The organism is Pseudomonas sp. NMS19W (assembly GCF_051554255.1).
Taxonomy (GTDB): domain Bacteria; phylum Pseudomonadota; class Gammaproteobacteria; order Pseudomonadales; family Pseudomonadaceae; genus Aquipseudomonas; species Aquipseudomonas kribbensis.
In genome coordinates this window covers 5,216,675-5,273,087 of the sequence record NZ_CP136718.1, presented here as the reverse complement: position 1 = coordinate 5,273,087, position 56,413 = coordinate 5,216,675, and the positions used below count along the sequence as shown (strand labels likewise).

Here is a 56,413-nt window from a genome sequence, read left to right as displayed (position 1 = left end):
AACCGTCCGGCCACCAGCCGACGCCGGCCAGGCTCTTGGAGTCCAGACCGTCGAGCGCGGTTTGCAGGGCTTGATAGCGGGCCAGGGTTTCACCTTCGGCGGCTTCGGCTTGCAAGGCATTGCCCAGATCCACTGTGGCTTGAGCGACGGCAGGTTGGACGGCATCGAATGCAGCCATGGCCGCGAGGGTGGCGGGCGTCGGCTGGCGGTTGGTTTCCGTGGCACGCCAGCGAGCTGCGCGGTCGCGCTGAGCGGCGAGCAGGTTGTCGAGCGCATCGAGGGCAAGCAACTGCCGCACGCCGGCACGTTCGCCGGAAATCAGGTTGAGCTTGACGCGATAGTCCTGGCCGATCATCAACAGGCTGCCGGCCAACGGCAGGATGAACAGCAGAAACAACAACTGGAATTTACGCGCGAAGCCAAACCGCCCCAGCAATTTGATCCCCGGTAACAAGAAAGCCTGCATGCCCCATGACTCCTCTGGACACCACGCACCATTGGCGTGCGTCGCGCTCTTTGCGAGCGCGATCCGTGCCCTGCTAAAAGGCTTCGAAAGTCCACTCTCGCCCGCTCTGTAGGCAGACTCTGTAGCAGAACTTCCCATTCTCGATCCCCTTTGTAAGGGGGCCGCGTTCAAGCGAAGAAGCAAGGCAAGAATCAGACCATGGCTTTGCGCTATCACTTTTACTGCGATGGATGAATAGTTCGTTAGCTGGCTAAGGGGATGGCGCTGGCGCACCGAAAAATGGCACATTGACGCACCTGCCTGCGTGCACCCATCTGCTGTACGGAAACTCCCATGGCTATCAGCAACGTTCAGACCGCCGCTGCGTCGGCGTCCGCTCCTCCCCAAAGCAGTCCACTGGTGATGCGCATCATCGGCGCGGTGGCGCTGGCGCATTTGATCAACGACCTGATCCAGTCAGTGCTGCCGTCGATCTATCCGATGCTCAAGGCCAACTACGGCTTGAGCTTCACCCAGGTCGGCCTGATTACCCTGACCTTTCAATTGACCGCTTCGCTGTTACAGCCGTGGGTCGGTTATCACACTGACCGGCATCCGAAACCGTGGCTGTTGCCGGCTGGTTCCGTGTGCACGCTGGTCGGGATTGTGATGATGTCGATGGTCGGCAGTTTCCCGCTGATTCTGCTGGCGGCAGCGCTGATCGGTATCGGCTCCTCGACCTTTCACCCGGAAGCTTCTCGTATTGCACGTTTGGCCTCCGGCGGGCGTTTCGGTCTGGCGCAATCGACCTTCCAGGTCGGCGGTAACGCCGGCTCGGCATTCGGTCCGTTACTGGCAGCGGCGATCATCATTCCCTTCGGGCAGGGCAATGTGGCGTGGTTCGGGCTGTTCGCGGTGTTTGCGCTGTTCGTGCTGTACCGCATCAGCCGCTGGTACGCACATCACCTGAACCTGTTCAAGCTCAAGGCCGGTCAGGCTGCCACTCATGGACTGTCGAAGGGCAGGGTGGTCAGCGCGCTGGTGGTGCTCGGGTTGCTGGTGTTCTCCAAGTATTTCTACATGGCCAGCCTGACCAGTTACTTCACCTTCTACCTGATCGAGAAGTTCGACCTGTCGGTGGCCAGTTCTCAGCTGCATCTGTTCCTGTTCCTTGGCGCGGTGGCGGCGGGCACGTTCTTCGGCGGGCCGATTGGCGACAAGATCGGGCGTAAGGCGGTGATCTGGTTTTCGATTCTTGGCGTTGCGCCATTCACGCTGCTCATGCCCCATGTTGATCTGTTCTGGACCACTGTCCTGAGCGTGGTGATCGGCTTCATTCTGGCCTCGGCCTTCTCGGCCATCGTGGTGTACGCGCAGGAACTGGTGCCGGGCAATGTCGGGATGATTGCCGGGGTGTTCTTCGGGCTGATGTTCGGCTTTGGCGGGATTGGCGCGGCGTTGCTCGGGCATCTGGCGGACATTCACGGCATCGAGTACGTGTACTTCCTGTGCTCGTTCCTGCCGTTGTTCGGGGTACTGGCGATCTTTCTGCCAAGAACCAAAAAGGCCTGACAGGCTGAATTTCAGGCACAAAAAAGCCGCGTATCAAACGCGGCTTTTTCTTGGGAGCAGCTTTTACACGTTGAAGCGGAAGTGCATCACGTCGCCATCTTTAACGATGTAATCCTTGCCTTCCAGACGCCATTTACCGGCTTCCTTGGTACCGGCTTCGCCCTTGTACTGGATGAAGTCGTTGTAGGCGATCACTTCGGCGCGGATAAAGCCTTTTTCGAAGTCGGTGTGGATCACGCCGGCGGCTTGTGGTGCGGTGGCACCGACGCGGACGGTCCAGGCGCGGACTTCTTCGACACCGGCGGTGAAGTAGGTCTGCAGGTGCAGCATTTCGTAGCCGGCGCGGATCACGCGGTTCAGGCCAGGCTCTTCCAGGCCCAGGGCCTCGAGGAACATGTCTTTCTCTTCACCGTCGTCCAGCTCGGCGATTTCCGCTTCGATCTTGTTGCAGACCGGAACGACCATGGCGCCTTCTTCTTCGGCAATGGCCTTGACCACGTCCAGGTGCGGATTGTTCTCGAAACCGTCTTCAGCGACGTTGGCGATGTACATGACCGGCTTGGTGGTCAACAGGTGGAAGCCCTTGATGATCGCCTTCTCGTCGGCGCTCATGTTCTTCATCAGGCTGCGCGCAGGCTTGCCTTCGGTGAAGTGCGGGATCAATTGCTCCAGCAGGGCCTTCTGGGCCACTGCGTCCTTGTCACCGCCCTTGGCGTTGCGCGCGACTTTCTGCAGTTGCTTCTCGCAGCTGTCGAGGTCGGCGAAGATCAGTTCCAGGTCGATGATTTCGATGTCGCGCTTCGGGTCGACGCTGTTGGAAACGTGGATCACGTTCTCGTCTTCGAAGCAGCGCACAACGTGAGCGATGGCGTCGGTTTCACGGATGTTGGCCAGGAACTTGTTGCCCAGGCCTTCACCTTTCGACGCGCCGGCCACCAGGCCTGCGATGTCGACGAACTCCATGGTGGTCGGCAGGATGCGCTTCGGATTGACGATTTCCGCCAGAGCATTCAGGCGTGGATCCGGCATCGGCACGATGCCGCTGTTCGGCTCGATGGTGCAGAAGGGGAAGTTCTCGGCCGCGATCCCGGATTTGGTCAGGGCGTTGAACAGGGTGGACTTGCCGACGTTAGGCAGGCCGACGATGCCGCAATTGAATCCCATGGTGTTTCCCCTCGGATTAGAGTCAGGCCTTCTGGCTGTGCAGGTTTTTCATCGCGCGGTTCCATTCACCGGCGAGGATATCCGGCAGCACGCCGAGGGCAAAGTCGATGCTGGCATCGAGTTTTTCCTGTTCGGCGCGTGGCGCACGACCCAGGACGAAATTTGAAACCATACTGGCGACGCCCGGGTGGCCGATGCCAAGCCGCAGGCGGTGGAACGTATTCTGATTGCCCAATTGCGCAATGATGTCGCGCAACCCGTTGTGACCGCCATGGCCGCCGCCCACCTTGAGTTTGGCGACGCCCGGAGGCAGATCGAGTTCGTCGTGTGCCACCAGAATTTCTTCGGGCTTGATGCGGAAGAAACCGGCGAGTGCCGCCACGGCCTGGCCGCTGCGGTTCATGTAGGTGGTGGGAATCAGCAGACGAACATCCTGACCCTGATGCGAAAAACGCCCGGTCAGGCCGAAATACTTGCGATCAGCCACGAGATTCACATTCTGTGCGTGGGCGATGCGCTCAACAAAAAGGGCCCCTGCGTTATGCCGGGTCTGTTCGTATTCAGCGCCTGGATTTCCCAGGCCAACGATCAGTTTGATGGCAGTCACGATAGGGGCCCTTCCTTGAGAGTGGTGGATAACATCGCCGCGATCGGGGAAGGCGGCGAAAGTGGACGAAAAATGCTCATTTACCATGGATGTAAACTCCGCGTTCCCGCCCGCTTTCTCGCTACGTTCCAGTCCGCGATGTTACCTGTTCACTCCGGCTTTACAGAGTGATTACTCTGCAGCGCCTTCGGCAGCTTCTGGAGCAACACGTGGAGCGTGGACGTTGGCAACAGCCTTGTCATCGCCGTGTGCCAGAGCAACGAACTCAACACCTTTAGGAGCTTTCAGGTCCGACAGGTGAATGATGGTGCCGATTTCGGCTTTGGCCAGGTCGACTTCGATGAACTCAGGCAGGTCTTTGGCTTCGCAGGAAACTTCGATTTCTGCAACAACGTGCGAGATCTCGCCGCCTTTCTTGACCGGAGCTTCTTCGTTGATGAAGTGCACTGGAACAACGGCAGTCAGTTTCTTGCCGGCAACAACGCGTACGAAGTCGGCGTGCATGATGAACTGCTTGGCCGGGTGACGCTGCATGGCTTTAACAACCACGTCTTGCTTGACGTCGCCGATGTTCAGTTGGATGACGTGGCTGAAAGCAGCCTCGTCTTCGAACAGCTTGGCTACTTCTTTAGCCAGCATCATGATGGACTCAGGAGCCTTGTCACCACCGTAGACAACGGCAGGAACCTGGCTGGCGAGACGACGCAGGCGGCGGCTCGCACCTTTCCCCAGGTCGGTACGCGCTTCGGCGTTCAGGATGAAATCAGTCATTTTGTATCTCCAAAATAGCCATGTCCGGGCGACGTCTGCGACCGACGTCAAAGCGGCATGGGCAAAAAAGCCCCGCCCCAACATGAGTGTTGGGGCGGGGCGCTTTTCGTCAACGAGACATTTCGAGAAGGGCAGGGCCCTTAGCGGAACATCGCGCTGATCGATTCTTCATTGCTGATGCGGCGAACCGCTTCGGCAACAACCGGTGCGATATCCAGTTGACGGATACGTGCACAGGCTTGTGCTGCTGCGGACAGCGGGATGGTGTTAGTGACCACCAGCTCGTCCAGCACGGAATTTTCGATATTCTCGATGGCCCGACCCGACAGCACAGGGTGTGTGCAGTAGGCAAAGACCTTGGCTGCGCCATGCTCTTTCAGGGCCTTGGCCGCGTGGCACAGGGTGCCGGCGGTATCGACCATGTCATCGACCAGGATGCAGGTACGCCCTTCGACATCACCGATGATATGCATCACTTCAGAGTGATTGGCTTTCTCACGGCGTTTGTCGATGATCCCGAGATCCACGCCCAGCGACTTGGCAACGGCACGTGCACGCACGACGCCACCAATGTCCGGGGACACGATCATCAGGTTCTCGAAGCGCTGATCTTCGATGTCATCCACCAGAACCGGGGAGCCGTAGATGTTATCTACCGGAATATCGAAGAAACCCTGAATCTGGTCAGCATGCAGATCAACCGTGAGAACACGGTCGATGCCGACTACGGTAAGCATGTCAGCGACGACTTTCGCGCTGATAGCCACACGTGCGGAACGCGGACGGCGATCCTGACGGGCATAACCAAAATAAGGAATAACAGCAGTGATACGAGTAGCCGAGGAGCGGCGGAAGGCATCAGCCATCACTACCAGTTCCATCAGGTTATCGTTGGTCGGAGCGCAAGTCGGCTGAATAATGAAAACGTCTTTACCGCGAACGTTTTCATTGATCTCGGCTGTAATTTCGCCGTCGGAGAATTTACCGACAGAGATGTCACCGAGAGGGATATGCAGCTGACGTACGACACGCCGAGCCAGATCGGGGTTAGCGTTCCCCGTAAAGACCATCATCTTGGACACGCGCAGTACCTAGAGGCTGAGGGTAACCTGGATGAGTATAGAAAATGGCAGGGGCGGCTGGATTCGAACCAACGCATGGCAGGATCAAAACCTGCTGCCTTACCGCTTGGCGACGCCCCTGTATCTGTTGCTTGCAAGTGCCGGGCACTTGGTTCCTTTAGAGCAGACTTTGCAGCTTGCGATGCAACATCGAAACGTTGCTTCCTTTCGCTACAAACCCTGTAAGGGTCTCTGTCAGAAGGGCCGAGACTTTATCAGCTTCAGCTTTGCTTGGGAAGCCCCCAAACACACAACTTCCAGTTCCGGTGAGTTTTGCTTCGGTAAAATTACCTAACAAATTCAATGCGTTACGTACTTCTGGATAACGCATTGCTACCACCGGCAAGCAGTCATTTCGACTGTTTCCCTCGGGAACGGGGCGCACTTTAATGGGCGGCGTGTTACGTGTCAACAATGGATCTGAAAAAATTTCTGCCGTACTAACAGAGACTTGCGGGACGAGCACGACATACCACGGTTCGGCGGGCTCGACCGGGGTCAGTTTCTCGCCGACACCTTCGGCGAAAGCCGCGTGGCCACGGACGAACACCGGCACGTCGGCTCCAAGTGTCAGGCCCAGTGTTGCCAGCCGATCTTCATCCCAGCCCAACTGCCAAAGATGATTGAGTCCGAGCAGGGTGGTCGCCGCATTCGAGCTGCCGCCACCGATGCCGCCGCCCATCGGCAGGATCTTGTCGATCCAGATGTCGATGCCGAGGGCGCAGCCGGATTGTTCCTGAAGTTTTTTCGCTGCCCGCACGATCAGGTTGCTGTCGTGTGGCACGCCGTCGAATTCGGTGTGCAGGCGAATCACACCATCGTCGCGGACGGCGAAGGTGATTTCGTCGCCGTAGTCGAGGAACTGAAAAATCGTCTGCAACTCGTGATAGCCGTCTTCCCGGCGACCGAGAATGTGCAGCATCAGGTTGAGTTTGGCCGGAGAAGGCAGCGTCAGGCGTGGAGCGGTCATGCTTATTGCCCCAATTTACGCGGTTGCCAGGTTTTGATGACCAGCGTCACGTCCAGATCGGTGCCGTGCAGTTTGATCCGCTCGGGCAACCAATAACCGTTCTGTTCGGCATAACCGAGGTACTCGACCTGCCAGCCGTCCTGTTCCAGATTGGCCAGGCGACTGTCGGCATCGAGGGTCAGGCGGCTCTTGCTGGCCGGAGCCGGCAGACCGCGAACCCACCAGGACAGATTCGATACCGGCAGTTTCCAGCCCAGCTGTTCTTCCAGCAGGACTTCCGGCGACTGCGCGTCATAGCGGCCCTGGTTGGCGACCTCCAGCGAAACCTTGCCCGGGCGACCGGTCAAACGGGCTGCGCCGCGACCCAGCGGGCCGGACAGGCGGATGTCGTAATAATCCTGACGTTGCAGCCAGAACAGCGTGCCGCTGCCCGAATCTTTCGGGGCGCGGATGCCGATCTTGCCGTCGATCTGCCAGCCGTCGAGGCCGGTCAGTTGCTGTTTGTTCGCGGCCCATTGTGCCGGGCTGCCATGGCCCTCGACGGATTCGCGGGCACCAAAACCCGCGCAACCGGCGAGCAGGGCGATGAAGCTGAAAACGATGACGTGGCGCAAAAACATGGGTTAAAGAGTCTCGGATCCGGTCAGGCGCTTGATGGTGCTGCGCAGGATTGTGCTGTCGGGCTGATCCTTGAGGAACTTGCCCCAGATTTGTTTGGCTTCGCGCTGGTTACCCTTGGTCCACAGGACTTCGCCCAGGTGAGCGGCGACTTCGTGATCGGGGAAACGCTCCAGCGCCTGACGCAGATACTTCTCGGCGTCATCCAGGTTGCCCATGCGGAAATTCACCCAGCCGAGGCTGTCGAGTACCGCCGGATCTTCCGGGTTGATCTGGTGTGCCTGTTCGATCAGCGCCTTGGCTTCGGCGTAGCGGGTGGTGCGGTCGGACAGGGTGTAGCCTAGGGCATTGAGCGCCATGGCGTTGTCCGGGTCGCGCTTGATGATCAGGCGCAGGTCTTTTTCCATCTGCGCCAGGTCATTGCGTTTTTCCGCCTGCATGGCCCGGGTGTAGAGCAGATTCAGATCGTCCGGGTATTGCAGCAACGCCTGTTGCAGGGTTTTCCAGGCCTTGTCGCCCTGGTTGTTGGCGGACAGGGTCTCAGCCTCGATCAAGTACAGCTGGATCGCGTAATCCGGCTGCGCATCGCGTTCGGCGGCCAGTTTGCTCTGGGCTTCGGCGGTCTTGCCGTTGTTCATCAGAATGTCGGCCTGACGCAGTTGTGCCGGCAGATAGTCGTTGCCCGGCCCGACCTGGGCGTACTCAATCAGTGCGCCTTGCGGGTCGTTGCGTTCTTCGGCGATGCGACCCAGGTTCAAGTGAGCCGAGTCGACGTGGCTTTCCCGGGCGATCAGGTCTTCCAGGTAACCCTTGGCCTCGTCCCAGGCCTTGGCTTCCAGGCAGACCAATGCCAGTGAGTAACGCAGTTCGTCGTCTTCCGGGTATTGCTGGACCAGTGTGGAGAACTCGACCTTGGCATCGTCCATCCGGTCCTGTTCCACCAGCATCCGCGCGTAAGTCAGGCGCAGGCGCTTGTCGTCCGGGTACTTCTTGATGTTCTTCTGCAGCAGCGGCAGGGCCTCGTCGCCACGGTTCAGCCCTTGCAGCAGGCGGGCACGCAGCAGGATCGGGGCGATTTCGCCGTCGTCCGGCGGATTGTCTTCGAGCAGGGTCAGCGCACCTTTGGTGTCGCCGTCCTGCTGCATCAGCAGGGCCTTGCCGAAAATCAGCTGATTGTTGTGCGGGTGGCGCTGCAACAGACGGTCGAAACTTTTCATCAGACCGTTGCGGGTTTCCTGATCGGTGTCGGCGGCCGACAGCGCGAGGAAGTCGAAATGGGTGTCGCCCTTGCCCTGCAGGACTTTCTCCATATAGACCATCGAGTCGTCATAACGCCCGGCGCGTGCCAGTTGCACGGCGGCGGCGCGTTGCGCTTCGAGGTCATCAGGTGCGTTTTTCGCCCAGATCAGTGCGGTATCCAGCGCCGGTTGATCCGCGCCCAGGTACTCGGCAATACGGAACGCCCGCTCGGAAACACCCGGGTCCTGGGTGTTGATGGCCTGGGTCACGTAGTTGTCCAGGGCAATGTCGAAACGATTGCGCTGGCCAGCGAGTTCGGCGCTCAGCAGGCTGAACACCGTTTCCTGGCTGAACGAGCTGTAAACCTTGGGCTTTTCAGGGGCTGGCGTGGTGTCTTCGACCGATGAGGTGCCATCGTGCGAAACGGGGGCCAAGGCCTGGCAGCCGCTGAGGAAGACAAAAGCTAGGAGCAACGCGGAAGATCTATTCATATAGGAAGAGGACGACTAACCTGCGGTCGGATCATCATGACACAAGCCTTCGGCCAAACATAACCGAGTCTCGATTGTGGCCATTATAGGGGCCGACAATTGGGACAATAGTCAGCGGTAGTTGTTCTGAATCTGACGAAGTAGGACAATTGCCGGCTTCACGTCACCATCAGCGACCTTGAATGGCCTTCCTTGCACTCGGTATCAACCACAAGACTGCTTCAGTAGACGTCCGCGAGCGCGTGGCCTTTACCCCTGAGCAGCTGGTGGAGGCCTTGCAGCAGCTCTGCCGACTCACCGACAGCCGCGAAGCTGCGATCCTTTCCACCTGCAATCGCAGTGAACTGTATATAGAACAGGATCAGCTTTCGGCCGATATCGTGCTGCGCTGGCTGGCCGACTATCACCATTTAAGCCTCGATGAGCTGCGCGCGAGTGCTTATGTGCATGAAGATGATGCGGCAGTTCGTCACATGATGCGCGTCGCCTCCGGGCTCGACTCGCTGGTGCTGGGCGAACCGCAGATCCTCGGCCAGATGAAATCGGCCTACGCCGTGGCCCGCGAGGCCGGCACCATCGGGCCGCTGCTCGGGCGCTTGTTTCAGGCGACTTTCAACGCTGCCAAGCAAGTGCGCACCGACACCGCCATTGGCGAGAACCCGGTGTCCGTGGCGTTTGCCGCGGTCAGCCTGGCCAAACAGATTTTCAGCGACCTGCAACGCAGCCAGGCCTTGCTGATTGGCGCCGGGGAGACCATCACTCTGGTCGCCCGCCATCTGCATGATCTGGGGGTCAAGCGTATCGTGGTGGCCAACCGCACGCTGGAACGCGCCAGCCTGCTGGCCGAACAGTTCGGCGCCCACGCGGTATTGCTGTCGGACATTCCGGCCGAACTGGTGCGCAGCGACATCGTCATCAGCTCCACCGCCAGTCAGTTGCCGATCCTCGGCAAGGGCGCCGTCGAAAGCGCCCTGAAGCTGCGCAAGCACAAGCCGATCTTCATGGTCGACATCGCCGTTCCCCGGGATATCGAACCGGAAGTCGGCGAACTCGACGACGTTTACCTCTATAGCGTCGACGATCTGCACGAAGTGGTCGCCGAAAACCTCAAGAGCCGTCAGGGTGCAGCGCAAGCCGCCGAAGAGATGGTCTCGGTCGGCGCCGACGATTTCATGGTGCGCCTGCGCGAGCTGGCGGCGGTCGACGTGCTCAAGGCCTATCGTCAACAGAGCGAGCGCCTGCGCGACGAAGAACTGCAAAAGGCCCTGCGTCTGCTGGCCAACGGCGGCAACGCCGAAGACGTGCTGGGCCAGCTGGCCCGTGGCCTGACCAATAAACTCCTGCACGCCCCGAGCGTGCAGTTGAAAAAGCTTTCTGCCGAAGGCCGCCTCGATGCGCTGGCCATGGCCCAGGAACTCTTTGCCCTCGAGGGCTCACCGGATAGCTTTTCGGATAATAAACCGCAATGAAAGCGTCACTGCTCAATAAGCTGGATATCCTCCAGGACCGTTTCGAGGAACTGACGGCGCTGCTCGGCGACGCCGAAGTCATTTCCGACCAGACCAAATTCCGCGCCTATTCCAAGGAATACGCCGAAGTCGAGCCGGTCGTCGAAGCCTATAAACAGCTGCTCAAGGCCCAGGCCGATCTGGAAGGCGCCCAGGCGCTGCTCAAGGACGGCGACCCGGACATGCGCGAAATGGCCGTGGAAGAAGTGCGCGAAACCAAAGAGCAACTCATCGAGCTGGAAGCCACCTTGCAGCGCATGCTGCTGCCCAAGGATCCCAACGACGGGCGCAACGTGTTCCTCGAAATCCGCGCCGGTACCGGTGGCGACGAGGCGGCGATCTTCTCCGGCGACCTGTTCCGCATGTACTCGCGCTACGCCGAGAAACGCGGCTGGCGCGTGGAGATCCTTTCGGAGAACGAAGGCGAGCACGGCGGCTATAAAGAAGTCATCGCCCGGGTCGAAGGCGACAATGTCTACGGCAAGCTGAAATTCGAGTCCGGCGCCCACCGCGTACAGCGCGTGCCGGCCACCGAATCCCAAGGCCGCATTCACACGTCCGCTTGCACCGTGGCCGTGTTGCCGGAGCCCGACGAGCAGGAAGCGATCGAGATCAACCCGGCGGACTTGCGCGTCGACACCTACCGTTCCTCCGGGGCCGGTGGTCAGCACGTCAACAAGACCGACTCGGCGATCCGTATCACCCACTTGCCGACCGGCATCGTGGTCGAGTGCCGGGAAGAACGTTCCCAGCACAAGAACCGTGCGCGGGCGATGGCCTGGCTGTCGGCCAAGCTCAACGACCAGCAGACCACCGCAGCGGCCAACGCCATCGCCAGCGAGCGTAAATTGCTGGTGGGTTCCGGTGACCGCTCCGAGCGCATCCGCACCTACAACTTTGCCCAGGGCCGGGTCACCGACCACCGCGTCAACCTGACCCTGTATTCCCTCGACGAAATCCTCGCTGGTGGCGTCGAAGCGGTGATCGAACCGTTGCTGGCCGAATACCAGGCCGACCAACTGGCAGCGATAGGTGAATAAATGACCATCATCGCCAGCCTGTTGCGCGCCGCCGAACTGCCGGACTCGCCCACCGCACGCCTAGATGCCGAACTGCTCCTCGCTGCGGCGCTGGGCAAGTCCCGCAGTTTTCTCCACACCTGGCCCGAACGCATCGTGCCGAGCGAAGCCGTGCTGGTCTTCACCGAATACCTGCAACGCCGCCGCAGCGGTGAGCCGGTGGCCTATATTCTCGGCCAGCAGGGTTTCTGGAAGCTGGATCTGGAAGTCGCGCCGCACACGCTGATTCCGCGTCCGGACACCGAACTGCTGGTGGAAGCCGCACTGGAATTGCTGCCGGCGACCCCGGCCAAGGTTCTCGATCTCGGCACCGGCAGCGGGGCGATTGCTCTGGCCCTGGCCAGTGAACGTCCGGCATGGAACGTCACCGCCGTGGATCGCGTGCTGGAAGCCGTAGCTCTGGCCGAGCGCAACCGTCAGCGTCTGCACCTGAACAATGCCACGGTGCTCAGCAGTCACTGGTTCAGTGCCCTCGAAGGCAAGCGATTCCAGCTGATCATCAGCAACCCGCCATACATCCGCGCTGCCGATCCGCATCTGGTCGAAGGCGATGTGCGTTTCGAGCCGGAAAGCGCCCTGGTGGCCGGCATCGACGGGCTCGACGATCTGCGTCTGATCATCGCCCAGGCGCCGGCACATCTGGAGGCCGGTGGCTGGCTGATGCTCGAACACGGCTATGATCAAGCCGAAGCCGTGCGCGATCTGTTGCTGACGCAAGGTTTCGAAGAAGTCCACAGCCGCACCGATCTGGGCGGCCATCAACGGATCAGCCTGGGGCGCCTGCCGTGCTGAATGATCAGGAATTGTTGCGCTACAGTCGGCAGATCCTCCTGCAACACATCGACATCGATGGCCAGTTGAAGCTCAAGGACAGCCGCGTGCTGATCGTCGGCCTCGGCGGTCTCGGTGCGCCGGTGGCCTTGTATCTGGCGGCGGCGGGTGTCGGTGAGCTGCATCTGGCGGATTTCGACACGGTCGACCTGACCAACCTGCAACGCCAGATCATCCACGACACCGACAGCGTCGGCATGACCAAGGTCGACTCGGCGCTCAAACGCCTGAGCGCGATCAATCCTGAAATCAAACTGGTGCCCCATCGTCAGGCACTGGATGAGGATTCTCTCGCCGCCGCCGTGGCAGCGGTGGATCTGGTGCTCGACTGCTCGGACAATTTCTCCACCCGCGAAGCGGTCAACGCCGCGTGTGTGGCTGCGCGCAAACCGCTGGTCAGCGGCGCGGCGATCCGCCTCGAAGGACAACTGTCGGTATTCGACCCGCGTCGTGCCGCGAGCCCTTGCTATCACTGCCTGTACGGTCACGGCAGCGAAGCCGAACTGACCTGCAGCGAAGCCGGCGTGGTCGGGCCGCTGGTCGGTCTGGTCGGCAGCCTCCAAGCGCTGGAAGCCTTGAAGCTGCTGGCGGGTTTCGGCGAGCCACTGGTGGGGCGCCTATTGTTGATCGATGCACTGGGCTCGCGATTCCGTGAGCTGCGGGTCAAGCGTGATCCGGGATGCAGCGTCTGTGGTTCGCACCATGCGTGAAGCGCCGATCGCCGTATTCGATTCCGGCGTCGGTGGCCTGTCGGTGCTGGCGGAAATCCAGCAGCTGCTGCCCAATGAATCGCTGCTGTACCTCGGCGATTGCGGCCACATTCCTTATGGCGAGAAAACCCCGGAGTTCATCCGTCAGCGTTGCAGTGTGATGGCCGGTTTTTTCCGCGAGCAGGGCGCCAAGGCGCTGGTGATCGCCTGTAACACTGCGACCGTGGCCGGCGTTGCCGATCTGCGGCGTGATTTTCCCGACTGGCCGATTGTCGGCATGGAGCCGGCGGTCAAACCGGCTGCCGCCGCCACTCGCAGCGGCGTGGTCGGCGTCCTCGCCACCACCGGCACCTTGCAGAGCGCGAAGTTCGCGGCTTTGCTCGACCGTTTTGCCACCGATATCCGGGTCATTACTCAGCCGTGCCCGGGGCTGGTGGAGCTGATCGAAAGCGGCGACCTGCACAGCGCCGAGTTGCGCGAGCTGCTTCACCGCTATGTCGAACCGCTGCTGGGCGCGGGTTGCGACACGATCATTCTCGGCTGCACCCATTACCCGTTCCTCAAGCCGCTGCTCAAGACGATGCTCCCCGACGACATCAGTCTGATCGACACCGGCGCCGCCGTGGCCCGGCAACTTCAGCGCCTGCTGGCCGAGCGAGATCTGCTTGCCGAGGGTCAGAATCGCCCCGCCAGATTCTGGACCAGCGCCGATCCGCAATCCTTGAAAAACATCCTGCCGCTGCTGGGACAAACGCCCGGCGATGTGCAAAGCTTCGCGATGTAAAAAAGTTGTGTCATAACTGAAAAATCAGCTGAACTTCTGTTCAAGCGCCGATTTCTATAAGCGTCAAGCACACTAAAAACCATACGACCGTTAGGAAAAGGATGTTTCAAGTGAAGCGACTATTCTGCTTGGCCGCGATTGCGGCCGCACTGATGGGGCAAAGTTTTACTGCACAGGCCGCTGGCGTGGAATTCGGGGTTGGGGCCACCAGCGATTCGACGATGACCTATCGTCTGGGGATGAATTTCGACTGGGACAAGAGCTGGCTGCAAAGCGATGTCGGTCGCCTGACCGGTTACTGGAGCGGCGCCTATACCTACTGGGAAGGCGACAAGGGCTCCAGCAACAACAGCCTGTCGTTCTCGCCGGTGTTCGTTTACGAGTTTTCCGGTGAGTCGATCAAGCCTTACGTCGAGGCGGGCATTGGCGCCGCGGTGTTCTCCAACACCGAATATGAAGGCAACAAGATCGGCCAGGCCTTCCAGTTCGAAGACCGTATCGGTTTCGGTCTGCGCTTCCATGGCGGGCACGAGGTGGGGATCCGCGCGACCCACTATTCCAACGCCGGCATGTCGAGCAACAACGACGGGGTAGAAAGCTACTCGCTGCACTACACGATGCCGTTGTAACACCCATGAAAAAGGAGCGCCAAGCGCTCCTTTTTTGTATTCAACGATACGCCGTGGCGATTCCCTGGCGTTCGTCGATGCATTCCGGCGCGCCCATCTCGAATTCGCGGCAGATCAGCGGGCGTTTTTCGTAGATCGTGCACATCATCGTGTCGCGATCCAGCGCCGCGCACCAGCCGTCGTCCAGACGCAGCATGACTTCCCCACCCCATTCATCGGTATCGATATAACGCTCGGGCACGCCGGTGTCGGTGATCAGCATGACTTCGAGCTGACAGCAGCAGGCCGCGCAAGTCGAACAGGTGACGGCGGGCTCGTCGATTGGCTGGAGGGGAATGGTTTTCATGGGCGCAGTGTACGGCAGTGACCTGTGCGCGTGTGAAAGCCCTGACGGACGATTACTGCACCAGGCGTCTCGACAAGACGTGCAACAACGGAAACAGCAACGCCCACAACAGGCCGATGCCGATCAAAGTCGGTAACTCGCCATAGGGAAACTGCACCCCGGCCAGTCGTCCACCGGCGCAATACGACAACGCGCCACCGACGGCCCCGAGCACACTCGCCAGCCACCATGGCCGGGCGCTCCATTGCAGGCAATGGCGCAATGTCGTGGCCAACAGTGCCCACAACAACATCAGCCACAGCGGAATCAGCGGCGACAGATCCTTGAATTCAAAGACCCCGAGACCGCGCAGGCCGCTGTCCACGGCGGTGCCCAGAATCACCACGCCGAGAATCAGTCGGCCCTCCGCCGCCCAGTTGCTGATCCAGCGCAGATGAATTACCAATACCGCCAGCGCCACCAGCAACCACAGGCTGTTGCCGCCGAGCACGCAGGCCAGCCAGCCGATCTGGAACAGAACAGCGTTGGCGATCCGCTCAAGCATCGAAACGTCCGAGCAGTGGCGCCGGCATCGCCGCCGGTTTGGCCAACAGCAATTGCGCGGTGCCGATGGTGCGTTCCAGGAATCCACCCTCGCAGTAACACAGGTAAAACTCCCAGAGCCGCAGGAAATAATCGTCGTAGCCCAATTCGCTCAGGCGGCCGTGGGCGTGGCGAAAATTCTCGTGCCACAGGCGCAGGGTCCGGGCGTAGTGCAGGCCGAAGTCTTCCATGTGCAGCAGGTTCATGTCGGTGTCGCGGCTGACAATTTCGAGCATCTTCTGCACACAGGGCAGGGCGCCGCCGGGGAAGATATAACGCTGGATGAAATCCACGCCGCGTTTCGCCTGCTCGTAGCGCTGGTCCCGGATGGTGATCGCTTGCAGCAGCATCAGGCCGTTGCTCTTGAGCAGGTGCGCGCATTGCTTGAAGTAGGTCGGCAGGAAGCGATGGCCGACCGCCTCGATCATCTCGATCGACACCAGTTTGTCGTACTGGCCGGTGAGGTCGCGGTAGTCCTTGAGCAGCAGCGTCACCCGGTCCTGCAGGCCGAGGCTTTCGATGCGCCGGGCGGTGAACGCGTATTGCTCTTTGGACAGGGTGGTCGTGGTGACTTTGCAGCCATAGTGCTGCGCGGCATACAGCGCCATGCTGCCCCACCCGGTGCCGATTTCCAGAAGGTGGTCGTCGGGCTCTAGTGCAAGTTTCTGGCAGATCCGCTCCAGTTTGTTCAGTTGTGCCTGTTCCAGGCTGTCGTCGGGGCTGAGGAACTGCGCCGCCGAATACATCATGGTCGGGTCGAGAAACTGCTCGAACAGATCGTTGCCGAGGTCGTAGTGGGCGGCGATGTTTTTCTGCGAGCCCTTGCGCGTGTTGCGGTTGAGCCAGTGCAGACCGCGCACCAGCGGCCGGCCGATTTTCGCCAGTCCACCCTCCATGCCGTCGAGCACTTCGAGGTTGCTGACGAAGACGCGGACCACGGCGGTCAGGTCCGGTGAGCTCCAATAGCCGTGAATGAACGCTTCCCCGGCGCCAATCGAGCCGTTGCCCGCGACCATGCCCCAGGCCGCTGCATCGAGGACATGAATCTCGCCCAACAACGCACTGCCCGGTGTGCCGAAGACCTGGCGTTCGCCGTCCTCGATCACCACCAGTTGCCCGTGCTTGAGCTGTGCGAGCTGACGCAGGACACCGCGACGCAGCAGCGAACCGGTGATGCCGTGGGTACTGAACGGGATGGCGGCTCTGGCCGAAACGCTAGAGGATTTCATGGCGGTGCTCCTCGGGAGACGCAGTGGCGGTTCGAAAGCTGTCGTCAGCCGTCCGATGGGGAAACAGCGGGGTACGCTTGAGCAGCAAGCGCAGGGCCTGCCAATAGATGGCGAGGGCGGTTTTCGCGGTCATCCACGGAAAGCGCCACAGATGCCGGTGCAGGTTGCGTCGATCAAGAGGTTCGCGTTTCAGGTTGAGCGTGGCGTCGAACAGCTTGCGTTCGCCCTGCCAGTCGGCCATGTGCACACCCAGGGTTTGCGCGGCGGGGCTGAAGCTCATGCGGTATTCCAGATCCGGCGGCAGGAACGGTGACACGTGAAACGCCTTGGCAACGGCGAAGTGCTGGTGGAAGTCGCGCACGCTGGTCGGCGCTCGCGCCGGCAGCACATAGTGATAGCGCTCGCGCCATGGCGTGTTGCTGACCTCGCAGAGAATCGCCGCCAGTTGCCCGTCGGCCTCGTGGCAATAAAAGAAACACACCGGGTTGAACGCCAGGCCCCAGCTTCGCGGCTGGGTCAGCAGGCAGATCGAACCTTGTGGCTCATGACCGAGGGCCGCACCGACCTGCAGGCGCACCGCATCGATCAGTCGCACACCGCGACCGGTGAACGTCTTGAGGTAGTCGGTCTCGCGAAACGAGAACGGTGCAAAGCGGCTCGCACCGGACAGTGGCGACAGGTTCAGCACGGCGTCCTGTTCGGCCAGGTCGAGATACAGCAGCCCGATCCGGTAACGGAACTCATGCCGACGCGGGGCGAATCGCCGGTGGGCGATCCAGCCGCTGTAGAGCGCGCTGTTCACAGGCTTTCTCCGAACGCGGCGGCCACGCGTAAAGCGCTGACCACGCCGTCTTCATGAAAACCGTTGGCCCAGTAGGCGCCGCAATAATGGGTGTGCTGCGCTCCGTCGAGTTCGGCCCAGCGCTGTTGTGCCGCCACCGCTGCGAGGCTGAATTGGGGATGGGCGTAGGTGAAACGGGCAAGCACTTTGGACGGGCTGATCCCGGCGCTCTGGTTGAGGCTGACGCAGAACGTGGTGTCGCTCTGGATGCCCTGCAGGATATTCATGTCGTAAGTGACGGCTGCCTGGGTATGGCCGGCTCCACCGAGGCGATAATTCCAGCTGGCCCAGGCCCGCTTGCGGGTCGGCAGCAGACGGGTGTCGGTGTGCAGCACCACTTCGTTGTCGGCATAGGGCAGCGCACCGAGAATCTCCCGTTCGGCACGGCTCGGATTGGCGAGCAGACGCAATGCCTGATCGCTGTGGCAGGCCAGCACGACTTTGTCGAAGTGTTCAATGCCGACGGGGCTGTGGATAACCACGCCGTGTTCGTTGCGTTCGATCCGGTTTACCGGACAGTTCACGCGGATCCGCTCTTTGAATGACGCGGTCAGCGGTGCGAGGTAGGCACTGGAGCCACCCTCGATCACTCGCCATTGCGGGCGATTGCTGACCGACAACAAACCGTGGTTCTCGAAGAACCGCACAAACAACTGCAGCGGAAAATTCAGCATCTCGGCCATCGGCATCGACCAGATCGCCGCGCCCATCGGCACGATGTAATGCAGGATGAAACGCTCGCCGTAGCCGCCGGCCTTGAGGTAGTCGTCCAGTGTGGTGTCGCTGGCGATCCGCTGTTCGGCGAGGTCGCGCCGCGCTTCCTTGTTGAAGCGCAGGATGTCGCGCAGCATGCCCCAGAACCCCGGCGACAACAGATTGCTGCGCTGAGCGAACAGGCTGTCGAGGTTATTGCCGTTGTATTCCAGGCCGGTATCGGGGTCGGTCACCGAAAAACTCATTTCGGTGGCTTTGCTGCTCACACCCAATTGGCCGAGCAGGCGGATGAAGTTCGGGTAGGTCCAGTCGTTGAACACGATGAACCCGGTGTCCACGGCATATTCGCGACCATCCACCGTGACTTGTACGGTGTGGGTATGGCCGCCGACCCAATCGCCGGCCTCGAACACCGTGACGTCATGTCGGCGACCGAGCAGGTAGGCACAGGTCAGGCCTGCGATCCCGCTGCCGACGATGGCGATGTTCACGTCATATCCCGCAGCGGTGGGCTGCTGCGCACCATGCGCTTGCCGATGGCCAGTTGCACCCGTGCAGGCAATTTCGACAGTGGCCACAGGGCCGCCATGAACAAGGCCGGAAAGGCGATTTCCAGCGGGCGATCCTTGAGCCGGGCGAAGATGTGGCGTGCGGCTTTATCCACAGGCCAGCTCAATGGCATCGGGAAATCGTTTTTCGCCGTCAACGGCGTATCGACAAAACCCGGGCTGATGATGGTGACTTCAATGCCTTCGTCCGCCAGATCGATGCGCAGCGATTCGAACAGATAACGCAGCCCGGCCTTCGACGCACCGTAGGCTTCGGCTCTCGGCAGTGGCACGTAGGTGACGGAACTGGCCATGCCCACCAGATGCGGCGCGGTGCCTTTGCGCAGCAGGGGCAGGGCGGCTTCGATGCAATAGCTGCTGGCAAGCAGATTGGTGCGTACGACGTGTTCGACGATCGAGGCGTCGAACTGGTGGGCATCGACGTACTCGCAGGTGCCGGCGTTGAGGATCACGCTGTCCAGCGATCCCCAGTCCAGCGCGATCTGTTCACCGATTTCCCGCACGGTCTGGCTGTTGGTCAAATCCCCCGGCACCACCAGCACCTGTCCCGGGTAGCGCTGCGACAACACTTTGAGCGGTGCAATCTGACGGGAACTGACCGCCAGGTGCGCGCCGGTTTTCAGAATCTCTTCAGCCAGTGCCGCACCGATGCCACTGCTGGCGCCGGTCAGCCAATAACGGCGTGGAGTTGTACGACTCATCCCAATCTCCTTTTCAGCCAGGCGATCACCCGGCCCAATATCGGTAAATGTTCGTAAAGCAGCGCCCCGGCATCGAAGTAATCCCGGTGGCGATAAACCTTGTCGCGCCAGAGCAGGTGCGAACAGCCCGTGACGCGAATCAACCGCCCGCCAGCCAGACGCGGGTGGCGGTAGCTCATGACCCAGCGCAGGTAACCTTCGCAGTCGCCGATCTGGTCGAAACCGTGAAAGTCGAACCGCAGTTCACTGACGTTGGCGTACAGCTCGCTGAAGTAGTCGCGCAATTGCGTCAGCCCCTGCACCTCGTGCAGTGGGTCGGTGAAATGAATGTCCTCGCTGTAGAGCGCGTCCAGGCTGTGCAGGTTGTCCTTGTTCAACTGCGCAAACTGGCGGGCGAAACGGCGCAGGAATTCACTCATGGCCTTCTCCGATAGACGCACGGGAGGGCAGGTTCTTGAACGCGGTCAGTGCCCGCTCCCGCGAAGTGCTCAGGTTGACGATCGGCGGCGGATAGTCCGCCACGCCGAACAGCCCGCCAGCGTTTGCAGGGTTGTGCACTTCTTTCTTGTTCAGCCCGGCCAGCTCAGGCAGCCAGTGCTTGATGAACAGGCCTTCGCTGTCGAATTTTTCCGACTGGCTGACCGGGTTGAAAATCCGGAAATACGGCGCCGCATCGGTGCCGGTCGACGCGCTCCACTGCCAGCCGCCGTTGTTCGCGGCCAGATCGCCGTCGATCAGGTGGCGCATGAAAAAACGCTCGCCTTCGCGCCAGTCGATCAGCAGGTTCTTGGTCAGGAACATTGCTACGACCATGCGCAGGCGATTGTGCATCCAGCCGGTTTCGAGCAATTGGCGCATGGCCGCGTCGATGATCGGCAGGCCCGTGCGTGCCTCCTGCCAGGCCGCCAGCTCCTGGGGCGCATCGCGCCAGGCCAGGGCTTCGGTTTCCGGGCGGAACGCGCGATGGCGGGACACCCGTGGGTAGCCGACCAGAATGTGTTTGTAGAACTCGCGCCACAACAGTTCGTTGATCCAGGTAACCGCGCCGACCTTGCCGCTTTCGAACTCACCCTGGTTGCTTTGCAGCGCGGCATGCAGGCACTGGCGCGGCGAGATCACCCCGGCCGCGAGATAGGCCGAGAGCTGGCTGGTGCCGGGTTTGGCCGGGAAGTCGCGCTCGCTTTTGTAATAGTCGATCTGCACGTCGGCGAAAGTGTCGAGGCGCCGTTGGGCCTCGGTTTCGCCGGCGGGCCACAGGTTGCGCAACGCTTGGCCAGGTGTCGGGAAACCCTCGATGGAATCGGGTATCGGATCGCTGGCAATGTTCAGCGGGGCCTGTGCGGACGGCGCCTTTATCAAGGACGGCATCGAACGATGCAGACGCTCATAGCAGACCTTGCGGAACTGACTGAACACCTGAAAGTAGGTGCCGGTCCTGGTCAGTACGCTGCCGGGCTTGAACAACAACTGATCGAGATAGCTGTGAAAGGCGACGCCTTCGGCCTGCAATGCCCGGGCAACGGCCGCATCGCGGCGGCTTTCGTGGACGCCGTATTCCTCATTGACGTGAACGGCTCCGACCTTTAACTGCCGACAGAGCTCAAGCAACACCGCCGGGGCCTTATCCCAGTGCGGGGCGCTGCGGATCAGCAGCGGGATGTTCAGTTCGCCGAGACTCTTGCTCAATTCCCGCAGGTTGCGCAGCCAGAAATCGACCTTGCACGGGGCGTCGTCATGTTCCTGCCATTGTTCGGGGCTCAACAGGTACACGGCCACGGTCGGGCCACGCTCGGCGGCGGCCGTCAGGGCGGTGTTGTCATGTTGGCGCAGGTCGCTGCGCAGCCAGATCAATTGCATGGTGTTCTCTGCACGAATCATTAAATCAACCCACGCTGAAGGAGTGCCCGATGTGCCGACAAGGGATCTTCGGCCAGGTACAGATCAGCGATCTCGGAAGTTCTTACGGACAACTCGGCGTGGTGGATGCACACCGTTGGTCCGGCAATCATTTTTGGGCAACCGACGCCATTCAATAGTTTCGGCAACTGCGCAAGGTTCATGGCTTTGCTGGAATACAGCAGGACACCGCGGGCTTGCAGGTGATCGACTGCCAGTGCCAGCTCCCCGGCCGGCAACGGCCAGTCGAACACCTGCACCGGGCAGTCGGCGCTGCTGATCAGCCAGGCGCAAAGCCACAGGTGTGGCTCCAGCAGTAAATCCGACTGATTGACCAGCAGCAGCGGTGCTGTGCGTAACTGACGGTTGTTATGGTAGATGCGCGCGCCGAATTTGCTACGCAGCCAGGCGTGAAAGAACACCCGTTCCATCTGCGCGCCGAACTGGCCTTGCCAGCGCTGTTCGAGTTCCGCCAGCAACGGCATCAGCAATTGCTCACACAGGGTTCGCGGCGGATAGAGCGCCATCGCCTGGTTGACGCTGTCGTCGAGGCTGCGCTCGTTCAATTGCGTGACCGCCAGCAGCGCGGCCTGGTGCAAGGGCTGCCATTCGTTTTCCAGCGGCTCGTTGACGGTTTGTGGTGTGTCGAGCAGCGGTTTGACCTGACTGACCGCCACACCACGGTTGAGCCAGGTGAGGATGTTCTGGATGCGCTGTACATGTTCGGCCGAATACAGCCGATGCCCCTTGGGCGTGCGTTGCGGCACGATCAGCCCGTAGCGACGTTCCCAGGCACGCAGGGTGATCGCATTTACGCCGGTCTGGCGTGCCACCTCGCGAATCGGCAGCCAGCCTTCGTCGAGGGCTTTCTTGAAGTCGGCGCCGAGGTCTTCGCGGGCGCTGGTGTCGGGTGAGTCGTTCATCAAATGGCGTTTCGCAGGCTGAGGTTTTCCGGGTGCGGTTGCAGGTAAACCTGTTGCGCGATGTAAGGATCGGGGTGTTGGCGAAAGTGATGCTTGAGCAATGTCAGCGGCACCACCAACGGCACGATGCCGTGGCGGTACTGGCCGATGACGTGCTGCATTTCCTGTTTGTCTTCGGCGCTGATGGCCCGTTTCAGGTAACCGCTGATGTGCTGCAACACGTTGCTGTGGGTGCGACGTGTGGCGCAGGTGGTCAGCGCCGCCATCAACTGGCTGAAATAGCGCGGGCCGAGTTCCACTGGATCGGTTTGGCCCATATTGCCGAGCAGATTGCCCAGCGCCTTGTATTGCACCGGGTTGTGGGCCATCAGCAGGTATTTGTAACGGGAGTGGAAATCGGTGAGGGCGCGGCGGCTCAGGCCTTGTTCGAGCACCTGTTGCCAGTCGCTGTAGGCGAATACCCGGGTGATGAAGTTTTCCCGCAGGACCGGATCGTTCAGGCGCCCGGCTTCTTCGACCGGCAGGTCCGGGTGTCGGGCGCAGAAGGCCTGAGCATAGATCCCGCGTCCGCTGCCGATCGGTGCGCCGTTGGCGTGATAGACCTTGACCCGTTCCAGTCCACAGGATGGCGATTGCTGCATGAAGATGTAGCCGCAGATGCCGTCGAGCTCGGTGGCCATTTTCTCGCCATAGGCGGAGAGCGCATCGGTGACGTCGGTTTCGCGGTGAACCGTCCCGAGGGCCTGGGGATGGTCCGGGTCGCCCACCAGTCGGATCGGCTCGCGGGGAATGCCCAGGCCAATCGCGACTTCCGGGCACACCGGGACAAATTCGAAATATTCAATGAGAGTGTGGGTGCACAGCCGTGATGCCTTGTGTCCGCCGTTGTAGCGCACTTCGGCTCCCATCAGGCAGGCGCTGATGGCGATCTTGGGTGGGGACGGTTCGGACATGACGGCACCTCGAATCTGAATTTGTACAGAATATTTATTCTGTACAACATTCCTTCAGCATAGATTCAAAGGTGTACAAGTCAAATTATTTGTACAAGATTTTGGCGAGAACTATAGCCAACCCATTTTCCACTGCGCATCGTCCTGCAATGCATGCCAGTCCAGTTGCGCGGTACGCCTGGTCAGCACGGCCTGCATTTCGATCTCCAGCACAGTGCCGTTCTCGTCGCGGAGCAGGTCGGTCACCAGAAAGTGCTTTTCACGGTTTTGCGGCAGGGCTGCTGTCCATTTCGACAGCAGCAGTTTTTGCGGATTGATGCGGTTCACTGCAAGTGTTCGTGCAGGCGGCGTGCAGCTTCCTGGCCACTGAGCCACGCGCCTTCGACCCGGCCCGACAGGCACCAGTCGCCGCACGCATACAGCCCCAGATCGGCGTCCGCCAGCGTGCCCCACTCATGGCTGGTGGCCGGGCGGGCGTAGAGCCAGCGGTGGGCGAGGCTGAAAGTCGGTGCGGGCATGGCGCTGTGCAGCAACTCGGCAAAGGCGCCGTGCAACTGCTCGATCACGGCTTCCTTGGATAGGTCGATGTGCTGCCGGCTCCAGGCGCTGGTGGCGTGCAGGACCCAGGTGTCGAGGGTGTTGTCGCGTCCGGGTTTACTGCGGTTGCGAGCCAGCCAGTCGAGAGGACTGTCCTGTACGAAGCAGCCTTCGATGGGCGTGTCCAGCGGCGTGTCGAAGGCGAGGGCGACGGCCCAGGTCGGGTCCATCTTCACCCCGGCAGCGGCCCCGGCCAGTTTCGGCGCAGCGGCCAGCAATGCCGTGGCCTGAGGCGCCGGGGTGGCGATCACCACATGGCTGAACGGCCCGTGAGTGAAGCCCTCGGCGTCTTGCAGGTGCCAGTGCTCTTCACCGCGATAGACCTCGGTGATCCGGCAGGCGAAATGCACTTCCAGGCCATCGAGCAAGCCTCGGGTGATGGCGCTCATGCGCGGGGAGCCGACCCAGCGGGTCTGTTCGTCCGGCGACAGGTTCAGTTGTCCGCCGTGATAGGTGTAGAGCTGCGGCGCCCACTCGGCGACCCAGCCGTTGCTTTGCCAGCGCTGAACCTCGGTGACGAAGCGCCGGTCGCGGGCCGTGAAATATTGCGCGCCCATGTCCAGCGAGCCGGCATCACTGCGCTTGCTCGACATGCGCCCGCCGCTGCCGCGGCTTTTATCGAACAACTGAACGGTGTGCCCGGCCTCGGTGAGGGCCTGGGCGGCGGAGAGTCCGGCGATGCCGGTGCCAATGATTGCGATAGGTACAGTCATAGGGGCCTCGTTTACCTTTCTGTACAGACTACGCCGTGGATGAAACCTGTACAATTTTGTTTTTTGGTATAATTTCCAGCGTTTTCGTTCTGACAGCTTGGCCTATTGTTAAACAATAGAGCCTGTCCGATAGAAAAGATCCCTGCTTATAAAAATAGACTAGTGATCGAAGTAAAACGCCACGCGAGGTAGACGTCATGCACATATTGCTGACCGGCGGTACTGGATTGATCGGACGTCAGCTCTGCCGGCACTGGTCGGGTCAGGGACATCGTTTGACCGTGTGGAGTCGTCGTCCGGAAAAAGTTGCGAAAATCTGTGGCGCCCAAGTGCGTGGTATCGCGCGTCTGGAAGACCTTGGCGACGAAGCCGTGGACGTGATCGTCAACCTTGCCGGCGCGCCGATTGCCGACCGGCCGTGGACCCATCGGCGCAAGGCGTTGCTGTGGAGCAGCCGGATCACGCTCACGGAGACGTTGCTGGCGTGGCTGGAACATCGCGGGCAGAAACCTTCACTGCTGATCTCGGGCTCGGCCGTGGGCTGGTACGGAGACGGAGGCGAGCGTGAATTGACCGAAGAGTCGCCACCGGTGGTCGACGATTTCGCCAGCCAGTTGTGTATTGCCTGGGAGGAAACCGCGCAGCGCGCCGAAGCGATGGACATCCGCGTAGTGCTGGTGCGGACCGGGCTGGTGCTGTCGGCCGAGGGCGGTTTTTTGTCGCGCCTGTTGCTGCCGTTCAAACTCGGGCTGGGCGGGCCTTTGGGCAATGGTCGGCAGTGGATGCCTTGGATTCATATCGACGATCAAATCGCCCTGATTGATTTTCTTCTGCACCGCGATCAGGCGAGTGGTCCTTATAATGCGTGCGCGCCGAAGCCGGTGCGCAATCGCGAATTTGCCAAAACGCTGGGCCGCGTGCTGCACCGCCCGGCGTTCATGCCGATGCCGGCCCTGGCCCTGAAGGTCGGGCTCGGCGAGATGTCATTGCTGTTGCTGGGTGGTCAACGGGCCACGCCGGCACGCTTGCTGGAAGCCGGATTCAGTTTCCGGTTCACGGATTTACGTGCGGCCCTGGACGATCTGTCCAGCCGCCTCTGAAATAGGACGTTGCATGACCGATCACGCCTTGCTTCTGGTCAACCTGGGTTCGCCGGCCTCCACTTCGGTGGCCGACGTGCGCAGCTACCTCAATCAATTTCTGATGGACCCGTACGTGATTGACCTGCCGTGGCCGGTGCGGCGTCTGCTGGTGTCGCTGATCCTGATCAAGCGTCCCGAGCAGTCGGCCCATGCCTATGCGTCGATCTGGTGGGAGGAGGGCTCGCCACTGGTGGTGCTCAGTCGTCGCCTGCAGCAGCAGATGACGTCACAGTGGACCCACGGCCCGGTGGAACTGGCCATGCGTTACGGGCAGCCGTCGATCGAATCGGCGCTGCTCAAACTGGTGGCAGCAGGGCATAAGCGAATTACGCTTGCACCGCTTTATCCACAGTTCGCCGACAGCACGACCACCACGGTGATCGAAGAAGCCAAGCGGGTGGTGCGCGAGAAGAAACTCGACGTACAACTGTCGGTGTTGCAGCCGTTCTACGATCAGCCGGAATACCTCGACGCCCTGGTGGCGAGTGCCCGGCCGCACTTGCTGCAGGATTACGATCACCTGTTGCTGAGCTTCCACGGTTTGCCGGAGCGGCATCTGACCAAACTCAATCCGGGCCATCGCTTCGATGGTCACGGTGACTGCTGCGCCGGTGCGCCGCCGGAAGTGGTTGCGACCTGTTATCGCGGCCAGTGCCTGCGCACGGCAGCCGAGTTCGCCAAGCGCATGGGCATCCCGGATGGCAAATGGTCGGTGTCGTTTCAGTCGCGACTGGGCAAGGCAAAATGGATCGAGCCGTACACCGAAGCGCGGCTGGATGAGTTGGCCAAGAGCGGCGTGAAGAAGATTCTGGTGATGTGCCCGGCGTTTGTCGCCGATTGCATCGAGACCCTGGAAGAGATCGGCGATCGCGGCAAGGAACAGTTCCGCGAGGCGGGAGGAGGAGTTGGTGCTGGTGCCGTGCCTGAACGATGACCCGCAATGGGCCAAGGCATTGGCGGCTTTGTGTGAGCGGGCGCCGTTGGCCCTCTGAAAGTCAAAAGCTTCGCGGGCAAGCCCGCTCCCACAGGAGATCAAATGTGGGAGCGGGCTTGCCCGCGAAGGCTATCTGACGGACAAAACTGATCTGACTGCTGGAATCAGAGCAGTGGCTCATCCGCCTTCTTGTGTTTCCAGCTGTCGTTGCCCGGCAGGATCAGGTTCAGCGCAATCGCCACCACCGCGCACAGCGCGATGCCTTTGAGGCCGAAGTCGTCGGGACCTGTGCCGGTGCCGACCAGCACACCGCCGATCCCGAATACCAGGGTCACCGAAACGATCACCAGATTGCGTGCTTCGCCCAAATCGATCTTGTGGCGGATCAGGGTGTTCATCCCCACCGCTGCGATCGAACCGAACAACAGGCACAGAATCCCGCCCATCACCGGTACCGGAATGCTTTGCAGCAGGGCGCCGAACTTGCCGATGAACGCCAGGGCGATGGCGAAGATCGCCGCCCAGGTCATGATTTTCGGGTTGTAGTTCTTGGTCAGCATCACCGCGCCAGTGACTTCGGCGTAAGTGGTGTTGGGCGGACCGCCGAACAGACCGGCCGCTGTGGTTGCGATACCGTCACCCAGCAGGGTGCGATGCAGGCCTGGCTTCTTCAGGTAGTCGCGACCGGTCACGCTGCCGACCGCAATCACGCCGCCGATGTGTTCGATGGCCGGGGCCAGCGCCACCGGGACGATGAACAGGATCGCCTGCCAGTTGAACTCCGGCGCGGTGAAATGAGGCAGTGCAAACCACGGGGCCGCCGCAATCTTCGCGGTGTCGACGACACCGAAATAGAACGACATGGCGAAACCTACCAGCACGCCGGAGATGATCGGCACCAGGCGGAAGATGCCTTTGCCGAACACCGCCACGATCAACGTGGTCAGCAGCGCCGGCATCGAGATCATCATCGCGGTCTGATAGTGGATCAGCTCCGAGCCGTCACCGGCCTTGCCCATCGCCATGTTGGCGGCAATCGGCGCCATGGCCAGGCCAATGGAGATGATCACCGGACCGATCACCACCGGTGGCAGCAGACGGTCGATGAACCCGGTGCCTTTGATCTTCACGGCCAGGCCGAGGAAGGTGTAGACGAAACCGGCCGCCATCACGCCACCCATGGTCGCGGCGAGGCCGAACTGGCCCTTGGCGAGAATGATCGGGGTGATGAAAGCAAAGCTCGACGCGAGGAACACCGGCACCTGACGCCCGGTGACTATCTGGAACAGAATCGTGCCCAGACCTGCGGTGAACAATGCCACGTTCGGGTCAAGGCCCGTGATCAGCGGCATCAGCACCAGGGCGCCGAAAGCCACGAACAGCATCTGCGCGCCGGACAGCACCGTGCGCCAGAGCGGATCGTTGAACTCATCCTGCATGGTCAAGCGTCCTTCTGCTTGGTGCCGAAGATCTTGTCACCGGCATCGCCAAGCCCAGGAATGATGTAACCGTGCTCGTTGAGTTTCTGATCGATGGACGCGGTGTAGATGATCACGTCCGGGTGAGCCTGCTCGACGGCGGCAATGCCTTCCGGCGCGGCAACCAGCACCATCGCGCGGATGTCCTTGCAGCCGGCCTTCTTCAGCAGGTCGATGGTCGCGACCATGGAGCTGCCGGTGGCGAGCATCGGGTCGATGATCATCGCCAGGCGTTCGTCGATTTCCGGAACCAGTTTTTCCAGATAGGTGTGGGCCTGCAGGGTTTCTTCGTTACGGGCAACGCCGACGGCGCTGACCTTGGCGCCCGGGATCAGGCTCAGCACGCCTTCGAGCATGCCGATGCCGGCACGCAGGATCGGCACGACGGTAATCTTCTTGCCGGCGATTTTCTCCACCGACACCGTACCGCACCAACCTTCGATATCGTAGGTTTCCAGCGGCAGGTCTTTGGTAGCTTCATAGGTCAACAGGGCACCGACTTCCTGAGCGAGCTCGCGGAAATTCTTGGTGCTGATGTCTGCACGGCGCATAAGGCCAAGTTTGTGACGGATCAGCGGATGGCGGATCTCTTGGATGGACATGGGGAAAGGCTCCGGCGGCGGGCAAAAAAACCGGCCTAGATTAATCTATCCGAGGGTGATGTCCTATAGGACATACAGTACGTTAGTCCACAAATGCTTGATTCGGCCGTGCGGGATGCGTACCTTTGCCCGCTTTTCCGAAACAGACCCCCTTGAGAGCGCCATGTCCGCTGATCTCGAGCATATCCGTCAAATCATGCGAGAGGCTGACTGCCTGTACACCGAAGCTGAAGTCGAGGCTGCCATTGCCCGCGTCGGTGCACAAATCAACGAACAACTGGCCGAGAGCAACCCGGTGGTGTTCTGTGTGATGAACGGCGGGCTGATTTTCTCCGGCAAACTGCTGACCCATCTGCAGTTCCCGCTGGAAGCGTCCTACCTGCACGCCACCCGCTATCGCAACGAAACCAGCGGCGGTGACCTGTTCTGGAAAGCCAAGCCGGAAGTCTCGTTCATCGACCGTGACGTGCTGATCATCGACGACATCCTCGACGAAGGTCACACTCTGGGCGCGATCATCGACTTCTGCAAACACGCCGGTGCCCGTGCCGTGCACACCGCAGTACTGATCGACAAGGATCACGACCGCAAGGCTCGTCCTGACCTGAAAGCCGATTTCGTCGGCCTGCCGTGCGTTGACCGTTACATCTTCGGTTACGGCATGGACTACAAAGGTTACTGGCGCAACGCCAACGGGATCTTCGCCGTAAAAGGCATGTAAGAACCCCTGAAAGATCGCAGCCTCGGCTGCGATCTTTTGCTTTTAAAGGCTGCTAAAGTGCTCGGCCCCGCCCTCCGGAGCCTGTCATGAGCCTCTTGATCCGCAGCTGCGCCGCCCTGTTACTGACCCTCAGCCTGCCCCTGGCCGCCGCGCCGATGCACAGTCAGTTCCTGCCGCCCGACGATCTGACCCTGCGCGATGCCGAACCCGAACAGCAGCAACTGTTGCAGGTCACCGACTATTCGGTGGTGGTCGGCGCCCAGCGTCAGTCCAACCAGCAGCCGATTCCGGTCACTTCGCCATTGATGATCCGCCTCAAGGGCAAGTCCTTGAACAAGGGCGCGACGATCAATCAGGTGCTGGTCAGTTTTGACGGCGAAAGCAAAAGCCTGAAAAAACCGGTGTACGACGACCAGCGCAAGACCCTGACCCTGTTCTATCCGCTGGCCCAATACCGGGTGATCATCGATCTGCTGCGCAATGACACCGTGTATGTGCAATTCCTCAGCTACGCCAACGGCCACATCTGGGCCGATCTGCACACCGGTAGCACGCGTGCGCGTTGAGCCCTGTGCCCGGGCGGGGGTAAACTGCCCGCCCCGTGAAATGTCTGCGAGCTGGAGTCGGCAATGCGTAAAGATAAGAAGCAAGTGATTGGTGACGAGATCGGCGATGAGCAGATCAAGCTGTTCCTCGATTTTGAGCCGGTCGACGCCACTTCTCCGTCGCTGCACAAACTGGTCAAGGCTTACCGTGGCCTGCGCATCGACGATTTCGAGCGTTTTCTGACGTTCTTCGTTGCAGCCGGTTATGACGTGGACGGCAAGGACGAGCATGGCCAGACCTTCATCGACCAGATCCGCGATCAACGCAACGCACCGGAATACATCGAGCTGATCGAGAAAGCGCGCGGCTGATAGCCGAAGTTTTCCACAGGCATAAAAAAACGCCCCGCACTCATCGAGTGCGGGGCGTTTTTCATGGAGCCGAATCAGGCGTAGCTTTCGGTCTCGTTGCTGGCTTCAACCAGTTCCAGCGCGACGTTGTTGTGCGCGTTGATCTTGCGATACAGCGCAGCGTCGGTTTCCAGGACTTTTTCACGGGCCGGGAAGATTTCCGCCAGTTTGGCAGCCCACTCACCCTTGGCCTTGGCCGGGAAGCATTTCTCGATCAGTTCCAGCATGATCGAAACGGTCACCGAAGCGCCTGGCGAAGCGCCGAGCAGGGCGGCGAGGGAGCCGTCCTTCGCCGCTACCAGTTCGGTACCGAACTGCAGGATGCCGCCCTTTTTCGGGTCTTTCTTGATGATCTGCACCCGTTGGCCGGCCACTTCCAGGCGCCAGTCTTCGGCTTTCGCCTCCGGGTAGAAACGGCGCAGGGATTCCAGACGCTGTTCCATCGACTGCATCACTTCGCTGACCAGGTATTTGGTCAGGTCCATGTTGTTCTTGGCCACGGCCAGCATCGGGCCGATGTTGCCGGCGCGAACCGACAGCGGCAGGTCCATGAAGGAGCCGTGCTTGAGGAACTTGGTGGTGAAACCGGCGTATGGCCCGAACAGCAGGGACTTCTTGCCATCGACCACGCGGGTGTCCAGGTGCGGCACGGACATCGGTGGCGAACCCACCGCCGCCTGGCTGTAGACCTTGGCCTGGTGATGCTTGACCACTTCCGGGTTGTCGCAACGCAGCCACTGGCCGCTGATCGGGAAGCCGCCGAAGCCTTTGCTCTCTTCGATGCCCGAGGCTTGCAGCAGCGGCAGGGCCGCGCCACCGGCGCCGAGGAACACGAATTTGGCGTCTACTTCACGGCTGCTGCCGCTGTTGACGTCCTTGATGCTGACGGTCCAGCCGTTGGCGTTACGCTTGAGGCCGGTCACGCGCTTGCAGTATTTGACCTGGGCATCCGGGGCGCTGGTCAGGTGCTTGAGCAACTGATTGGTCAGCGCGCCGAAGTTGACGTCGGTACCGTTCATCACGCGGGTGGCGGCGAGCACCTGGTCTTTCGGACGGCCCGGCATCATCAATGGCATCCACTCGGCCATCTTCGCCTTGTCTTCGGTGTATTCCATGTCGGCGAAGGCGTGATGCTTGTGCAGCGTGTTGAAGCGTTCCTTGAGGAACGAAACGCCTTTTTCACCCTCGACGTAGCTCAGGTGCGGGACCGGGCTGATGAAGGACTTGCACGAGCCGAAGGTGCCTTTTTTGGTCAGGTACGACCAGAACTGCTTCGACACCTCGAACTGGGTGTTGATGTGTACGGCTTTCTTGATGTCGACGGTGCCGTCGGCATTCTGCGGCGTGTAGTTCAGCTCGCAGAGGCCGGCGTGGCCGGTACCGGCGTTGTTCCACGGGTTGGAACTTTCCGCGGCACCGGAATCCATCAGTTCGACGACTTCCAGCTTGATCGCCGGGTCGAGTTCCTTGAGCAGCACTGCAAGGGTGGCACTCATGATGCCGGCCCCAACCAGAACTACGTCGACTGCTTCGTTATGCGCCATTTAACGCGTCTCCAAAATCTGCAGCACCAAATTGTCGGCATGGCTGCCAGGTGTCCGGGGCAGGTCAGTTACGCCCCAGGTACCCATGGCCAGGTTTGCCATGTCCGAATCTTCGCAATTTTTCGCAACTTCGACGGATGCGTGCGGCCTGGCTTCAAGAGTCACATGAACTCATTTCAGCAAGTGGCTGGCAATTCGACTTATGGTCGAGACATCCGTTTGTGCAACCAAATCCGTAGCGGACAGGCTTCAGGCTCCGGTATTCGAGGCGTACCCGTTCCTGTGTCGTTGGGCTGTTTCAGACGCTAATGGTGCATGTTCAGACGCAAAACTATTCATTTGCTCGCCACACTCTTGTGAAGTTGTGAAAACCCGTTTTTTTCACGCTCTTTTGAAGACGTGAACCTCAAAAAGGGCTGTCCCGGCTGGCACCGTGCCCGGAGGGGCAAACAACTCAGTGACCGAGCGTCATGACAGCTCTGCAGATTCGCGAAAAGCGGGGATTTGCCAGGGAAACAGCAAGCACGCCAGCTTCACTCGATCTGTGTGGGCGGCTCTCTGTGGGCGATTTGGATGCCAATGCAAGCGCATTGACGCTGTTGCGGGGCCCGATCAGGAGACGTCCTTATAATCGGGGGAGATTGTATCGAAGAAATGCGGGGAGTTGGTCGAGTTTAATGACTTTTATTAGGCATCCGGTCAGATGCTCAGCATCGCCTGGGCGCGTGCGCGAGGGCGCTGCTGTTCGACCCGGGCGCTGGCCGGCAGCGGCTGGTGCAACCAGTTGAGACGGATTTCCTCGATTTCGACCCAGCCGTCACCCATTGGCTGCAGGCTGCATTGCTTGAAAGCCTGGCAATGGCCGTTGCGGTCGAGCAGGGCGAAGCTGCGGTGCAGCGGGCGTGGAGCGAACAACGAGATCAGATAACGCATGGTGTGTGTTCCTTCTGGAGATCTGTGACGAAGATTGTCAAAAGACCGTGAAGCGAACATGTATGGAGGGTGAACAATCTGTGACAGGAACCGCGCGCAGCGGGGTTTGTCTGAGATTTCAGTGCTGGTGACCCGCAGTGGCCCACCGCTATACTGCGGGCCTGTCTGTGCCTGATTCTGGAGAGAAGAGCATGTTGCAACGCCTGTTGTTCGGTTTGATCACTGTGACCAGTTTGACCCTGGTTGGCTGCGCCCACAGCCCGCAACAACTGAGCCCGGAACCGAAGCTGACCACTCAGCTGGCACCGGTCGGCCACGGCCAGCCTGTCGTGGTTCGCGTAGTGGACGGTCGTCCGTCGCCAACCCTGGGCACCCGCGGTGGCCTGTACCCGGAAACCAGCGCCATCACCGTACAGCGCGAGCAGATCGTGCCGAAGTTGCAGGCCCAGGCCGAAGCGGCCGTGCGTCTGCTGGGCTTCACCCCGTCCAACGGTGCGATGAATGCTCCACAACTGACCGTGACCCTGACTGAACTGAAATACCAGTCGCCGAAAGAAGGCATGTACGTGACCGAAGCCACCATCGGCGCGACCTTCCGCTCCGACGTGCAGAGCGGCAACCGTCGCTACAGCGGCCGTTACGGTGCCTCGCTGGATCAGCGCTTCGGCATGGCGCCGAACCAGGAAACCAACACCAAACTGGTCAGCGACGTACTGAGCGATGCGCTGACCCGTGTGTTCAAGGATCCGTCCATCGGCCAGATCCTCGCTGAATAAAGCGTTCGGTTGATGTAAAAAAGCCCGAGGCCAGTGATGGCTCCGGGCTTTTTTCATTCAGGCGGCTTGCGAGTAGAAGTCGAGAACGCTGACACCGGTCAGCAGGTCGGTTTCGGGCAAATCCGCATGCTGATGCCCGCCGAGGGCGCAATACACCAGCCAGTGACGGTCCTGAACATTGAAGGCCAGGCTGCCGACGAGGGTCTGTTGTTCGTCGGACGGGGAGATGAGGTACAGGCGATCCTGGTTTTCAGCGTGAAGCATGTCGCATTCCGTTTACGTTTCGAGGCGCGCAGGGTGGCCGAAACAAATGACGATGCCGTGACACAGGACAGCCATCGGTCGATTGATGGGTAATTTGTCGCAAAGGGTAGGGCAGTGGGGGAGGGTTTCGGTAGAATCCGCGCCGCGGTCGTCGGTCTGGCGTTCGCCATTCCGGTTTAGATTGAGGTCTGTGATGCACTTGATGACGCTGTTTACCGCCCATCCCGCCAAACTGATCAACCTGTTGGCCCTGCTGTTGGCCTTCCCGGGCAGTTGGCTGCTGCACGCGACCCGTCGGCGTGAGCAACGGGCAATGGCCAGTATCGCGGCCCAGCGCCAGAGCCAGCCGGATCAGGAACCGGTGCTGGACTGGGCGACCCTGCGCATGAACCGGTTTTTCTATCGATTCGGTTTCGCCTGTCTGGGACTGGCGTTGCTGATTTCCTGGATCAGTACCCGCTACTGAACGAAAAACGGCGCCCGAAGGCGCCGTTCTTGTATCCGCTCGAAACCGCTTACAGCGGCAAGCCAGCCTTGACCCGGTATTGATTGCGCACCGGCGTCGCATATTGCAGCACCAGATACGGACGATGCTCCTCAGGGCAGGCGTCCAGACGGTTTTGCCATTCTTCCTGGGCCTTGGCCAGTTCTTCGGCACCGAACAGGTCGGCAGCCTTCGGCACGTTCAGTTGCGGATCGGCATCCGCCCACTGCGCGTACGCCAGGTAATGCACCGGGAACAACCGGTAGCCGCCGAGAATCTGCTTGTCCATCTCGACCGCCAGTTGCTTGGTGTCTTCGAACAGCTCGGTGATCGGCGCGGCGAAGTTCACGTGCACCCGGCCCTTGTAGCCGGTGATGCCCTTGGCGATGCTCACGTCATCCTCGCCCGGCGCCTTGCTGTAGGTGCCGGTGGTGGCGCGGATGTACAGTTCGCGGGCCTTGGCCTGGTCGCACGGGTCGTATTCGTAGCTGATCGATACCGGGGTCAGGTTCAGCGACTGGATGACCTCGCCGAACGGCTCGTCCTTGCGGCTCATGTGGAACATCTTGAGGATCGCCGACTCGGTACGGTCGTCGCCGTCCTTGGCCCGGCCTTCGGCCTGGGCGATCCAGATCGAGGCGCAATCGTTGCGGATCGAGTGGTTGATGTAGGCCGACAGCAACTGGTACGCGGCCATTTTCTCCCGGCGCCCGGTGATCGAGCGGTGAACGATGAAGCTCTTGTTCAGGCGCATCAGGTCGCTGACGAAAGGCTTTTGCAGCAGGTTGTCGCCAATCGCGATGCGCGGCGTCGGCAGGCCGGCGTGGTACACCGCGTAGTTGACGAAGGCCGGGTCCATCACGATGTCGCGGTGGTTGGCGATGAACAGATAGGCGCTGCCGGACTTGAATTGCTCGACACCGGTGTAGGTCACGCCGTCGGTGGCGCGCTCGATGGTGTGGTCGACGTAGAACTCGACCTTGTCCTGCAACGTCGCCACGGAGGTCACGTCGGCGAACTCACGACGCAGCCGATGGGCTATAAGTGGTTTGAGCATCCAGCCGAAGGCACCGGCGAAACGCGGGAAGCGGAAGTGGGTGAGGATATCTAGAAACGCCTTGTCGCCGAGCAGTCTTGCCAGTACCGCAGGTACTTCGCTGTCGTCGTAAGGTCGGATGGCATCGAATTCGCCCATCATGCTCTCTTGTTGGAAACGGCTAGGGTAAGTAAAGGTTTTGATCGAAAACCAACGGGGCACGGTCTGAAAAAGTAGCCAGACAAAATTAGCCCTGCAAATAGACCGGCGATTATACGCACAAGTCACCCGGGAGACCGCGATGCTGGAAAGCGCACTGTATGAATGTCCGTACTGTGGGGAGGAAGTCGAGACGACAGTGGATCTGTCGGCGGGTGATCAGACTTATATCGAAGACTGTCAGGTGTGTTGCCGGCCGATCACCTTTGTGTTGCAGGTCGATGGCCAGGACTGGTTTCTGGAAGTGTTCAGCGAAAACGAGTGAGGTGCGCCCATGCAGCGAATCTACGAACCGGAAAACCTGATGGAAGGCGAAATGCTCAAGGGCATGCTCGCCAGTGAAGGCATCGAGGCGCATCTGGTGGGGCGCGATCTGCTCGGCGGCACCGGCGAGCTGCCGATCTTCGGTCTGCTGGGACTGTCGGTCGAGAACGATCAGGCCGAATACGCCCGCGAACTGATCAGCGCGTACAATGCCGCGCTGCCGCTGCCCGGCGATGAACCGGAGAGCTTTCCCGGTACGCTGGTCTGTTAGGCTGGCGTTCGTTTTATTTTTGAGTCGTGCTGCCCCATGTGTGGACGTTATGCCCTGTTTCGCTGGAACCGCGACTTCGCGGCGCTGCCAGGTTTTCCCGCCGATCAGCAAGCGCAGTGGAACATTTCCCCCAACGATTCGGTGTTGATGCTGCGCGCCGAGCCTGACGGCCAGCGCACCCTGGCCCGCGCCCGCTGGGGCCTGACGCCGCCGTGGCTGACCGACCTGTCGCGCACCCCGGCCCACGCCCGGGCCGAAACCGTGGCCGAACAACCGATGTTCCGCGAGGCCCTGCGCCTGCGTCGCTGCCTGCTGCCGGCCAACGGTTTCTACGAATGGCGCGGCAATGTGCGCAAACAGCCGTACTGGCTGACGCCGGGAGAAGGGGCTTCGTTGTTCTTTGCGGCGATCTGGGAGGCATATCCGGTGCAGGAGCAGGTCTGGCTCAGTACCGCAGTGATTACCCAGCCGGCGGCCAGTCAGCGCCGGCCGTTGATTCTCGACGAGGCGGGGCAGGCGCTGTGGCTCGACCCCGAGACGCCGCTGCATGTCCTGCAAGGCCTGCTCGCCAGCGAACCCGCGGCCTTGCGCGAGCGGGTGCTGGCGAACCTGGTCAATGATCCGAAACTCAATGGGCCGGAGTGTTTGACCCCGGCCTAAAGCATCCAGATCAAAAGCCTCCCCTCTCCCGGAGGGAGAGGGGACTGACCGAGAGATATTGCAGAAATACACCGACTTGAAGGTTCTTTGCTGAATCCATAATCGACACTATTTATCAGGTCGATGTATGACGGAAGTCAGCTCGGTTGGCTCCCTCTCCCTCCGGGAGAGGGCTGGGGTGAGGGGATGGCTCTTAAACCTTGAACTGATTGATCAACCGCCGCTGCTGCTCCGCCAGCTTGGTCAAATCGGCACTCGCCGAGCTCGACTCGTCCGCCCCACCGGCCACTTCGTTTGCCACCTGACCGATGTTGATCACGTTGCGGTTGATGTCGTCGGCCACTGCGCTCTGTTCCTCGGCGGCGCTGGCGATCTGGGTGTTCATGTCGTTGATCACCGAAACCGCCTGAGTGATGGTCTCCAGCGCTTCGGCCGCCTTGGCCGCGTGTTGCACGCTTTCGTCGGTGCGGTTCTGGCTGTCTTCCATGACCCGCACCACATCGCGGGTGCCCTGTTGCAGTTGCTGGATCATGCTCTGGATTTCTTCGGTGGCCTTCTGGGTCTTCTGCGCCAGGTTGCGCACTTCATCGGCCACCACGGCAAATCCGCGACCCTGCTCGCCGGCACGGGCCGCTTCGATGGCGGCGTTGAGGGCCAGCAGGTTGGTCTGTTCGGCGATCCCGCGAATGGCAATCAGGATGGCAGTGATATTTTCGCTGTCCTTGGCCAGGGTCTGCACCACGTCCACCGCTTTGCCGATTTCCACGGCCAGCACACCGATCGAATTCGAGGTGTCGCGCACGATCTGCATGCCCTGGCTGGCGGCCTGGTCGGCATGGCTGGCGGCTTGTGCGGCCTGAGTCGCGTTGCGCGCCACGTCTTGGGCCGTAGCGGTCATTTCCTGCACCGCGGTGGCGACCTGATCGATCTCGGCCATCTGCTTCTGAATGCCGATATTGGTACGGATCGCGATGTCCGCCGTGTGCTCCGAGGAGTCGCTGACACTCTGCACCGACGACACCACCTGCGTGATCATCGCCTGCAGCTTGGCGAGGAAGGTATTGAAGCCTTTGGCGATTGAACCGAGTTCGTCTTTGCGGTCACTGCTCAAGCGACGGGTCAGGTCGCCTTCGCCCTGGGCGATGTCATCGAGCATGGTGACCATTTGCTTGAGCGGGCGGGCGATGCCGTGGCCCACCAGCCAGATCACCAGCAGGCCGAGGCCGGCAATGATCAGGCCGACCATGGCCATGCCGAAGGTGTCGGATTTGCGCTGGGCGTCGAGGTCGCCTTGCAGCTTTTGCAGATCGGCCATCACCGCATTCAGTGGCAGTTGCAGCATCAGGGTCCAGCGTGCGTCGGTCTGGCCGATGCCGAATGGCAGGTACAACTCGATCCGGCCCGCCTCTTTATTGACGGAATAGGTCACTTCGCCGCGCTTGAGATTGGCCATGTTGGCAATCTGCTGGGCGTCGAGGATGTCGCTGACCTTCTCGCCGAATTTGCTCGGGTCCTTGGTGTAGGCGACGATCCGGCCGTTGCCGCCGATCAGGGCCATTTGCCCGGCGCCGCTGTACAGCTTCTGGTTCGCCCCGAGGAGCATTTCCTGATGAAGTTCACCGACAGATCGGCGCCGACGATGCCCTGGAAGGCGCCGTTGAGCATGATCGGTTCAATGAAGGAGGCGAGCATGACGATCTTGTCGCCAACCTTGTAGGGCGCCGGATCGATCACGCAGGATTTTTTGGTTTCCTTCGAGCACAGGTAGTACTCGCTGGCGCGCACGCCGGTGGACAGGACTTTCTGGTCATCGACGTCCACCAGTTTGTCCAGGCCCAGCGTGCCGTCGTCGTTGCGGAACCACCACGGCAGGAAGCGTCCGTTGGCGGCGTCGATGCCGACCACGCTGGTGCCGACGTAGGCCGCGTCATTGTGGTCCAGTGCGTTCTTTTCCCAGCCGATGTAGGTGCCGAGAATCTTCGGGTTCTTTTCGACGTTTTCCTTGATCAGGCTGATCAGTTGCTCGCGGCTGACGGTCAGTCGTGGCTGGCCATCGGCGCCGGGCGTGCCGAGCAGGGCGTTGACCCGCACCAGCCCGCCGGCAATCAGCAGCGGCGCTTCGAGCTCGCGCTGGATCTGGCTGACCTGGGTCTGCGCCAGCGAGGTCAGGCGTTGTTCGATGACTTGTTCGAACTGGTCCTGGGTCCGCTGTTGGACCATCTCTTGGGTGCGGGCGCCGGAAAACAGCGCATACAGCACCAGCGCAGCCACCACGCTGAGAACGATGGCGCCGGCCAGGGCCGCCACGGAAAACTGGATCGACTTGAATTTCATGGAAGCTCCGCACGCAAGAGGACGTCTGCGCTGCTGTATCGGCAGCCACTATTGCGCCATGAGGCGAAGTGCGCGCAATTGAAGGCGGATGTCGCAAATGGAGCAGTGCGCGACGCAGATGCGCAGGGCTTGTCGGCGGATATGAATTTTTTCCTACAGGGCCGGGGGCGCCTTCTGAAACTGGGTGCAACACGTCTGTTGTATCTGGCGTCGATACAATTACCCGCCTAGGATACGCGGCATGTTTTCAGGGAGCTTTTGAATGAACAAGACATTGGTTGTAAGTGCACTGAGCGCAGCGCTGTTGCTGGCCGGTTGTCAGTCGGTCAACACCACCAGCGGCGGTGCCGTGGGCGTGGAACGCAAGCAGTACATGTTCAGCATGCTGTCCTCGCAAGAGGTCGACCAGATGTATGCCCAGTCCTATCAGAAGACCGTTGGCGAGGCGTCCAGCAAAGGCGTGCTGGACAAGACCAGCAACGAAGCCAAACGGGTTCAGGCGATTGCCAACCGCTTGATTGCCCAGGCGCCGAACTTCCGTCCGGATGCCGCGCAATGGCAGTGGGAAGTGAACCTGATCAAGAGTGACGAGCTCAACGCCAACTGCGGCCCTGGCGGCAAGATCATTTTCTACACCGGGCTGATCGACAGCCTGAAACTGACCGACGATGAAATCGCCGCAGTGATGGGCCATGAAATCGCCCACGCCCTTCGAGAGCACGGTCGTGAAGCGATGTCCAAGGCCTATGGCATCGAAATGGCCAAGCAGGGCGCTGGCGCGTTGCTCGGTCTGGGTCAGGACAGCCTGGCGCTGGCCGATACCGTGGCCAACTACGGGATGACGCTGCCCAACAGCCGCGCCAACGAGAACGAAGCCGACCTGATCGGCCTGGAGCTGGCGGCTCGCGCCGGTTACAACCCGAACGCCGCGATCACCCTGTGGAACAAGATGAGCAAGGCGTCTGAAGGTGCACCGCCGGAGTTCATGAGCACTCACCCGGCATCGTCCAGCCGGATTGCCTCGTTGCAGGCGGCGATTCCGAAGGTCATGCCGCTCTACGAAAAAGCGCCAAAGTCCTGAAGCAATGATCGCTCCCGCACTGAGTGTGGGAGCGATCTGTCGGATCAGACCCAGCCGCTGCTCTGCATCGCCTTGTACACCGCGACGATCGCCAGAATCATGAACGCCGAGGCGGCCAGGCGACGGATCAGGGTCAGCGGCAGTTTCTCCGCCGCAAAGTTACCTGCCAGTACCACCGGCACGTTGGCAATCAGCATGCCCGCCGTGGTACCGATGATCACTAGCCATAGCTCAGGGTATTGCGCGGCCAGCATCACGGTGGCGATCTGGGTCTTGTCACCGATTTCCGCGAGGAAGAATGCGATCAGGGTGGTCAGGAACGGCCCGAACTTACGGGCGGTGCTGGCTTCATCGTCGTCCATCTTGTCCGGCACCAGCGTCCACAGGGCGGTGGCGGTGAAGCTTGCGGCGAGAATCCAGTGCAGGACCGCATCGGAGAAGAAGCTGCCGAACCAGGCGCCTACCGCACCGGCTGCCGCGTGGTTGGCCAGGGTCGCCGCGACGATGCCGGCGATGATCGGCCAGGGTTTGCGAAAGCGAGCGGCGAGAATCAGCGCGAGCAGTTGCGTCTTGTCGCCGATTTCGGCCAAGGCAACGATTGCGGTGGGAACGAGTAACGAGTCCAGCATCAGGATTTCCTAAGGGGCGGGTCGACACGGCTATGACACGTACAGCCTTCCCGCCCCGGGTAAGGTGTGCGTGTCATAGGTCTTGTCAAACCCTGCGATCCGTCTGCTGCGGACGCTTGGGTCGCATACGCCATGATCTGAGGATCAAGTATGTTGACGTATGCCGGACGAGCATGGCGCTCGTGGGAGACTACTCCCCTAGGACGGAGCGGATTCTGCCTAGGCGCAATCCATTCGGCAAGTGCTAATTTTCAGCCGCGCTTGGCCCGGTAAATCCGGAAACCATTGCCTTCGGCCTTGATTGCACACACGCCAAGATGCTCTTCGATCAGCGGCTGGTACTTCAGAAAACTGTTCGCCACCAGGCGCAGTTCGCCGCCGTTTTTCAGATGTTTGGCGGCTTTTCGCAGCAAGTTCTCGGTGGCGAAATAGTCGGTGTGAACGCCGACATGGAACGGCGGATTGCTCAGAATCGCGTTCAGCCCCATCGGCGCGGCGTCGATGCCGTCACCGGTCAACACCTCGGCTTCCAGACCGTTGGCGGCCAAAGTCAGGCGACTGCTGGCGGCAGCGAAGGCGTCGACGTCGAGCAGAGTGACCTGATTGTGCGGGTAGCGACGTTTGACCGCCGCGCCAAGTACGCCGGCACCGCAACCGAAGTCCAGCAGATGACCGCTCGGCAGTTTGTCCAGGTGTTCCAGCAGCAGGGCGCTGCCCCGATCCAGTCGGCCATGGCTGAACACGCCCGGCAGGCTGATGACCTTCAACGGGCCTTCGGCCAGCGGCAGTTCGTATGTCTGGGCCAGACTTTCCAGGGATTTGGCTTGCGGGGCATTGGCCACCGTTACCTGCCACAACTGGCAGTGACGCGCGCTGTCGAGCTTGCGTGGCTTGCCGAACGGATTGAGCTGCTTGGAGGCACCTTCGATGCCGCTGCGCTTTTCCCCGACCAGAAACACTTCGCGCCCGGCCAGACGCGAGGCCACGGCATTCAGGATGTAGTCGGTCAGATCCTTGGACTTGGGCAGGAACACCACCGCGCTGTCGAACTCGCGCTCCGGCACATTCACGCCGAAATGGCTGCGACCTTCGAAGCGCGCATCGAGCGCCGCCTGATCGCCGGCATGCCAGCACCAGCCGAAGGCATTGGGCAGGCGCCCGAGCAGGTCGTCGGCGGGCAGACCGGCCAGCAACAACGAACCCTGGAATAACTCGACCTGACGAAGCAGTACTTCACTGCGCGGATCCATAACTGCTCCTGTGAAAAAAAGTGCCGCAGTTTATCAACTGGCGACCCGCAGCGCCTTACCGCTGTAGAACGCCTGGGTGTTTTCCACCAGTTGGCCGACGATCCGCTGCCGCGCTTCGCGACTGCCCCAGGCGTTGTGCGGGGTGACGATCAGGAGCGGGATGTCGGCGGCCAGCAGCGGATTGCCCTGGGTTGGCGGTTCGACGCTCAACACATCGGTGGCTGCACCGCCCAGATGACCGTTGCGCAAGGCATCGGCCAGGGCCTGTTCGTCGATCAACCCGCCACGGGCGGTGTTAACCACGAAGGCACCGGGTTTCATCGACGCCAGTTCGCGGGCACCGATGAAGTGGCGGGTGTGCTCATTGAGCGGGCAGTGCAGGGTGAGGGCGTCGATCTGCGGCAGCAGCTCTTCCAGTGGCAAGCGATCCGGGCGTGCTGGACGCCCAGGAATCTGCCCCAGCAACACGCGCATGCCAAAGGCCTCGGCCAGACGCGCGACCGCGCCGCCGAGTTCGCCGTGCCCGAGCAGGCCGAGGGTTTTGCCTTCCAGCTCGACGATCGGGTAGTCCAGCAGGCAGAACTGTTTCGCCTGCTGCCAGCGGCCTTCACCGACGGCTTTTTGATAATCGGCCAGACGCGTGGCGAGATTGAGCAACAGCATGATCGTGTGTTGCGCCACCGATGGCGTGCCGTAACCCTGGCAGTTGCACACGGTGATGCCGTGGGCGCGGGCGGCGGCCAGATCGACGTTGTTGGTGCCGGTGGCGGTGATCAGGATCAGCTTCAGTTGTGGATTGGCAGCCATGGCGGCGGCATCGATCAGGATCTTGTTGCTGATGGCTACGGTCGCGCCTTGCAGGCGTTCGGCAACCTGCGCAGGCAATGTCTGGGCGAACAATTGCAGGTCGCTGAAGCAGGCGCGCAACGGCCCGAGGTCAAGGTCACCGAGGTCCAGGGAAGGGTGATCGAGGAATACGGCGCGGTGGGCGTTCGTCATCAACTGTACCTGTTGTGCTTTGAAGGGAAGGCGTAATCTGCCGAGCCTAACAGATGAAACAAAACGTTACGCCTGGCCGAAAGGAGCCCCCATGTACTGGACCGAGTTCTTGACCGTTGCACTGATCCACCTGCTGGCCGTCGCCAGCCCCGGCCCGGACTTTGCCGTGGTAGTGCGCGAGAGCGTGACCCACGGGCGTCGCGCCGGCACCTGGACGGCACTGGGCGTGGGCACGGCGATTTTCCTGCACGTCGGTTATTCACTGCTGGGCATCGGCCTGATCGTTTCGCAATCGATCGTGCTGTTCAACGCCCTGAAATGGGCCGCCGCCGCTTACCTGCTGTACATCGGCTACAAGGCCCTGCGCGCGCAACCGGCCAAGACCGTGACGGACGATCTGCACAAAGAAGCCGGCGAACGCACCGCCCGTGGCGCTTTCACTTCAGGCTTCGTGACCAACGGTCTGAACCCCAAAGCCACGCTGTTCTTCCTGTCGTTGTTCACCGTGGTGATCAACCCGCACACGCCACTGGCAGTGCAGGCCGGTTACGGGATTTACCTGGCAGCTGCGACTGCCACCTGGTTCTGCCTGGTGGCGATGCTGTTCAGTCAGCAGCGCGTGCGTGCCGGTTTCGCCCGCATGGGCCACTGGTTCGACCGCACCATGGGCGCCGTGCTGATCGCCATCGGCGTGAAGCTCGCGTTCACCGAGATGCATTGATCGAACTGAGCTGATTCAGGGCGTTGAGGTACTCCCGGGGATTGTCCCCGAGCAAACGGCGAAACATCGCGCTGAACGCCCGCGCGCTGCCGTAACCCAGATCCCGCGCCACGCTCTGCACGCTGTCCCCGGCGAGCAGGCGGGGCAGGGCTTCCATCAGGCGCAGTTGCTGGCGCCAGGCATTGAAGTTCATCTGCAATTGTTGCTGGAACAGCCGCGCCAATGTGCGCGAGCTGGCACCGACCTGCTGCGCCCAGTCTTCCAGGGTGTTGGGGTGATCGGGCTCGCGCAGCAGCGCCAGGCAAATGTTCTGCAGGCGCCGGTCGCTCGGCATCGGGATGTGCAGCGGCAGGTTTTCGAGGCCGGCCAGTTCCTCCAGCATCAATTGCTGGATCAGCGGGTTGTCAGCGTGGGGCGGGCCCTGCACCGCCCGCAGGATCAGTTCGCGCAGCAATGGCGTCACCGCCAGCACGCAGCAGTGTTGCAGGCTGGCCGGCGACAGTTCGGGCGCGATGAACAATGAACGCATCTGCACATCGCCGGACATGAAGATTTCATGGCCGACTTCCGGTGGAATCCACACTGCGCGGGTCGGCGGAATCACCCACGCACCTTGCGCCGTGACCACCCGCATGACGCCGCTCACTGCATACAGCAGCTGTGCCTCACGATGCAGGTGCAATGGCTGGTGTGCGCCGTCCAGGTAATCCCGTGGATAGGCGCTCACCGGGCCGTGTTCGAAATGGCTGATCAACATGTCCGGTTCACTGACTTGTATGGCAGGAATGCGCTTTTTCGCCAACTTAGCATAAGCGCTCACCCTCATCTGTTCACCACAAGAAAGCGTGCCGCGATGAATCAATCCAGAAATGTCATCCGCTACATCAACGCAGCCCATGTGATCGATCACATGTTCATGCTGATTTTTCCTGCCGCCGTGCTTGGCATGACCCAGGCCTTCGACCTCGACTATGCCGCACTGATCGGCCTGTCCTTGGGAGGCTTCATCGCGTTCGGCGCCTGTTCGCTACCGGCCGGCTGGTTGGGCGATCACTGGAGCCGGCGGCGGATGATGCTGGTGTTTTTCTTCGGTATCGGTGCTTCGGCAATCGTTACCGGCCTCAGTAACAGCCCGACGATGCTGGTCATCGGCCTGACCCTGATCGGTATTTTTGCCGCGATCTATCACCCGGTCGGCACGGCGATGCTGGTGGCTTACGCGCAGAATCGCGGTCGCGAAATCGGCATCAACGGCATGTGGGGCAACCTGGGTGTGGCGTTCTCGGCGCTGATTACCGGTTTGCTGGTGGCGCAGTTCGGCTGGCGTTCGGCATTCCTGATACCGGGTGCCGTGGCCATCGTGCTGGGGATCGGTTTTGCCTTGCAGGTGCGTGAGGAGCCTATCCCCAAGCGCCCGCACACCGCGCTCAAGGGCGCCGGTGGCCAGCGTATTTCGATGGTCATGGTGTTCGGCGTGCTGGCACTGGCCACGGCCACCGGCGGCGTGGTGTTCAACGCCACCACCATGACTTATCCAAAACTGTTCCAGGAGCGCTTGCATGACCTTTTCGCCTCGCCGCAGACCCTTGGTGTGGTGGTGAGCCTGGCGTACGCGTTCGGTGCAGTGGCGCAGTTGAGCATCGGGCAATTGCTGCACCGGGTCAGTCTGAAATGGCCATTTGTGGTGCTGACGCTGTTTCAGGCACCGCTGCTTTATGCCATGGCTTACGTCGATGGCTGGGCGGTGATCGCGCTCGGTGCGGCGTTCATGTTCGTGGTGTTCGGCCAGGTGACGGTGAACGATTCGATGGTCGCCAATTTTGTCGCGCCGCAATGGCAGTCCCGGGTGTTTGCCTTGCGTTACTGTTTATCGTTCGGTGCCAGCGCGACGGCGATTCCGCTGATTTCCTATGTCGAACCGCGCCATGGTTTTGTGGGGCTTTACCTGATTCTGGCCGGATTTGGGGCATTGACGTTCCTGGCGGCAGTGGTTTTCCCACGTACGCCTTCCGAAGCGGCTGTAGGGCAAACGGCCTGACCGGTGACGAAATCCGACAAATGCTGGCGCAAAGCTAGCATTTGTACGGCTCTGCAAATCATTCCTTTGGCTGATTTGGCTGGCGTATAAGGGTTCTAGAGTACAAAACTCCAACGCCAACACCGTGCAGTCAGAAAAGGGATTCTTATGTTGCAGACTCGCGTTATTCCGCCCGCCGAAGGGGCCTACCAGTATCCATTGCTGATTAAACGGCTGCTGATGTCGGGCGCCCGTTACGAGAAAAACCCGCGAGATCATCTACCGTGACCAGTTGCGCTACAGTTATCCGACCCTGATCGAGCGGGTCGCGCGACTGGCCAACGTACTGACGGCAGCCGGCGTAAAGGCCGGCGATACCGTGGCGGTGATGGACTGGGACAGCCATCGCTACCTCGAATGCATGTTTGCCATTCCGATGATCGGCGCGGTGATTCACACCATCAACGTGCGCCTCTCACCGGAACAGATTCTCTACACCATGAATCACGCCGAGGACCGCTTCGTGCTGGTCAACAGCGAGTTTGTCGGGCTGTACCAGGCCATCGCGCCGCACCTGACCACGGTGGAGCAAACCCTGCTGCTGACCGATCTTCCGGAAAAAACCGCGGAGCTGCCGAATCTGGTCGGCGAGTACGAGCAACTGCTGGCGGCCGCGAGCCCGCAGTACGACTTCCAGGATTTCGACGAAAACTCGGTCGCCACCACCTTCTACACCACGGGTACCACCGGCAATCCGAAAGGTGTGTATTTCACCCACCGGCAACTGGTGCTGCACACCATGGGCGTGTCGACCATCATGGGCGCCATCGACAGCGTGCGGCTGCTGGGCACCAACGACGTGTACATGCCGATCACCCCGATGTTCCATGTGCATGCATGGGGTCTGCCGTATGTGGCGACCATGCTCGGGCTCAAGCAGGTTTATCCGGGACGTTATGACCCGGAGTTTCTGGTCGAGTTGTGGCGCAAGGAGAAGGTCACGTTCTCTCACTGCGTGCCGACCATCCTGCAGATGGTGCTCAACGCCAAGGGCGCGCAGGGCACCGATTTCGGTGGCTGGAAAATCGTCATCGGCGGCAGTGCGCTCAACCGCACGCTGTATGAAACGGCCAAGAGCAAGGGCATTCAACTGACGGCGGCCTATGGCATGTCGGAAACCGGGCCGTTGGTTTCCTGTGCGCATCTGAACGATGAGTTGATGGCGGGCACCGAAGACGAACGCACCACCTACCGGATCAAGGCCGGCGTACCGGGGCCACTCGTTGAAGCGGCCATCGTCGACGGCGACGGCAACTTCCTGCCCGCCGATGGCGAAACCCAGGGCGAACTGGTGCTGCGTGCACCGTGGCTGACCGAGGGCTATTTCAACGAACCGCAGAAGGGCGCCGAGCTGTGGGCCGGTGGCTGGCTGCACACCGGCGACGTGGCAACGCTCGACAGCATGGGCGTGATCGACATCCGCGACCGGATCAAGGACGTGATCAAGACCGGTGGCGAATGGATTTCCTCGCTGGACCTCGAAGACCTGATCAGCCGTCACGTTGCGGTACGTGAAGTAGCAGTGGTGGGCATCGCCGATCCGCAGTGGGGCGAGCGTCCATTTGCCTTGCTGGTGATCCGCGAAGGGCACGCCATCGGGGCCCGCGAGCTCAAGGAACACCTCAAGCCGTTCGTGGAACTGGGGCACCTGAGCAAGTGGGCAATCCCGAGCCAGATCGCGCTTGTTACTGAAATTCCCAAGACCAGTGTCGGCAAGCTCGACAAGAAGCGCATCCGCCTCGACATCACCGAATGGCAGGCCAACAACAGCACCTTCCTCTCGACACTTTGAGTGTCCCCTGGCGCGCCGAAAACGGCGCGCCAGCCCCACCAAGCAAGCGCTTGGCTTGTGAAATCGGAAAAATCAGCCATCCTTGCCGGGCCGACATGTGTCGGACTGGCGAAAGGACTGTTCCAGAGTGGCCGGCAGCTGCAAATCACACTTTAGAGGGATCAAGCCGTACCACCTGCTGGCTATAGTCCGCTCAAGGATTTTTAGAAACGGGGCAATGCAACATTGAAGCGATTTCGGGAGGCTCCTGGCGCCCGGTCCTTCAGGCGTTTTTAAAAGTACTCACTGCCATAACAATAATGCACATGGAGTAGCGTCGATGACCTCAGTAAACCAGTTCTGGCGCCGGGCGAAACTGCCTCTGGCGGTCAGTCTTGCCTCCACGCTCGCCGGGCCCGCATTCGGCGTCAGCTTCAACGTCGGTGAAATCGAAGGCCAGTTCGACTCCTCGCTCTCCCTGGGCATGAGCGTGTCGACCCAGCAGCCGAACAAGGATCTTATTGGTGTCAACAACGGCGGCCGGGGCCTGTCCCAGACCTCCGACGACGGTCACTTGAACTTCAAGAGCGGGCAAGCGTTCTCGAAGATCTTCAAGGGCATCCATGACCTCGAACTGAAATACGGCGACACCGGTGTCTTCGTCCGGGGCAAGTACTGGTACGACTTCGCCCTGCAGAACCAGGACCTGGAATACAAGGACGTCAGCAACCACAACCGCGACGTGGCGGCCCGTTCTTCGGGCGGCCAGATCCTCGATGCGTTCATCTATCACAACTACGCCATTGCCGATGAGCCGGGTTCGGTGCGTCTGGGCAAGCAGGTGGTGAACTGGGGTGAAAGTACCTTCATCGGTGGCGGCATCAACTCGATCAACCCGATCGACGTTTCCGCCTTCCGCCGTCCGGGCGCCGAGATCAAGGAAGGCCTGATTCCGGTCAACATGTTCTATCTGTCCCAGAGCATCACCGAAAACCTGTCGGCCGAAGGTTTCTATCAGATCGACTGGCAGAAGACCGTGACCGACAACTGCGGCACCTTCTTCTCCCAGCCTGACATCGTCACCACCGGTTGCGACGACAATCTGCGCGTGCTGAACAAGCGCTCGACCATTCCAGGCGTTGCCCTCGGCCCGCTGGCGGCCGCCAATGTCGACGTCAACGAAGAAGGCGTGCTGGTACGTCGCTCCCCGAACCGCAATGCGCGGGACAGCGGGCAGTGGGGCGTGTCCGCCAAGTACATGTTCGATCCGCTGGCGACCGAGTTCGGTGCCTACTTCATGAACTACCACAGCCGTGCGCCGATCTTCAGCGCAACCGGTGCGCCACAGTCGATCTATAACGGCGTCAAGGCTCTGCCTGGCCCGTTCCAGGCTCTGGGCCCTCTGGTGGTGGCGGGTAACTCCGAGTATTTCATCGAGTATCCAGAGGACATTCGCCTCTACGGTCTGAGCTTCTCCACCACCCTGCCTACCGGCACGGCGTGGAGCGGTGAGATCAGCTACCGGCCGAACGCGCCGGTGCAACTGAACTCCACCGACATCCTGTTCGCCGGTGTGCGTCCGTTGGGCGGCGCGCTGACCAACGCCTCGATCCTCAATGGCGTTCCGGGCCAGGACCTGCACGGTTACAACCGCAAGGAAATCACCCAGTTGCAAACCACCCTGACGCACTTCTTCGATCAGGTCATGGGCGCCAACCGCCTGACCCTGGTGGGTGAAGTCGGCGTGACCCACGTCGGTGGGCTGGAAAGCAAGTCCGAGGCCCGCTACGGCCGCGATCCGGTCTTCGGTCCGGGTGAGCTGCCGTCCACTGGCGGCCTGGATACCTGCTCGCAGATCCTCAACACCTCGACCATCAACGGTGCCGGCCCTGGCGCATCGACCAGCAACCGCTCCAGCAACTGCGACAACAACGGTTTCACCACCGCTACTTCCTGGGGTTATCGCGCTCGTGCCATCTGGGATTACAGCGACGTGTTCGCCGGTGTGAACCTGAAGCCGAACGTGGCCTGGTCCCACGACGTCAAGGGTTACTCCCCGGGCCCTGGCGGCAACTTCGAGGAAGGTCGCAAGGCCATCAGCCTCGGGCTGGATGCCGAATACCAGAACACCTACACCGCAAGCCTGGCCTACACCAACTTCTTTGGTGGCGAATACAGCACGGTGGATGATCGCGACTTCGTTGCCCTCAGTGTTGGCGTGAACTTCTAAGCGCAGTTTTTTCAGGACGAACAAACCTATGAAAATAACAAAGAATCTGTTCCACGCCGGTGTTCTGGGGCTTTCGCTGCTGGCGACCAGCGTGATGGCGGCGGTCCCTGCCGCCGAAGCCGACAAGTTGGGCAAGAGCCTGACCCCGATGGGCGCCGAGATGGCGGGCAACGCCGACGGTTCGATCCCGGCCTGGAAGCCGCTGGCGAAGAATGCCGGCACCGTCGACAGCAAAGGCTTTCTGTCCGATCCGTACGGCAGTGAGAAACCGTTGTTCACCATCACCGCGCAGAACGTCGACCAGTACAAGGACAAGCTTGCGCCGGGCCAGTACGCGATGTTCAAGCGTTACCCGGACACCTTCAAGATGCCGGTCTACCCGTCCCATCGCGGTGCCACCGTGCCGGATGACGTCTTTGCGGCCATCAAGAAAAATGCCACGACCACCACGCTGGTAGCGGGCGGCAACGGCCTGGAAAACTTCCAGACCGCCATCCCGTTCCCGATCCCGAAAGACGGTCTGGAAGTCATCTGGAACCACATCACCCGTTATCGCGGTGGCAGCGTGACCCGTCTGGTGACCCAGGCGACGCCGCAGACCAACGGCTCGTTCAGCCTGGTGTATTTCCAGGACCAGTTCGTGTTCCGCGACAAGATGAAGGACTACGATCCGGCCAACCCGGGCAACGTGCTGTTCTACTTCAAGCAGAAAGTGACCGCGCCGGCTCGTCTGGCTGGCACCGTGCTGCTGGTGCACGAGACCCTCGACCAGGTGAAGGAACCGCGCAAGGCCTGGGTCTATGCGACCGGTCAGCGCCGTGTGCGCCAGGCACCACAAGTGTCCTATGACGGTCCGGGTACTGCGGCGGACGGTCTGCGTACCTCCGACAACCTCGACATGTACAACGGCGCACCGGATCGTTATGACTGGAAGCTGGAAGGCAAGAAAGAGATGTACATTGCCAACAACAGCTACAAGATCGATTCGCCGACGCTGAAGTACACCGACATCATCAAGGCCGGCCACATCAATCAGGACCTGACCCGTTACGAGCTGCGTCGCGTCTGGCACGTGGTGGCTACCCTGAAACCGGGTCAGCGTCACATCTACGCCAAACGTGACTTCTTCATCGATGAAGATACCTGGCAGGCAGCGGTCATCGACCACTATGACGGTCGCGGTCAGCTGTGGCGCGTCGCCGAAGCCCATGCCGAGGACTACTACGACAAGCAAGTGCCGTGGTACGCGCTGGAGACCCTGTACGACCTGCAATCCGGTCGTTACCTGGCACTGGGCATGAAGAACGAAGAGAAACAGGCTTATGACTTCGGCTTCTCTGCCACCAAGAGCGAATTCCAGCCGGGCAACCTGGGCCAGGACGGTATCCGCTAAGCTGTAACCCGAGGCCGCATCCTCGAAAAAACGCCCCGACTGGTTCGGGGCGTTTTTTTTGCGTGGTGATTTTGTAGCCATTTGTAGCAACAACTTCATATGGACGCCGTTTAAGGCTAGTCTGCGGACATCTGCTACGCCGCCAACAGCCATTCGAACAAGAGCCGGCCATGACTGATCTGTCCCCACTTCCGGGTCCTGCAAGCGTTGCCGTCGCGGCACTGGACGGACGTTTCTTTCGTCCCCCGCTGCCTGACGGATACGTATTGCGGCCACGACTTTGCGAGCGACTGCAAGCCGGGCTCGGTGGACGTCTGTTGCTGGTCTGCGCCCCGGCCGGGTTTGGCAAAAGTTCGCTGGCCGTGGAGTTTTGTCAAAGTCTGCCGGGGCATTGGCAAAGTCTGTGGCTGGGGCTGAGCGCCCGGGACAGCGACCCGGGGCGCTTTCTCGAGCGTCTGCTTGAAGGCCTGCAGGATTACTTTCCGCAACTGGGCAGCCGCGCACTCGGCCTGTTGAAAATGCGCCAGCGTCATCAGCCTTTCGCCTTCGAAGAATGGCTCGATGGCCTGCTCGATGAGCTGGCACTGCACCTGCAGCCGACCTCGCCGCTGTTATTGGTACTGGACGATTACCACCTCGCCCAAGGGCCGGTCCTTGACCGTTGCCTGCAGTTTTTCCTCAATCATCTACCCGATGGCCTGTTGGTGATGGTGACCAGTCGCCAACGGCCGGACTGGCATCTCGCTCGTCTGCGGCTGTCGCGACAGTTGCTGGAACTGCATGAACAGGATCTGCGCCTGACCCACGACGAAGCGCTGGCGTTGCTCGATCGGCACAGCAGCTCGCTGCGCGGTGAAGCCCTTGAGAACCTGATCCATCGAAGTGAGGGCTGGGTCGCCGGGCTGCGTTTCTGGTTGCTGGCCGCTGCCGAGGCAGGCAGTGATGTGGCATTGCCTCAAGCACTGAATGGCGGGGAAGGGCTGATCCGCGATTACCTGTTGGAAGAGGTCATCGACTGCCTGCCGGCCGAAGTGCAGGCGTTTCTCTACGACACCGCGCCTCAGGAACGTTTTTGCAGCGAGTTATGCGATGCGGTGCGCGAGTCTCACGACAGTGCCGAGATTCTGCGCTTCCTGTTGGCGCATCAGGTGTTTCTGGTGCCGCTGGACGAACATGGGCACTGGTATCGCTATCACCATCTGTTTTCCGACTTGTTGCGCAGCCGGCCGATTGCCCGGGCGATCGTCCCGGCTGCCACACTGCACTTGCGCGCCTGTCGCTGGTTCAATGCACAGGGGCTGTTGGACGAAGCTGTCGAGCAGGCGTTGCGGGCAGGGCATCTGGACGTGGCTGCCAACCTGGTGCAGAACCTGTCCGAAGAGCAACTGCTCGCCGAGCAGAACGTCGGCATGCTGCTGCGCTGGAAGATGGACTTGCCCGACAGCTTGCTGATCAGCACCCCGCGCCTGATCGTGTTGTACAGCTGGGCGTTGGGACTGGCCTGTCAGCTGGACGCGGCGGAAGAACTTGCCAGTCACCTGAGCCGATTCCTGCCAGCACCCTCGGCCACCGCACAGAAATCGATGTTGGCCCAATGGCTGGCGCTCAAGGGCATCATCGCCCGAGGGCGGGGGCATCGCGAGCAGACCATCGAGTATTGCAGCGAAGCACTGGAGAGCCTTCCGGCCAAACGTTACGGCCAGCGTCTGATGTGTCTGTCGACGCTGTCCAACCTGGCGATCGCCGATGGCGATCTGTGGCGTGCACGGGGCTTGAACCGCGAGTCCCTTGAGCTGGCGCAGCGGGTCGGCAATCCATTGTTCGAAGCGCTGGCACATTACGACCGTGCCCGGGTATTGCAGGCGCGTGGGGAAATCGTGCGCGCTCTCGATGAAGTGCATCAGGGCCTTGAGCGTTTGCGCGGGTTGTCGGCCCAGCGTCTGTATGCAGTGCGTGCTCGGCTGACGCTGTATGAAGGTTTTCTGCTGGCCATGCGCTTGCAGCCTGATGTGGCACGTGCACGATTGCAGGCCGGTCTGAGTGAGGCGCGGGCCTGTCGCGATATCAGCGTGTTGATCGGCCACTGTGTGATTGCCCGGCTCGACGGCAGTAGCGGTGATTACGCCCGGGCATTTGCCGAACTGGCGGAAGCCGAGCGTCTGATGCACATCTGGGACGTTCCGCCGATCTACTATCTGGCGATGATTACGCTGGTCAAATGCGAGTTGTGGCTGGCACAGGGGCGGATTGACCTGGCCGAAGCCTGGCTGGCACGGTTGGGGCAGACCTACACCGGTGAGCGCGCAGCGGCACCGCCGGAGTTTCATCCGCAGTTGCCGTTGCATGTCGAACTTCAACAGGCGTTGCTGGACGTCATTCAGGGGCAACCCATGCTCGCCGAAGGGCGACTGAATGTGTTGCTTGAAAACGGTCAACAAACCGGACGGCAGTTGCTCAGCGTGATGGCGTTGACGCAAAAAGTGGCGTTATTACTGGCGAGCTGTCGAGAGCCTGAGGCCCGCAAAGCTTTCGTTCAGGCAATTGAAGCCGCCAGTGGCGGGGTGTTGCAGCCATTCGACATTCTGGTCAAAGACCACGCCGACTGGCTGCGCGGGCAATTGTCCCTGACTGCATCGGGTCTGGTAGGTCAGCAGTTGCTGGAGCATTTCCCGCCGGCTGCACCGCGCGCGACGCAGGATCCTTCGACCGCCGAGCAGTTGAGCAGCCGGGAACTGGCAGTCCTGCGTCTGATTGCCCAGGGCTGCTCGAATCAGGAAATCAGCGAGCAACTGTTCATTTCGCTGCATACCGTGAAAACCCATGCCAGTCATATCAACAGCAAGCTCGGGGTCGAGCGGCGCACGCAGGCGGTGGCTCGGGCCAAGGAGCTGGGCGTGTTGAGCTGATCGCGATAACCGTCGGCCAATGAAAAACGCCCCGAACCAGTCGGGGCGTTTTGGGTTTATGTTCCAGACCTGTATTGCCGACCGGATCAGCGGGGGGGCGTCAGGCCACCAGATCGTTGGCGCTGAAACTGTTGACACCGACCAGCTGAATTTCGAAGTCCGCACCGGCGTTGCCACTGACGTTGCCCGACAATATATGGTCGACGAAACGCAACTGGCCTGCCCCCGTGAAGTCGGCGCCACCGATGAAGGTGAATCCATTGACGCCGGCAGTCAGCAGGTTGGCGTCGAATTTCGTCAGGTCGATCTTGTCACCTTGCAGGCTGTTGAAGTCGGTGATGATGTCGCGGTTGGCGCCGATACCCATTTCGTTGACCGCTCGGAAAACGAAGGTGTCCGCTCCGGCATCGCCGAAGAGCACATCCGCACCCGCACCGCCGTCCAGGATGTTGTTGCCGGCATTGCCTCTGAGAATGTTGTTCAGCGAGTTGCCGGTGGCCTTGATGGCATTGCCGACCAGATTGAGGTTCTCGAGATTGGCGCCCAGCGTGTAATCGATATACGAGTAGACCGAGTCGACATCGCTGGCCGACGGGCCTTCCTCAATGACCACATCCCCGATGTTGTCGATCACGTAGCTGTCGTTGCCGGCACCCCCGATCAGGGTGTCCGCGCCAGCACCACCGTTGAGGGTGTTGTCATCGCTGTTGCCGATCAGGGTATTGCTCAGCGCATTGCCATAAACGGTGAAGCCGCCGGAGCCGGTCAACTGGACGTTCTCGACGTATTGCAGGTTACCGAGATTCAGGTCGACGATATTGGTTTGTGCGGTGGCGTTGTAGCCGATCAACAGGGTGTCGTTACCTTCGTTGGCCTTTTCCTGAACGAGGGCCAACTCACCTGCCTGATCCAGGCCATAGGTGTCGTTGCCCTTACCGCCGATCATGGTGTCCAGGCCGGCTCCGCCAATCAGGCGGTTGTCGTTGTCGTTACCTCTGAGGATGTTGTTGAGCGAGTTGCCGGTGGCGTTGAGGGCGCCGCCGACCAGGTTGAGGTTTTCGAGATTGGCACCCAGGGTGTAATCGATGTACGAGTAAACCGAGTCGATTTCGCTGGCCAAAGGGCCTTGTTCGATGACCACGTCACCGATGTTGTCGACGACGTAGCTGTCGTTGCCGGCGCCGCCAATCATGATGTCCGCGCCTGCACCACCGTTGAGTGTGTTGTCGCCGCTGTTGCCGGTCAGGGTGTTGTTCAATGCGTTGCCGTAGACAGTGAAACCACCGGCGCCGGTGATGGCAACGTCCTCGATGTTGAGCAGACTGGCTTGGTTCAGGTCGATGACATTGCTTCGTGCACTGGAGTCGTACTCGATCACCAACAGATCAGTACCTTCGTTGGCGAACTCCTGGATGAGAGCCAGTTCGCCGACCTGATCGATGCCGTAGGCGTCATTGCCCTTGCCGCCGATCATGGTGTCCAGGCCCGCGCCGCCGACCAGTTGGTTGTCGCCGTCGTTGCCGATGAGCACATTGTTCTGTTCGTTGCCAATGGCGTAAATGTTGCCGTTACCGGTCAGGGTTAGATTTTCCACCCACTGGCCCAGGGTGTAATTCACCGACGCACGTACCGTATCGGTGCCGTCCCACCGGTAGTTTTCAGTCACCACGTCGCCGATGTTATCGACAATGTAGGTATCGTCGCCTGCACCGCCGATCATGATGTCGGCTCCCGCACCGCCGTCCAGTATGTTGTTGCCGTCGGTACCTCTGAGAATGTTGTTGAGCGAGTTGCCCGTGGCCCTGATGGCACCGCCGACCAGATTGAGGTTCTCGAGGTTGGCGCCTAACGTGTAGTCGATATAGGAGTAAACCGAATCGATTTCGGTGGCCGATGCACTGTCTTCGATCACTACGTCGCCGACGTTATCGACAACATAGCTGTCGTTGCCTGCTCCACCCTGCATGATGTCCGCACCAGCGCCACCGTTGAGAGTGTTGTCATCACTGTTGCCGACCAGCGTATTGTTCAGCGCATTGCCATAAACGGTGAAAAAGCCGGATCCGGTCAAGGCAACGTTTTCAATGTTTTGCAGACTGGTACGGTTCAGGTCGATGGTACTGCCCAGTACGCTG

Annotated in this window: 53 protein-coding genes, 1 tRNA gene, 3 pseudogenes and 1 riboswitch (2 of these 58 cut by a window edge); of the genes and pseudogenes, 24 read left to right on the top strand and 33 right to left on the bottom strand. The window is 60.8% G+C overall.

Annotation, left to right across the window (positions count from 1 at the left end; all coding sequences use genetic code 11):
* Positions 1–466: the 5' end (the start) of a methyl-accepting chemotaxis protein gene (locus tag R1A29_RS24130; protein WP_438299776.1), read on the bottom strand. The gene continues 1,592 nt to the left of window position 1, outside the view; the window shows 466 of its 2,058 coding nt (coding positions 1–466); its start codon is at positions 464–466; the stop codon falls past the left edge of the window.
* 333 nt (positions 467–799) lie between these two features.
* Here R1A29_RS24130 and R1A29_RS24125 point away from each other — a divergent pair, with 333 nt between their 5' ends.
* On the top strand, positions 800–2,017 hold the full coding sequence (locus tag R1A29_RS24125) for an MFS transporter (RefSeq protein ID WP_085733612.1): 1,218 nt from the start codon (positions 800–802) through the stop codon (positions 2,015–2,017).
* 63 nt (positions 2,018–2,080) lie between these two features.
* Here R1A29_RS24125 and ychF read toward each other — a convergent pair whose 3' ends face one another.
* The 8 genes from ychF to R1A29_RS24085 all read right to left on the bottom strand — a co-directional run bounded on the left by ychF (position 2,081) and on the right by R1A29_RS24085 (position 8,998).
* Positions 2,081–3,181 (bottom strand): redox-regulated ATPase YchF, encoded by a 1,101-nt coding sequence (gene ychF, locus R1A29_RS24120; RefSeq protein ID WP_085709288.1) that lies wholly within the window; start codon positions 3,179–3,181, stop codon positions 2,081–2,083.
* 22 nt (positions 3,182–3,203) lie between these two features.
* Positions 3,204–3,788 carry an aminoacyl-tRNA hydrolase gene (gene pth, locus R1A29_RS24115; RefSeq protein WP_007951726.1) on the bottom strand — a complete coding sequence of 195 codons (585 nt, stop codon included), beginning with the start codon at positions 3,786–3,788 and terminating at the stop codon, positions 3,204–3,206.
* 171 nt (positions 3,789–3,959) lie between these two features.
* On the bottom strand, positions 3,960–4,559 hold the full coding sequence (locus tag R1A29_RS24110) for a 50S ribosomal protein L25/general stress protein Ctc (RefSeq protein WP_438299775.1): 600 nt from the start codon (positions 4,557–4,559) through the stop codon (positions 3,960–3,962).
* A 140-nt stretch (positions 4,560–4,699) separates the two neighbouring features.
* Positions 4,700–5,641 (bottom strand): ribose-phosphate pyrophosphokinase, encoded by a 942-nt coding sequence (locus R1A29_RS24105; protein ID WP_003171603.1) that lies wholly within the window; start codon positions 5,639–5,641, stop codon positions 4,700–4,702.
* Between the two features lie 45 nt (positions 5,642–5,686).
* A tRNA-Gln gene (locus R1A29_RS24100) sits at positions 5,687–5,761 on the bottom strand.
* A gap of 37 nt (positions 5,762–5,798) precedes the next feature.
* Positions 5,799–6,650 (bottom strand): 4-(cytidine 5'-diphospho)-2-C-methyl-D-erythritol kinase, encoded by an 852-nt coding sequence (gene ispE / locus R1A29_RS24095; RefSeq protein ID WP_438299774.1) that lies wholly within the window; start codon positions 6,648–6,650, stop codon positions 5,799–5,801.
* 2 nt (positions 6,651–6,652) lie between these two features.
* Entirely contained in the window at positions 6,653–7,270 is a 618-nt protein-coding gene (gene lolB, locus R1A29_RS24090; protein WP_085709291.1) for a lipoprotein insertase outer membrane protein LolB, read from the bottom strand.
* Positions 7,271–7,273: 3 nt separating this feature from the next.
* Positions 7,274–8,998 carry a tetratricopeptide repeat protein gene (locus tag R1A29_RS24085; protein WP_085709292.1) on the bottom strand — a complete coding sequence of 575 codons (1,725 nt, stop codon included), beginning with the start codon at positions 8,996–8,998 and terminating at the stop codon, positions 7,274–7,276.
* 182 nt (positions 8,999–9,180) lie between these two features.
* On the opposite strand from R1A29_RS24085, the gene hemA reads away from it, so the two are divergent.
* The 6 genes from hemA (at position 9,181) to R1A29_RS24055 (ending at position 14,539) form a co-directional block, all read left to right on the top strand.
* Positions 9,181–10,467, top strand: a complete 1,287-nt coding sequence (gene hemA, locus R1A29_RS24080; RefSeq protein ID WP_438299773.1) for a glutamyl-tRNA reductase — start codon at positions 9,181–9,183, stop codon at positions 10,465–10,467.
* Positions 10,464–11,546 carry a peptide chain release factor 1 gene (gene prfA / locus R1A29_RS24075; RefSeq protein ID WP_438299772.1) on the top strand — a complete coding sequence of 361 codons (1,083 nt, stop codon included), beginning with the start codon at positions 10,464–10,466 and terminating at the stop codon, positions 11,544–11,546. The genes hemA and prfA overlap by 4 nt, the downstream gene beginning before the upstream one ends.
* Positions 11,547–12,377 (top strand): peptide chain release factor N(5)-glutamine methyltransferase, encoded by an 831-nt coding sequence (prmC, locus tag R1A29_RS24070; RefSeq protein WP_438299771.1) that lies wholly within the window; start codon positions 11,547–11,549, stop codon positions 12,375–12,377.
* The gene (locus R1A29_RS24065) at positions 12,371–13,126 is read left to right on the top strand and encodes a molybdopterin-synthase adenylyltransferase MoeB (RefSeq protein ID WP_438299770.1); all 756 of its coding nucleotides are present in this window, start codon (positions 12,371–12,373) and stop codon (positions 13,124–13,126) included. Before prmC ends, R1A29_RS24065 begins: the two co-directional genes overlap by 7 nt.
* The gene (gene murI / locus R1A29_RS24060) at positions 13,119–13,910 is read left to right on the top strand and encodes a glutamate racemase (protein ID WP_438299769.1); all 792 of its coding nucleotides are present in this window, start codon (positions 13,119–13,121) and stop codon (positions 13,908–13,910) included. The genes R1A29_RS24065 and murI overlap by 8 nt, the downstream gene beginning before the upstream one ends.
* A 110-nt stretch (positions 13,911–14,020) precedes the next feature.
* Positions 14,021–14,539, top strand: a complete 519-nt coding sequence (locus R1A29_RS24055; RefSeq protein WP_248742730.1) for an acyloxyacyl hydrolase — start codon at positions 14,021–14,023, stop codon at positions 14,537–14,539.
* Between the two features lie 40 nt (positions 14,540–14,579).
* On the opposite strand, the gene R1A29_RS24050 is transcribed toward R1A29_RS24055, so the two are convergent.
* The 12 genes from R1A29_RS24050 to R1A29_RS23995 form a co-directional block, all read right to left on the bottom strand.
* The gene (locus tag R1A29_RS24050; protein WP_114885496.1) at positions 14,580–14,885 is read right to left on the bottom strand and encodes a YkgJ family cysteine cluster protein; all 306 of its coding nucleotides are present in this window, start codon (positions 14,883–14,885) and stop codon (positions 14,580–14,582) included.
* Between the two features lie 52 nt (positions 14,886–14,937).
* Positions 14,938–15,429: a DUF2878 domain-containing protein gene (locus R1A29_RS24045; protein WP_438299768.1), complete on the bottom strand. Its 492-nt coding sequence runs from the start codon at positions 15,427–15,429 to the stop codon at positions 14,938–14,940.
* Positions 15,422–16,696 carry an SAM-dependent methyltransferase gene (locus tag R1A29_RS24040; RefSeq protein WP_265813256.1) on the bottom strand — a complete coding sequence of 425 codons (1,275 nt, stop codon included), beginning with the start codon at positions 16,694–16,696 and terminating at the stop codon, positions 15,422–15,424. The genes R1A29_RS24045 and R1A29_RS24040 overlap by 8 nt, the downstream gene beginning before the upstream one ends.
* Positions 16,683–17,498, bottom strand: coding sequence for a DUF1365 domain-containing protein (locus tag R1A29_RS24035; protein WP_438299767.1), 816 nt, complete (start codon positions 17,496–17,498; stop codon positions 16,683–16,685). Before R1A29_RS24035 ends, R1A29_RS24040 begins: the two co-directional genes overlap by 14 nt.
* Complete coding sequence (locus R1A29_RS24030; RefSeq protein WP_438299766.1) at positions 17,495–18,742, bottom strand: NAD(P)/FAD-dependent oxidoreductase; 1,248 nt, start codon at positions 18,740–18,742, stop codon at positions 17,495–17,497. The genes R1A29_RS24035 and R1A29_RS24030 overlap by 4 nt, the downstream gene beginning before the upstream one ends.
* The gene (locus R1A29_RS24025) at positions 18,739–19,521 is read right to left on the bottom strand and encodes an SDR family NAD(P)-dependent oxidoreductase (RefSeq protein ID WP_408987733.1); all 783 of its coding nucleotides are present in this window, start codon (positions 19,519–19,521) and stop codon (positions 18,739–18,741) included. Before R1A29_RS24025 ends, R1A29_RS24030 begins: the two co-directional genes overlap by 4 nt.
* On the bottom strand, positions 19,518–19,940 hold the full coding sequence (locus R1A29_RS24020; protein ID WP_085709303.1) for a nuclear transport factor 2 family protein: 423 nt from the start codon (positions 19,938–19,940) through the stop codon (positions 19,518–19,520). The genes R1A29_RS24025 and R1A29_RS24020 overlap by 4 nt, the downstream gene beginning before the upstream one ends.
* Positions 19,933–21,378, bottom strand: a complete 1,446-nt coding sequence (gene phrB, locus R1A29_RS24015) for a deoxyribodipyrimidine photo-lyase (protein ID WP_438299765.1) — start codon at positions 21,376–21,378, stop codon at positions 19,933–19,935. Before phrB ends, R1A29_RS24020 begins: the two co-directional genes overlap by 8 nt.
* 20 nt (positions 21,379–21,398) lie before the next feature.
* A complete protein-coding gene (locus R1A29_RS24010; RefSeq protein ID WP_438299764.1) occupies positions 21,399–22,340 on the bottom strand; it encodes a MerR family transcriptional regulator in 942 nt (313 codons plus the stop codon).
* The gene (locus R1A29_RS24005; RefSeq protein WP_438299763.1) at positions 22,340–23,293 is read right to left on the bottom strand and encodes a YbgA family protein; all 954 of its coding nucleotides are present in this window, start codon (positions 23,291–23,293) and stop codon (positions 22,340–22,342) included. The genes R1A29_RS24010 and R1A29_RS24005 overlap by 1 nt, the downstream gene beginning before the upstream one ends.
* 111 nt (positions 23,294–23,404) lie before the next feature.
* On the bottom strand, positions 23,405–23,620 hold the full coding sequence (locus tag R1A29_RS24000) for a TIGR02450 family Trp-rich protein (RefSeq protein ID WP_438299762.1): 216 nt from the start codon (positions 23,618–23,620) through the stop codon (positions 23,405–23,407).
* Positions 23,617–24,603 carry an NAD(P)/FAD-dependent oxidoreductase gene (locus tag R1A29_RS23995; protein ID WP_248739366.1) on the bottom strand — a complete coding sequence of 329 codons (987 nt, stop codon included), beginning with the start codon at positions 24,601–24,603 and terminating at the stop codon, positions 23,617–23,619. The genes R1A29_RS24000 and R1A29_RS23995 overlap by 4 nt, the downstream gene beginning before the upstream one ends.
* Positions 24,604–24,800: 197 nt before the next feature.
* Here R1A29_RS23995 and R1A29_RS23990 point away from each other — a divergent pair, with 197 nt between their 5' ends.
* Together R1A29_RS23990 and hemH are read left to right on the top strand one after the other, a co-directional pair.
* On the top strand, positions 24,801–25,703 hold the full coding sequence (locus R1A29_RS23990) for a TIGR01777 family oxidoreductase (protein WP_438299761.1): 903 nt from the start codon (positions 24,801–24,803) through the stop codon (positions 25,701–25,703).
* 13 nt (positions 25,704–25,716) lie between these two features.
* A pseudogene (gene hemH, locus R1A29_RS23985) lies at positions 25,717–26,737 on the top strand (ferrochelatase).
* 106 nt (positions 26,738–26,843) lie between these two features.
* Here hemH and R1A29_RS23980 read toward each other — a convergent pair.
* On the bottom strand, positions 26,844–28,118 hold the full coding sequence (locus R1A29_RS23980) for a uracil-xanthine permease family protein (RefSeq protein WP_248739363.1): 1,275 nt from the start codon (positions 28,116–28,118) through the stop codon (positions 26,844–26,846).
* Between the two features lie 2 nt (positions 28,119–28,120).
* Entirely contained in the window at positions 28,121–28,759 is a 639-nt protein-coding gene (gene upp / locus R1A29_RS23975) for a uracil phosphoribosyltransferase (protein WP_011335903.1), read from the bottom strand.
* 163 nt (positions 28,760–28,922) lie between these two features.
* On the opposite strand from upp, the gene R1A29_RS23970 reads away from it, so the two are divergent.
* The 3 genes from R1A29_RS23970 to R1A29_RS23960 all read left to right on the top strand — a co-directional run bounded on the left by R1A29_RS23970 (position 28,923) and on the right by R1A29_RS23960 (position 30,397).
* Entirely contained in the window at positions 28,923–29,480 is a 558-nt protein-coding gene (locus R1A29_RS23970; RefSeq protein WP_085709312.1) for a hypoxanthine-guanine phosphoribosyltransferase, read from the top strand.
* 86 nt (positions 29,481–29,566) lie between these two features.
* Complete coding sequence (locus tag R1A29_RS23965; protein ID WP_085709313.1) at positions 29,567–30,046, top strand: hypothetical protein; 480 nt, start codon at positions 29,567–29,569, stop codon at positions 30,044–30,046.
* Positions 30,047–30,109: 63 nt separating this feature from the next.
* A complete protein-coding gene (locus tag R1A29_RS23960; protein WP_438299760.1) occupies positions 30,110–30,397 on the top strand; it encodes a PA4642 family protein in 288 nt (95 codons plus the stop codon).
* Positions 30,398–30,471: 74 nt separating this feature from the next.
* On the opposite strand, the gene mqo is transcribed toward R1A29_RS23960, so the two are convergent.
* Positions 30,472–31,980, bottom strand: a complete 1,509-nt coding sequence (mqo, locus tag R1A29_RS23955) for a malate dehydrogenase (quinone) (protein ID WP_114885473.1) — start codon at positions 31,978–31,980, stop codon at positions 30,472–30,474.
* 699 nt (positions 31,981–32,679) lie between these two features.
* Positions 32,680–32,913 (bottom strand): hypothetical protein, encoded by a 234-nt coding sequence (locus R1A29_RS23950; RefSeq protein WP_039766297.1) that lies wholly within the window; start codon positions 32,911–32,913, stop codon positions 32,680–32,682.
* Positions 32,914–33,104: 191 nt separating this feature from the next.
* Between R1A29_RS23950 and R1A29_RS23945 the strand changes: the two genes are divergently transcribed.
* Positions 33,105–33,689 (top strand): YajG family lipoprotein, encoded by a 585-nt coding sequence (locus R1A29_RS23945; protein ID WP_114885471.1) that lies wholly within the window; start codon positions 33,105–33,107, stop codon positions 33,687–33,689.
* 57 nt (positions 33,690–33,746) lie between these two features.
* On the opposite strand, the gene R1A29_RS23940 is transcribed toward R1A29_RS23945, so the two are convergent.
* Positions 33,747–33,953 (bottom strand): hypothetical protein, encoded by a 207-nt coding sequence (locus R1A29_RS23940; RefSeq protein ID WP_039766399.1) that lies wholly within the window; start codon positions 33,951–33,953, stop codon positions 33,747–33,749.
* 193 nt (positions 33,954–34,146) lie between these two features.
* Here R1A29_RS23940 and R1A29_RS23935 point away from each other — a divergent pair, with 193 nt between their 5' ends.
* A complete protein-coding gene (locus tag R1A29_RS23935) occupies positions 34,147–34,419 on the top strand; it encodes a hypothetical protein (protein WP_114885469.1) in 273 nt (90 codons plus the stop codon).
* Between the two features lie 49 nt (positions 34,420–34,468).
* Here R1A29_RS23935 and R1A29_RS23930 read toward each other — a convergent pair whose 3' ends face one another.
* Positions 34,469–35,635, bottom strand: a complete 1,167-nt coding sequence (locus tag R1A29_RS23930) for a 1-acyl-sn-glycerol-3-phosphate acyltransferase (RefSeq protein ID WP_438299759.1) — start codon at positions 35,633–35,635, stop codon at positions 34,469–34,471.
* A gap of 139 nt (positions 35,636–35,774) precedes the next feature.
* On the opposite strand from R1A29_RS23930, the gene R1A29_RS23925 reads away from it, so the two are divergent.
* The 3 genes from R1A29_RS23925 to R1A29_RS23915 are packed head-to-tail and all read left to right on the top strand — an operon-like array spanning position 35,775 to position 36,887.
* Complete coding sequence (locus R1A29_RS23925) at positions 35,775–35,957, top strand: CPXCG motif-containing cysteine-rich protein (RefSeq protein WP_085709318.1); 183 nt, start codon at positions 35,775–35,777, stop codon at positions 35,955–35,957.
* A gap of 9 nt (positions 35,958–35,966) precedes the next feature.
* A complete protein-coding gene (locus R1A29_RS23920) occupies positions 35,967–36,227 on the top strand; it encodes a putative signal transducing protein (protein ID WP_085709319.1) in 261 nt (86 codons plus the stop codon).
* A gap of 36 nt (positions 36,228–36,263) precedes the next feature.
* Positions 36,264–36,887: an SOS response-associated peptidase gene (locus tag R1A29_RS23915; RefSeq protein ID WP_432217698.1), complete on the top strand. Its 624-nt coding sequence runs from the start codon at positions 36,264–36,266 to the stop codon at positions 36,885–36,887.
* A 193-nt stretch (positions 36,888–37,080) separates the two neighbouring features.
* On the opposite strand, the pseudogene R1A29_RS23910 reads toward R1A29_RS23915, so the two are convergent.
* Positions 37,081–39,221 (bottom strand): annotated as a pseudogene (locus R1A29_RS23910) (methyl-accepting chemotaxis protein).
* Between the two features lie 262 nt (positions 39,222–39,483).
* Here R1A29_RS23910 and R1A29_RS23905 point away from each other — a divergent pair.
* Positions 39,484–40,302 (top strand): M48 family metallopeptidase, encoded by an 819-nt coding sequence (locus tag R1A29_RS23905; protein WP_096822780.1) that lies wholly within the window; start codon positions 39,484–39,486, stop codon positions 40,300–40,302.
* A gap of 44 nt (positions 40,303–40,346) precedes the next feature.
* Here the strand turns inward: R1A29_RS23905 and R1A29_RS23900 are convergent, their stop codons facing one another.
* From R1A29_RS23900 to R1A29_RS23890, 3 genes are all read right to left on the bottom strand, one after another.
* Entirely contained in the window at positions 40,347–40,931 is a 585-nt protein-coding gene (locus R1A29_RS23900) for a TMEM165/GDT1 family protein (protein WP_085709323.1), read from the bottom strand.
* A gap of 87 nt (positions 40,932–41,018) precedes the next feature.
* Positions 41,019–41,143, bottom strand: a riboswitch (yybP-ykoY riboswitch).
* A 39-nt stretch (positions 41,144–41,182) separates the two neighbouring features.
* Positions 41,183–42,181 (bottom strand): class I SAM-dependent methyltransferase, encoded by a 999-nt coding sequence (locus R1A29_RS23895; protein WP_305833603.1) that lies wholly within the window; start codon positions 42,179–42,181, stop codon positions 41,183–41,185.
* Positions 42,182–42,214: 33 nt separating this feature from the next.
* The gene (locus R1A29_RS23890; RefSeq protein ID WP_438299758.1) at positions 42,215–43,180 is read right to left on the bottom strand and encodes a 2-hydroxyacid dehydrogenase; all 966 of its coding nucleotides are present in this window, start codon (positions 43,178–43,180) and stop codon (positions 42,215–42,217) included.
* 91 nt (positions 43,181–43,271) lie between these two features.
* On the opposite strand from R1A29_RS23890, the gene R1A29_RS23885 reads away from it, so the two are divergent.
* A complete protein-coding gene (locus R1A29_RS23885; RefSeq protein ID WP_114885453.1) occupies positions 43,272–43,901 on the top strand; it encodes a LysE family translocator in 630 nt (209 codons plus the stop codon).
* Here R1A29_RS23885 and R1A29_RS23880 read toward each other — a convergent pair.
* Positions 43,885–44,658, bottom strand: a complete 774-nt coding sequence (locus R1A29_RS23880; protein ID WP_085709327.1) for an AraC family transcriptional regulator — start codon at positions 44,656–44,658, stop codon at positions 43,885–43,887. The genes R1A29_RS23885 and R1A29_RS23880 overlap by 17 nt on opposite strands.
* Positions 44,659–44,754: 96 nt before the next feature.
* Between R1A29_RS23880 and R1A29_RS23875 the strand changes: the two genes are divergently transcribed.
* The 5 genes and pseudogenes from R1A29_RS23875 (at position 44,755) to R1A29_RS23855 (ending at position 54,278) form a co-directional block, all read left to right on the top strand.
* Entirely contained in the window at positions 44,755–45,939 is a 1,185-nt protein-coding gene (locus R1A29_RS23875) for an MFS transporter (RefSeq protein WP_438299757.1), read from the top strand.
* 147 nt (positions 45,940–46,086) lie between these two features.
* Positions 46,087–47,770, top strand: a pseudogene (locus R1A29_RS23870) (fatty acid--CoA ligase).
* Between the two features lie 319 nt (positions 47,771–48,089).
* Positions 48,090–49,979 (top strand): DUF1302 domain-containing protein, encoded by a 1,890-nt coding sequence (locus R1A29_RS23865; RefSeq protein ID WP_432217693.1) that lies wholly within the window; start codon positions 48,090–48,092, stop codon positions 49,977–49,979.
* Positions 49,980–50,007: 28 nt separating this feature from the next.
* Positions 50,008–51,372: a DUF1329 domain-containing protein gene (locus tag R1A29_RS23860; protein ID WP_085709331.1), complete on the top strand. Its 1,365-nt coding sequence runs from the start codon at positions 50,008–50,010 to the stop codon at positions 51,370–51,372.
* Between the two features lie 170 nt (positions 51,373–51,542).
* The gene (locus R1A29_RS23855; RefSeq protein ID WP_438299756.1) at positions 51,543–54,278 is read left to right on the top strand and encodes a LuxR C-terminal-related transcriptional regulator; all 2,736 of its coding nucleotides are present in this window, start codon (positions 51,543–51,545) and stop codon (positions 54,276–54,278) included.
* A gap of 100 nt (positions 54,279–54,378) precedes the next feature.
* Here R1A29_RS23855 and R1A29_RS23850 read toward each other — a convergent pair whose 3' ends face one another.
* Positions 54,379–56,413: the final stretch of a M10 family metallopeptidase C-terminal domain-containing protein gene (locus R1A29_RS23850; RefSeq protein WP_438299755.1), read on the bottom strand. The gene runs 2,894 nt beyond the window's last position; the window shows 2,035 of its 4,929 coding nt (coding positions 2,895–4,929); the start codon falls outside the window, past its right edge — the gene reads right to left on this strand; its stop codon occupies positions 54,379–54,381.

Bases quoted from the DNA above. Each gene is read 5' to 3' on its own strand.
- R1A29_RS24125 (WP_085733612.1), top strand. From the start codon at position 800: ATGGCTATCAGCAACGTTCAGACCGCCGCTGCGTCGGCGTCCGCTCCT.
- ychF (WP_085709288.1), bottom strand. From the start codon at position 3,181: ATGGGATTCAATTGCGGCATCGTCGGCCTGCCTAACGTCGGCAAGTCC.
- R1A29_RS24110 (WP_438299775.1), bottom strand. From the start codon at position 4,559: ATGACTGATTTCATCCTGAACGCCGAAGCGCGTACCGACCTGGGGAAA.
- ispE (WP_438299774.1), bottom strand. From the start codon at position 6,650: ATGACCGCTCCACGCCTGACGCTGCCTTCTCCGGCCAAACTCAACCTG.
- lolB (WP_085709291.1), bottom strand. From the start codon at position 7,270: ATGTTTTTGCGCCACGTCATCGTTTTCAGCTTCATCGCCCTGCTCGCC.
- R1A29_RS24085 (WP_085709292.1), bottom strand. From the start codon at position 8,998: ATGAATAGATCTTCCGCGTTGCTCCTAGCTTTTGTCTTCCTCAGCGGC.
- hemA (WP_438299773.1), top strand. From the start codon at position 9,181: ATGGCCTTCCTTGCACTCGGTATCAACCACAAGACTGCTTCAGTAGAC.
- prfA (WP_438299772.1), top strand. From the start codon at position 10,464: ATGAAAGCGTCACTGCTCAATAAGCTGGATATCCTCCAGGACCGTTTC.
- prmC (WP_438299771.1), top strand. From the start codon at position 11,547: ATGACCATCATCGCCAGCCTGTTGCGCGCCGCCGAACTGCCGGACTCG.
- murI (WP_438299769.1), top strand. From the start codon at position 13,119: ATGCGTGAAGCGCCGATCGCCGTATTCGATTCCGGCGTCGGTGGCCTG.
- R1A29_RS24050 (WP_114885496.1), bottom strand. From the start codon at position 14,885: ATGAAAACCATTCCCCTCCAGCCAATCGACGAGCCCGCCGTCACCTGT.
- R1A29_RS24045 (WP_438299768.1), bottom strand. From the start codon at position 15,429: ATGCTTGAGCGGATCGCCAACGCTGTTCTGTTCCAGATCGGCTGGCTG.
- R1A29_RS24040 (WP_265813256.1), bottom strand. From the start codon at position 16,696: ATGAAATCCTCTAGCGTTTCGGCCAGAGCCGCCATCCCGTTCAGTACC.
- R1A29_RS24025 (WP_408987733.1), bottom strand. From the start codon at position 19,521: ATGAGTCGTACAACTCCACGCCGTTATTGGCTGACCGGCGCCAGCAGT.
- R1A29_RS24020 (WP_085709303.1), bottom strand. From the start codon at position 19,940: ATGAGTGAATTCCTGCGCCGTTTCGCCCGCCAGTTTGCGCAGTTGAAC.
- phrB (WP_438299765.1), bottom strand. From the start codon at position 21,378: ATGCAATTGATCTGGCTGCGCAGCGACCTGCGCCAACATGACAACACC.
- R1A29_RS24010 (WP_438299764.1), bottom strand. From the start codon at position 22,340: ATGAACGACTCACCCGACACCAGCGCCCGCGAAGACCTCGGCGCCGAC.
- R1A29_RS24005 (WP_438299763.1), bottom strand. From the start codon at position 23,293: ATGTCCGAACCGTCCCCACCCAAGATCGCCATCAGCGCCTGCCTGATG.
- R1A29_RS23995 (WP_248739366.1), bottom strand. From the start codon at position 24,603: ATGACTGTACCTATCGCAATCATTGGCACCGGCATCGCCGGACTCTCC.
- R1A29_RS23990 (WP_438299761.1), top strand. From the start codon at position 24,801: ATGCACATATTGCTGACCGGCGGTACTGGATTGATCGGACGTCAGCTC.
- R1A29_RS23980 (WP_248739363.1), bottom strand. From the start codon at position 28,118: ATGCAGGATGAGTTCAACGATCCGCTCTGGCGCACGGTGCTGTCCGGC.
- upp (WP_011335903.1), bottom strand. From the start codon at position 28,759: ATGTCCATCCAAGAGATCCGCCATCCGCTGATCCGTCACAAACTTGGC.
- R1A29_RS23970 (WP_085709312.1), top strand. From the start codon at position 28,923: ATGTCCGCTGATCTCGAGCATATCCGTCAAATCATGCGAGAGGCTGAC.
- R1A29_RS23965 (WP_085709313.1), top strand. From the start codon at position 29,567: ATGAGCCTCTTGATCCGCAGCTGCGCCGCCCTGTTACTGACCCTCAGC.
- R1A29_RS23960 (WP_438299760.1), top strand. From the start codon at position 30,110: ATGCGTAAAGATAAGAAGCAAGTGATTGGTGACGAGATCGGCGATGAG.
- mqo (WP_114885473.1), bottom strand. From the start codon at position 31,980: ATGGCGCATAACGAAGCAGTCGACGTAGTTCTGGTTGGGGCCGGCATC.
- R1A29_RS23950 (WP_039766297.1), bottom strand. From the start codon at position 32,913: ATGCGTTATCTGATCTCGTTGTTCGCTCCACGCCCGCTGCACCGCAGC.
- R1A29_RS23945 (WP_114885471.1), top strand. From the start codon at position 33,105: ATGTTGCAACGCCTGTTGTTCGGTTTGATCACTGTGACCAGTTTGACC.
- R1A29_RS23940 (WP_039766399.1), bottom strand. From the start codon at position 33,953: ATGCTTCACGCTGAAAACCAGGATCGCCTGTACCTCATCTCCCCGTCC.
- R1A29_RS23935 (WP_114885469.1), top strand. From the start codon at position 34,147: ATGCACTTGATGACGCTGTTTACCGCCCATCCCGCCAAACTGATCAAC.
- R1A29_RS23930 (WP_438299759.1), bottom strand. From the start codon at position 35,635: ATGATGGGCGAATTCGATGCCATCCGACCTTACGACGACAGCGAAGTA.
- R1A29_RS23925 (WP_085709318.1), top strand. From the start codon at position 35,775: ATGCTGGAAAGCGCACTGTATGAATGTCCGTACTGTGGGGAGGAAGTC.
- R1A29_RS23920 (WP_085709319.1), top strand. From the start codon at position 35,967: ATGCAGCGAATCTACGAACCGGAAAACCTGATGGAAGGCGAAATGCTC.
- R1A29_RS23915 (WP_432217698.1), top strand. From the start codon at position 36,264: ATGTGTGGACGTTATGCCCTGTTTCGCTGGAACCGCGACTTCGCGGCG.
- R1A29_RS23905 (WP_096822780.1), top strand. From the start codon at position 39,484: ATGAACAAGACATTGGTTGTAAGTGCACTGAGCGCAGCGCTGTTGCTG.
- R1A29_RS23900 (WP_085709323.1), bottom strand. From the start codon at position 40,931: ATGCTGGACTCGTTACTCGTTCCCACCGCAATCGTTGCCTTGGCCGAA.
- R1A29_RS23895 (WP_305833603.1), bottom strand. From the start codon at position 42,181: ATGGATCCGCGCAGTGAAGTACTGCTTCGTCAGGTCGAGTTATTCCAG.
- R1A29_RS23890 (WP_438299758.1), bottom strand. From the start codon at position 43,180: ATGACGAACGCCCACCGCGCCGTATTCCTCGATCACCCTTCCCTGGAC.
- R1A29_RS23885 (WP_114885453.1), top strand. From the start codon at position 43,272: ATGTACTGGACCGAGTTCTTGACCGTTGCACTGATCCACCTGCTGGCC.
- R1A29_RS23880 (WP_085709327.1), bottom strand. From the start codon at position 44,658: ATGTTGATCAGCCATTTCGAACACGGCCCGGTGAGCGCCTATCCACGG.
- R1A29_RS23875 (WP_438299757.1), top strand. From the start codon at position 44,755: ATGAATCAATCCAGAAATGTCATCCGCTACATCAACGCAGCCCATGTG.
- R1A29_RS23865 (WP_432217693.1), top strand. From the start codon at position 48,090: ATGACCTCAGTAAACCAGTTCTGGCGCCGGGCGAAACTGCCTCTGGCG.
- R1A29_RS23860 (WP_085709331.1), top strand. From the start codon at position 50,008: ATGAAAATAACAAAGAATCTGTTCCACGCCGGTGTTCTGGGGCTTTCG.
- R1A29_RS23855 (WP_438299756.1), top strand. From the start codon at position 51,543: ATGACTGATCTGTCCCCACTTCCGGGTCCTGCAAGCGTTGCCGTCGCG.